At 34.0% G+C, this 57671-nt stretch carries 55 protein-coding genes and 4 tRNA genes (2 of these 59 cut by a window edge); 9 read left to right on the forward strand and 50 right to left on the reverse strand.

Annotation, left to right across the window (positions count from 1 at the left end; translation table 11 throughout):
* Positions 1 to 1094, forward strand: partial view of a GGDEF domain-containing protein gene (locus tag FC72_RS02785; protein WP_057764568.1) — the 3' portion only. 103 nt of this gene lie to the left of the window's left edge; the window shows 1094 of its 1197 coding nt (coding positions 104-1197); its start codon lies off the left edge, out of view; the stop codon is at positions 1092 to 1094.
* Between the two features lie 529 nt (positions 1095 to 1623).
* Here FC72_RS02785 and FC72_RS02790 read toward each other — a convergent pair.
* The 6 genes from FC72_RS02790 to FC72_RS02815 form a co-directional block, all read right to left on the reverse strand.
* A complete protein-coding gene (locus tag FC72_RS02790; protein WP_057764569.1) occupies positions 1624 to 2280 on the reverse strand; it encodes a DUF6198 family protein in 657 nt (218 codons plus the stop codon).
* A 73-nt stretch (positions 2281 to 2353) separates the two neighbouring features.
* Positions 2354 to 3010 (reverse strand): DUF6198 family protein, encoded by a 657-nt coding sequence (locus tag FC72_RS02795; protein ID WP_057764571.1) that lies wholly within the window; start codon positions 3008 to 3010, stop codon positions 2354 to 2356.
* Positions 3011 to 3116: 106 nt separating this feature from the next.
* Positions 3117 to 3791: a DUF6198 family protein gene (locus tag FC72_RS02800; RefSeq protein WP_057764573.1), complete on the reverse strand. Its 675-nt coding sequence runs from the start codon at positions 3789 to 3791 to the stop codon at positions 3117 to 3119.
* 154 nt (positions 3792 to 3945) lie between these two features.
* A complete protein-coding gene (locus FC72_RS02805) occupies positions 3946 to 5400 on the reverse strand; it encodes a multicopper oxidase family protein (protein WP_057764575.1) in 1455 nt (484 codons plus the stop codon).
* Positions 5401 to 5801: 401 nt separating this feature from the next.
* The gene (locus FC72_RS02810; protein WP_057764577.1) at positions 5802 to 6191 is read right to left on the reverse strand and encodes a tautomerase family protein; all 390 of its coding nucleotides are present in this window, start codon (positions 6189 to 6191) and stop codon (positions 5802 to 5804) included.
* Positions 6192 to 6203: 12 nt separating this feature from the next.
* Entirely contained in the window at positions 6204 to 6761 is a 558-nt protein-coding gene (locus FC72_RS02815; RefSeq protein WP_057764579.1) for a hypothetical protein, read from the reverse strand.
* Positions 6762 to 6922: 161 nt separating this feature from the next.
* On the opposite strand from FC72_RS02815, the gene FC72_RS02820 reads away from it, so the two are divergent.
* A complete protein-coding gene (locus FC72_RS02820; protein WP_162253515.1) occupies positions 6923 to 7510 on the forward strand; it encodes a Crp/Fnr family transcriptional regulator in 588 nt (195 codons plus the stop codon).
* On the opposite strand, the gene FC72_RS02825 is transcribed toward FC72_RS02820, so the two are convergent.
* From FC72_RS02825 to FC72_RS02865, 9 genes are all read right to left on the reverse strand, one after another.
* On the reverse strand, positions 7507 to 8136 hold the full coding sequence (locus tag FC72_RS02825) for a DUF421 domain-containing protein (protein ID WP_057764584.1): 630 nt from the start codon (positions 8134 to 8136) through the stop codon (positions 7507 to 7509). The genes FC72_RS02820 and FC72_RS02825 overlap by 4 nt on opposite strands.
* A gap of 8 nt (positions 8137 to 8144) precedes the next feature.
* The gene (locus FC72_RS02830) at positions 8145 to 8594 is read right to left on the reverse strand and encodes a DUF3290 family protein (protein WP_057764585.1); all 450 of its coding nucleotides are present in this window, start codon (positions 8592 to 8594) and stop codon (positions 8145 to 8147) included.
* Between the two features lie 87 nt (positions 8595 to 8681).
* Complete coding sequence (locus tag FC72_RS02835; RefSeq protein ID WP_057764587.1) at positions 8682 to 9521, reverse strand: alpha/beta fold hydrolase; 840 nt, start codon at positions 9519 to 9521, stop codon at positions 8682 to 8684.
* Positions 9522 to 9526: 5 nt separating this feature from the next.
* Positions 9527 to 9946 carry a MarR family winged helix-turn-helix transcriptional regulator gene (locus FC72_RS02840; protein ID WP_057764589.1) on the reverse strand — a complete coding sequence of 140 codons (420 nt, stop codon included), beginning with the start codon at positions 9944 to 9946 and terminating at the stop codon, positions 9527 to 9529.
* A gap of 288 nt (positions 9947 to 10234) precedes the next feature.
* Positions 10235 to 11197 carry an alpha/beta hydrolase gene (locus FC72_RS02845; RefSeq protein WP_057764591.1) on the reverse strand — a complete coding sequence of 321 codons (963 nt, stop codon included), beginning with the start codon at positions 11195 to 11197 and terminating at the stop codon, positions 10235 to 10237.
* A 45-nt stretch (positions 11198 to 11242) separates the two neighbouring features.
* Entirely contained in the window at positions 11243 to 11986 is a 744-nt protein-coding gene (locus FC72_RS02850) for an SDR family oxidoreductase (protein ID WP_057764593.1), read from the reverse strand.
* A 307-nt stretch (positions 11987 to 12293) separates the two neighbouring features.
* Positions 12294 to 12367 (reverse strand) — tRNA-Arg (locus FC72_RS02855).
* Between the two features lie 36 nt (positions 12368 to 12403).
* Positions 12404 to 13624 (reverse strand): DEAD/DEAH box helicase, encoded by a 1221-nt coding sequence (locus FC72_RS02860; protein ID WP_057764595.1) that lies wholly within the window; start codon positions 13622 to 13624, stop codon positions 12404 to 12406.
* A gap of 1 nt (position 13625) precedes the next feature.
* Complete coding sequence (locus FC72_RS02865) at positions 13626 to 14624, reverse strand: Gfo/Idh/MocA family protein (protein WP_057764597.1); 999 nt, start codon at positions 14622 to 14624, stop codon at positions 13626 to 13628.
* A gap of 153 nt (positions 14625 to 14777) precedes the next feature.
* On the opposite strand from FC72_RS02865, the gene FC72_RS02870 reads away from it, so the two are divergent.
* The 4 genes from FC72_RS02870 to FC72_RS02885 all read left to right on the forward strand — a co-directional run bounded on the left by FC72_RS02870 (position 14778) and on the right by FC72_RS02885 (position 19088).
* Positions 14778 to 16112 carry a PTS transporter subunit EIIC gene (locus tag FC72_RS02870; protein ID WP_057764598.1) on the forward strand — a complete coding sequence of 445 codons (1335 nt, stop codon included), beginning with the start codon at positions 14778 to 14780 and terminating at the stop codon, positions 16110 to 16112.
* Entirely contained in the window at positions 16105 to 16965 is an 861-nt protein-coding gene (locus FC72_RS02875) for an alpha/beta hydrolase (RefSeq protein WP_057764600.1), read from the forward strand. Before FC72_RS02870 ends, FC72_RS02875 begins: the two co-directional genes overlap by 8 nt.
* A gap of 83 nt (positions 16966 to 17048) precedes the next feature.
* Positions 17049 to 18347, forward strand: a complete 1299-nt coding sequence (locus FC72_RS02880) for a sensor histidine kinase (RefSeq protein WP_057764602.1) — start codon at positions 17049 to 17051, stop codon at positions 18345 to 18347.
* Positions 18348 to 19088, forward strand: a complete 741-nt coding sequence (locus FC72_RS02885) for a response regulator transcription factor (RefSeq protein ID WP_057764603.1) — start codon at positions 18348 to 18350, stop codon at positions 19086 to 19088.
* A gap of 35 nt (positions 19089 to 19123) precedes the next feature.
* On the opposite strand, the gene FC72_RS02890 is transcribed toward FC72_RS02885, so the two are convergent.
* The 13 genes from FC72_RS02890 to FC72_RS02950 form a co-directional block, all read right to left on the reverse strand.
* Entirely contained in the window at positions 19124 to 19360 is a 237-nt protein-coding gene (locus FC72_RS02890) for a helix-turn-helix domain-containing protein (protein ID WP_162253516.1), read from the reverse strand.
* 97 nt (positions 19361 to 19457) lie between these two features.
* On the reverse strand, positions 19458 to 20813 hold the full coding sequence (rlmD, locus tag FC72_RS02895) for a 23S rRNA (uracil(1939)-C(5))-methyltransferase RlmD (RefSeq protein WP_057764606.1): 1356 nt from the start codon (positions 20811 to 20813) through the stop codon (positions 19458 to 19460).
* Between the two features lie 91 nt (positions 20814 to 20904).
* Entirely contained in the window at positions 20905 to 21891 is a 987-nt protein-coding gene (locus FC72_RS02900; RefSeq protein ID WP_057764609.1) for a diacylglycerol kinase, read from the reverse strand.
* 9 nt (positions 21892 to 21900) lie between these two features.
* The gene (gene gatB / locus FC72_RS02905; protein ID WP_057764611.1) at positions 21901 to 23331 is read right to left on the reverse strand and encodes an Asp-tRNA(Asn)/Glu-tRNA(Gln) amidotransferase subunit GatB; all 1431 of its coding nucleotides are present in this window, start codon (positions 23329 to 23331) and stop codon (positions 21901 to 21903) included.
* Positions 23331 to 24788, reverse strand: coding sequence for an Asp-tRNA(Asn)/Glu-tRNA(Gln) amidotransferase subunit GatA (gatA, locus tag FC72_RS02910; RefSeq protein ID WP_057764613.1), 1458 nt, complete (start codon positions 24786 to 24788; stop codon positions 23331 to 23333). Before gatA ends, gatB begins: the two co-directional genes overlap by 1 nt.
* Positions 24788 to 25087 (reverse strand): Asp-tRNA(Asn)/Glu-tRNA(Gln) amidotransferase subunit GatC, encoded by a 300-nt coding sequence (gatC, locus tag FC72_RS02915; RefSeq protein ID WP_057764615.1) that lies wholly within the window; start codon positions 25085 to 25087, stop codon positions 24788 to 24790. Before gatC ends, gatA begins: the two co-directional genes overlap by 1 nt.
* A 206-nt stretch (positions 25088 to 25293) precedes the next feature.
* Positions 25294 to 26427: a CamS family sex pheromone protein gene (locus tag FC72_RS02920; protein ID WP_057764617.1), complete on the reverse strand. Its 1134-nt coding sequence runs from the start codon at positions 26425 to 26427 to the stop codon at positions 25294 to 25296.
* Between the two features lie 10 nt (positions 26428 to 26437).
* Complete coding sequence (ligA, locus tag FC72_RS02925; RefSeq protein WP_057764618.1) at positions 26438 to 28456, reverse strand: NAD-dependent DNA ligase LigA; 2019 nt, start codon at positions 28454 to 28456, stop codon at positions 26438 to 26440.
* Positions 28457 to 28473: 17 nt separating this feature from the next.
* The gene (pcrA, locus tag FC72_RS02930) at positions 28474 to 30705 is read right to left on the reverse strand and encodes a DNA helicase PcrA (RefSeq protein WP_057764690.1); all 2232 of its coding nucleotides are present in this window, start codon (positions 30703 to 30705) and stop codon (positions 28474 to 28476) included.
* A 177-nt stretch (positions 30706 to 30882) separates the two neighbouring features.
* A complete protein-coding gene (purB, locus tag FC72_RS02935; protein WP_057764620.1) occupies positions 30883 to 32178 on the reverse strand; it encodes an adenylosuccinate lyase in 1296 nt (431 codons plus the stop codon).
* A gap of 3 nt (positions 32179 to 32181) precedes the next feature.
* Positions 32182 to 33312, reverse strand: a complete 1131-nt coding sequence (locus FC72_RS02940; RefSeq protein ID WP_057764622.1) for an ATP-grasp domain-containing protein — start codon at positions 33310 to 33312, stop codon at positions 32182 to 32184.
* Between the two features lie 20 nt (positions 33313 to 33332).
* Positions 33333 to 33914, reverse strand: a complete 582-nt coding sequence (locus FC72_RS02945; protein WP_057764624.1) for a xanthine phosphoribosyltransferase — start codon at positions 33912 to 33914, stop codon at positions 33333 to 33335.
* Positions 33915 to 33966: 52 nt separating this feature from the next.
* Positions 33967 to 34602: a glycoside hydrolase family 73 protein gene (locus tag FC72_RS02950; RefSeq protein ID WP_057764626.1), complete on the reverse strand. Its 636-nt coding sequence runs from the start codon at positions 34600 to 34602 to the stop codon at positions 33967 to 33969.
* Positions 34603 to 34693: 91 nt separating this feature from the next.
* Between FC72_RS02950 and FC72_RS02955 the strand changes: the two genes are divergently transcribed.
* On the forward strand, positions 34694 to 34987 hold the full coding sequence (locus FC72_RS02955) for a metal-sulfur cluster assembly factor (RefSeq protein WP_057764628.1): 294 nt from the start codon (positions 34694 to 34696) through the stop codon (positions 34985 to 34987).
* Here the strand turns inward: FC72_RS02955 and FC72_RS02960 are convergent.
* The 4 genes from FC72_RS02960 to rbsD all read right to left on the reverse strand — a co-directional run bounded on the left by FC72_RS02960 (position 34961) and on the right by rbsD (position 37996).
* The gene (locus tag FC72_RS02960; protein WP_057764630.1) at positions 34961 to 36157 is read right to left on the reverse strand and encodes an MFS transporter; all 1197 of its coding nucleotides are present in this window, start codon (positions 36155 to 36157) and stop codon (positions 34961 to 34963) included. The two genes, FC72_RS02955 and FC72_RS02960, sit on opposite strands and share 27 nt — an antisense overlap.
* Positions 36158 to 36287: 130 nt before the next feature.
* Positions 36288 to 36488, reverse strand: a complete 201-nt coding sequence (locus tag FC72_RS02965; RefSeq protein WP_025023073.1) for a cold-shock protein — start codon at positions 36486 to 36488, stop codon at positions 36288 to 36290.
* 182 nt (positions 36489 to 36670) lie between these two features.
* Positions 36671 to 37582, reverse strand: a complete 912-nt coding sequence (gene rbsK / locus FC72_RS02970; RefSeq protein WP_057764631.1) for a ribokinase — start codon at positions 37580 to 37582, stop codon at positions 36671 to 36673.
* A gap of 18 nt (positions 37583 to 37600) precedes the next feature.
* Positions 37601 to 37996, reverse strand: coding sequence for a D-ribose pyranase (gene rbsD, locus FC72_RS02975; protein WP_057764634.1), 396 nt, complete (start codon positions 37994 to 37996; stop codon positions 37601 to 37603).
* Positions 37997 to 38170: 174 nt separating this feature from the next.
* On the opposite strand from rbsD, the gene FC72_RS02980 reads away from it, so the two are divergent.
* Positions 38171 to 39571 carry a DUF6056 family protein gene (locus FC72_RS02980; RefSeq protein WP_057764636.1) on the forward strand — a complete coding sequence of 467 codons (1401 nt, stop codon included), beginning with the start codon at positions 38171 to 38173 and terminating at the stop codon, positions 39569 to 39571.
* 222 nt (positions 39572 to 39793) lie between these two features.
* Here the strand turns inward: FC72_RS02980 and FC72_RS02985 are convergent, their stop codons facing one another.
* The 12 genes from FC72_RS02985 to FC72_RS03040 all read right to left on the reverse strand — a co-directional run bounded on the left by FC72_RS02985 (position 39794) and on the right by FC72_RS03040 (position 51201).
* Positions 39794 to 40069 (reverse strand): helix-turn-helix domain-containing protein, encoded by a 276-nt coding sequence (locus FC72_RS02985; protein ID WP_057764639.1) that lies wholly within the window; start codon positions 40067 to 40069, stop codon positions 39794 to 39796.
* A gap of 282 nt (positions 40070 to 40351) precedes the next feature.
* Complete coding sequence (locus tag FC72_RS02990; protein WP_083480733.1) at positions 40352 to 42004, reverse strand: aryl-sulfate sulfotransferase; 1653 nt, start codon at positions 42002 to 42004, stop codon at positions 40352 to 40354.
* Positions 42005 to 42351: 347 nt separating this feature from the next.
* Entirely contained in the window at positions 42352 to 42861 is a 510-nt protein-coding gene (locus tag FC72_RS02995; protein WP_057764641.1) for an SLAP domain-containing protein, read from the reverse strand.
* Between the two features lie 177 nt (positions 42862 to 43038).
* Positions 43039 to 43124, reverse strand: a tRNA-Leu gene (locus tag FC72_RS03000).
* 36 nt (positions 43125 to 43160) lie between these two features.
* Positions 43161 to 43631, reverse strand: a complete 471-nt coding sequence (locus tag FC72_RS03005) for a SprT family protein (RefSeq protein WP_057764643.1) — start codon at positions 43629 to 43631, stop codon at positions 43161 to 43163.
* Positions 43631 to 44062, reverse strand: a complete 432-nt coding sequence (locus FC72_RS03010; protein ID WP_057764645.1) for a hypothetical protein — start codon at positions 44060 to 44062, stop codon at positions 43631 to 43633. Before FC72_RS03010 ends, FC72_RS03005 begins: the two co-directional genes overlap by 1 nt.
* 11 nt (positions 44063 to 44073) lie before the next feature.
* A complete protein-coding gene (locus tag FC72_RS03015; RefSeq protein WP_057764647.1) occupies positions 44074 to 45027 on the reverse strand; it encodes a glycosyltransferase family 2 protein in 954 nt (317 codons plus the stop codon).
* Positions 45020 to 46345: a glycosyltransferase family 39 protein gene (locus FC72_RS03020; RefSeq protein WP_235805137.1), complete on the reverse strand. Its 1326-nt coding sequence runs from the start codon at positions 46343 to 46345 to the stop codon at positions 45020 to 45022. The genes FC72_RS03015 and FC72_RS03020 overlap by 8 nt, the downstream gene beginning before the upstream one ends.
* A gap of 153 nt (positions 46346 to 46498) precedes the next feature.
* Positions 46499 to 47683 (reverse strand): aminotransferase class I/II-fold pyridoxal phosphate-dependent enzyme, encoded by a 1185-nt coding sequence (locus FC72_RS03025; RefSeq protein ID WP_083480734.1) that lies wholly within the window; start codon positions 47681 to 47683, stop codon positions 46499 to 46501.
* A 109-nt stretch (positions 47684 to 47792) separates the two neighbouring features.
* Complete coding sequence (gene nadE, locus FC72_RS03030) at positions 47793 to 48608, reverse strand: ammonia-dependent NAD(+) synthetase (protein WP_057764651.1); 816 nt, start codon at positions 48606 to 48608, stop codon at positions 47793 to 47795.
* 3 nt (positions 48609 to 48611) lie between these two features.
* The gene (locus FC72_RS03035; protein WP_057764652.1) at positions 48612 to 50087 is read right to left on the reverse strand and encodes a nicotinate phosphoribosyltransferase; all 1476 of its coding nucleotides are present in this window, start codon (positions 50085 to 50087) and stop codon (positions 48612 to 48614) included.
* Between the two features lie 49 nt (positions 50088 to 50136).
* Positions 50137 to 51201 carry a glycosyltransferase gene (locus tag FC72_RS03040; RefSeq protein ID WP_057764654.1) on the reverse strand — a complete coding sequence of 355 codons (1065 nt, stop codon included), beginning with the start codon at positions 51199 to 51201 and terminating at the stop codon, positions 50137 to 50139.
* Positions 51202 to 51300: 99 nt separating this feature from the next.
* On the opposite strand from FC72_RS03040, the gene FC72_RS03045 reads away from it, so the two are divergent.
* Complete coding sequence (locus FC72_RS03045; RefSeq protein ID WP_057764656.1) at positions 51301 to 52026, forward strand: WecB/TagA/CpsF family glycosyltransferase; 726 nt, start codon at positions 51301 to 51303, stop codon at positions 52024 to 52026.
* A gap of 82 nt (positions 52027 to 52108) precedes the next feature.
* On the opposite strand, the gene FC72_RS03050 is transcribed toward FC72_RS03045, so the two are convergent.
* The 6 genes from FC72_RS03050 to glpK form a co-directional block, all read right to left on the reverse strand.
* Positions 52109 to 53500, reverse strand: coding sequence for an O-antigen ligase family protein (locus FC72_RS03050; protein WP_057764658.1), 1392 nt, complete (start codon positions 53498 to 53500; stop codon positions 52109 to 52111).
* A gap of 78 nt (positions 53501 to 53578) precedes the next feature.
* Positions 53579 to 54280 (reverse strand): GntR family transcriptional regulator, encoded by a 702-nt coding sequence (locus FC72_RS03055; protein WP_057764660.1) that lies wholly within the window; start codon positions 54278 to 54280, stop codon positions 53579 to 53581.
* A gap of 97 nt (positions 54281 to 54377) precedes the next feature.
* Positions 54378 to 54449 (reverse strand) — tRNA-Gln (locus FC72_RS03060).
* A 5-nt stretch (positions 54450 to 54454) separates the two neighbouring features.
* Positions 54455 to 54537, reverse strand: a tRNA-Tyr gene (locus FC72_RS03065).
* A gap of 548 nt (positions 54538 to 55085) precedes the next feature.
* Positions 55086 to 56561, reverse strand: coding sequence for a peptide MFS transporter (locus FC72_RS03070; protein ID WP_057764662.1), 1476 nt, complete (start codon positions 56559 to 56561; stop codon positions 55086 to 55088).
* A 152-nt stretch (positions 56562 to 56713) separates the two neighbouring features.
* Positions 56714 to 57671 carry the 3' portion of a glycerol kinase GlpK gene (gene glpK / locus FC72_RS03075; RefSeq protein ID WP_057764664.1) on the reverse strand. Its footprint extends 545 nt past the window's final position, so 958 of the gene's 1503 nt are visible here — the last part of the coding sequence; the start codon falls outside the window, past its right edge — the gene reads right to left on this strand; its stop codon occupies positions 56714 to 56716.

A 57671-nucleotide genomic window follows, 5' to 3' on the forward strand; every position in this document is an offset into this window, starting at 1 on the left:
TCACTGTATCAGCTTATTCTTTTGAAAATATTATAAATAATAGCAAAAAGAAATCAGTTAAAATAGGACTTCAAATAGCCGAAGGAGTCATCTTGGCTATTAGTATGATTTTGGTTCAGCATATCTTCAAGGCTTTAAACTCTGGAGATACGCGTAGTTGGTTTTATGCAACTACTCAATTGACATTATTACTCTATAGTCTTTACACTATGCAAAATTATGTCATTGAATTTATGAATATTGCAATGCCTATTTACGTCTTTGGACACCATCTTATAAACGGAAACAATAATTACTTATTACTATTTATTATCTTAACGATTTTACTGGCCTTAACAGTCAGTTATATTTCAAGAAACACCGATCAATTACTTAATTCTGAATGGAAATACATTATCCTACAGGTAATTTATGGTGCCATCTGGTGGGTAATAATTTGGTCGTTCCATCGCTTCACACTTTATTACACTATCAGCATGCTTGTCGGATTCGTTATTTATATGTCTATTATTAGATATATCGCTAAATGGATTCGTGATTCATTTAATAACTACCATGACTTATCCGAAAAAGTTAATTACGACGAACTTACAGGAATTAGAAATAGAGCAAACTTTGATGAAGTCTCTAGAGAAGTTTTTAAAGTTTACAGTAAAGATCTAGATGTTCCCTTAACAATGGTTATGTTTGACATTGACCATTTCAAAATTTTCAATGATGATTACGGTCACGCTGCCGGTGATGTGGTACTTAGACATGTTGCTACATTATTTGAAAAAGAATTGTTTAAAATGACTACTAGAGGACAAATTTTCCGTTTTGGAGGCGAAGAGTTTGTAATAATTTTCAGAGGTACTACTCCTGAGGATGCTTTAGAAGTTATTAAAAAAATTCGTAATGATTTGATCAATGATCCGGTTGAATACGAAGGTAAAGAATTAAATATCCGTATTTCATTAGGAGCTTCAGCATTGCAGCCATCTGACAAAAATGTAGATGATCTATTCAATCGAGTAGATAAATATCTGTATGAGTCTAAGAATCAAGGCCGTAATCGTATAACTGTTGAGGATGAAACAATTGCATTTAATTAAGAGTGCAAGGATACACGTTCAGCTGTCGAGCATTAAGGCAAACGACCCTATCAATCCGATTTTGGATTGATAGGGTCGTTTGTTTTAAGCAGAAAAAGCTGTGTATCCTTGCACGTTTACGCTTCATATTTAACCCTTCTTCAGGGTACAAAAAAAAGTTCCAAGTAAAAAAATATTTACTTAGAACAAATCTTAGTTGTTTTGCATTTCTAAATTTTTATAGCCTAAACGTGTGACTAAAGGCTGCAACCTCCACATAGCTACGAACCACGAATGATTGATGGAGCCAATCATTCGTGATTCTAGGCTATGCTCCGGTGGCAAACCGCCTTTTGTCACACTCTCACAAAAAAAAGATGAGATACTATCTCATCTCCGGGAAGGATCAGTTGTTTTGTCCTGATGGTCCTAGAAGTAATAGTAACCCATATAAAATTCATTCTCAATAGTTTAATAACTTTTTATAATAACCCTAGTTTTGATAAATGTGCTTATTTTTACTCTTTTTTAAACAAAGATTAACCATATTTTAAAGATTGTAGTGATGCTTTAACGAAGGAACGATTAATTTATCCATTCTTCCAATAATATAACCTTGAAAGAAAATTGCTAAAATAGTTCCGATTCCTACTGAATAAATCTTACCACTGACAAGATAACAAATAATCATGATAATTATTGGCGGAGAATAGCTCACTATTTGTCCCCACCCAGCCGATCCATGAAGATACTTGAATCTTAATAAATATGCTAATTCATCATTGGGATGTTGAATTATGTTACAACGCTGATAAATCGAAACAGCCATAGAAACACCAAATAGTCCGATAATATCAATTAAGATCCGTAAAAACATGTTCATTTGTTCAAAGTGAAGAGGTATATATAATTTGGTAAAAAATCCGACTAAATAACTAAAAGGTAATGAAAACAAAATATTAGAAATAAATATATGACCATCAAACTTTCCTAAAAGAAATTGATTAGTAATGGCTACTAAAATGGCATAAACAAACAAAGTCGTACCGTAATCAACTTTTATCAAATTAGAAATATTAACACCCGAAGCCATCCAGACAGCACTTCCGACATCACTATCTATCATTAATGCGTTTGAAGCTGCATTAAATATAATTGAGAAGGCTAAATACCCCATCCTCTTTTTAAAGTCCCCTTTTGTATCCATGCATCCACCCTCTTAATAAAATAAGCAGTCAAATGAGACTGCTTATGAAAACGTTTGTTTTTCATTATATCATCTAAAGATTGTAATGATGCTTTAGTGATGGAATAACTATAAAATCAGCTTTACCAATCATATAACCTTGTAAAAATATTGCCAAGATGGTTCCGATACCTACTGAATAAATCTTGCCAGTCATAAAATAACAAATAACCATGATCAATACTGGCGGTAAGTAACTAAAAACCTGTCCCCATCCAGCTGATCCATGAAGATACTTGAATCTTAAAATGTAAGCTAGTTCATCATTAGGGTGCTGAATAATATTACAACGTTGATAAATTGAAGCACCTATTGAAACACCTAATAATCCAATAATATCAATGACGACTTGCCAAAATAAGCCTAATCTCTCAATATGTAATGGCAAATATAATTTAGTAAAGAAACCCATTAAATAGCTAAATGGTACTGAAAAAATCAAATTTGAGATAAAAACATGCCCATCGAATTTCTTTAAGAGTAATTGATTAACTACAGATACAATAATGGCATAAAAAAATAGTGTTGTACCATAATCAACATTTATCAATTTAGAAATATTAACACCAGATGCCATCCAGACAGCACTTCCAACATTACTATCAACCATCAACGCATTGGACGCTGCAATAAATACAATTGCAAATGCCAAATAACCTAATCTTCTTCTATAATCCCGCTTTGCTTCCAAGTGCTACACCCTCTTCTAAGTTTAATTTACTCGAAAAAAAAATGACCGGCAAATTTTCCAGTCATATATGTAAGCGTTTTATAAAATGCGTGTAAAAGTGATACTTTTAACCTGCTATTTTGATACTTTCATTAGGATGATGTTTCAAAGATGGCATGAACCAATGATCTGCTTTTCCTATTAATATTCCTTGGAAACAAACCGCCAAAACAGTTCCTAATCCAACAGAATCGATCCTTCCTATAATAAAAAAGCAAACTAACAAAACAACTATTGGTGGCAAATAACTAAAGAACTGTCCCCAACCGGCTGAACCATGTAGATATTTGAACCTTATTATATAAGCCAACTCATCATTTGGATGTTGGATCAAGTTAACTCTTTCATAAACTGAACACCCTATTGAAGCTCCAAATAATCCTAAAACATCTAATAACACTTGCCAAAATAATCCCATATTCTCAATGTGCAAAATCAGATAGAATTTAGTAAAAAAGCCTACTAAATAACTAAATGGAAATGCAAAAACTAAATTTGATAACAAAATATGTCCATCAAATTTTCCTAATAAAAACTGATTAGCAATTGTCACAACGATTGCATATAGAAATAGTGTTGTTCCGTAATCTATCTTAATGATATTAGTAACATTTACCGCTGATGCCATCCACACCATGCTTCCAACACTACTGTCAATCATCAATGCGTTTGAAGCTGCTATTAAAATTATTGCAAAAGCCAAATATCCTAATCTTTTCTTAAAATCACTTTTTTCTTCCAAAAAATCCTCTCCCAGATAAGTCCTCAATAAATATCCTAGAACAAATTTTCGAAAAAAATAAGCGATTGAATATAATTCCAATCACTTATGTAAGCGTTTTATATAATTGCTGTAGATGTGATAGTAATCAGTTATCAAATCTAGTGTTTTGACACTATGCCTTTTTACCACCATTCATCATTTCATCCATACTGATCAAATGGAATTTATGCTCATGATCTGGATCATATGCTTCAATTTGTGCCATCATTCCAGTATCCTCATGCTCCAAAATATGGCAATGATACATATAAATTCCAAACTTACTGAACTTAACGGCAATTCTAACTGTTTCACCGGCATTAACTCCAACAACATCTTTCCAACCATGTTCATTTGGATAAACTTCTTTACCATTTCTACTCAAAACTAAGAACTGGCACCCATGAAGGTGGAATGGATGAATCATACCTTTATCCATGTCGTTAGTATTAGTAACATCCCAAAGAATAGTATCGCCAATCTTTTGTTTACGATCAATTCTTTGCATATCAAATAATTTTCCATCTAATTTTACTTGGTCATCCATACCTGACATTACTGTATGAACGATCTTGCTACCAGGAGTAACAACCGGTTTAGGAATCGTATTTAGATGTTCTGGTAATTTAACATCTTGCTTGACGTAATTTCCAATTTTGAATTTAAGAATTGGAACATCATCACTCATTAAAGTTACTTCGTCTCCTGGTTTTTTATCACCAAAATCAACAATAACTTCGTCACGTTCAGCAGTCGTTATCATCACCTTAGTCAATTCAACTGGTTTTGGTAAAGTTCCGCCATCTGAAGCTATTTGTGTAAATTCATGGTTATCATCAAAGTGTAATCTCCACTCACGACGATTTGAACCATTTAAAATTCTTAAACGAACACGTTGTGTTGTAACGTTGAACACTCCATTTATAGTTCCGTTGATAACAGCATATTTACCAAGTGTTCCATCCATATCATAGTCAGCTTTATAATCTAGTTGATTATCATGATAGTTTCTATCTTGTAAAATAATAGGAATATCATCAACACCATAATTTCTAGGAAATGGTAACTTAGCTTCCTCTGGGTCCGTTACAATAACCTCAGCAGCCAAACCGTTCCATACTTGGCGTGCAGTATTTGGACATGGATGTGGATGCAACCAATCTGTCTGTGCAGGTTGATCCAATGTAAAATCAATATCACGACTTCCACCTGGATAAACTGGTGCGTGTGGACCACCATCTACGATTGGACCAGTTACATTTAGACCGTGCCAATGAAAAGTAGTTACTTCAGGTAATTTATTAACTAAATGAATATGGTAATGAACACCTTGTTTAAAGACCACGGTTTTACCCAACAAGGGAGCACTGAATCCCCAAGTCTTTGTTTTCTTACCCGGTAAAATCTGGGTCTCCCCTTCTTGAGCTGTCAAAGTATAATAAACGTCATTTCCCTCAACTTTATCGGGCTTTAACAATTCAGGAATATTCAGAGGCTTCTCCGGTAGGTCTGTCTTCTCTAACGGGACATACCCACCATCATGCAAGTCAAAAACCGGCTCATCAAAGAAATAATCCGTATAAACCATACAATCGCCACCTATTAATTTTTTTTGAAAGTTCCGATACAGTTAACGACCGCTTCCAAAAGCATGCCGATCGCCATCATATACATTGCTATCATGTTTTTATTCTCAATCACAAAGTAAAACAAAATAGCATAGAATATAACCATAAAAACTGAAAACAATTTTGAACTGCCCATCAAAATCTCACCTTCAAACTGTTTACATTTACATCTTAGTCCTCTTCCTTAAATAGAAAAAGGCCGGTGAATAAAAAAAATCTGAGACATAACCTTATTTTTTAATACTACCTAAACGCGCGACAAATCATAGCTTTTTCCGCTTAAAACAAATGAGACAGTAATCCTATGGATTGCTGTCTCATTTGTCTTAATGCTCGAAAGCTGGGCATGATTTGTTACGCTCTACAACTTACCGTTCATAAATTGTGCTTCACCATTACCAAAGCTCCAGTCAGCTTTCGTATTGCTGGTGATATTTATCATAACATCAGATGGTGATATACCTACTTTTTCATGAAATGCTTTAACTAAACTTGCATAAAAATGTTCTTTATCGATTTCTTCTCTTGGACTTGATGTAAGACTGAATAATAAAACCTTATCAGTTCTTTCTAGTCCCAAACCTACATCCCATATAATCATTTCTTCAGGGTCATGTTGTGTGACTACTTGATATCTGTCACGTGGAAGTAAGTGTAATTCATCAGTCGCAACTTTATAAGAAATGTCCAAAATTTCCTTAATTTCTTCCTTACTGCGACCCTTGATCATATCAATTCTCATTAATGGCATATTATTTTCCTCTTAATCTTTTACAATTTTTCCAACAGCAATTGGCAAAGTAACATGCTGATCGTAATGACCAACTGCTCCTGCAATTGTATCTGGTAGTTCTAGGTCTTCTGGAACGCCATGAACATAAATAACTCTTTTATCTAATTCCAAATCATCGGTTCCGAATACTTCCTTAAATTTGGCTTGTAACTTATTTAAGGGTACTTCTTTTTCATATTCAAAGCTTCCATTTTCATCTGATACTGGATATGTATCATTTGGTACATTCATATCATGAGGTGCTGCATCAAAAGGTACCATAGTTGTTCCGGAAACAGACTCTGTTTCTGGTAGATCAACAAAACCATCACCGTTTACATCTTGAGCTTTGGTAGCTATTTGTGCTTCTTTACCATCTGGAAATCCGTGAAAATGCTCCCAGTGTTGAGTGTTTTTTGGTGTATCTTTCATTGAGATATGAATTTTTAATATATCACCAACAATTTCAAAAGTAGCTTTTCCATGTGCTGCTGTACCGATTTTTTCTTCGTTTAGTGGAACAATTTCTGCACTATATTTTTGTGTCATATTGTCTTATTCCTCCAACAATCTCTTCTTTGATTACGAGAGTAATTGTATACTGAACAGACAGATAAATAATTGACATATGTCAAGAAAGGACAAATTATTTTATGGTTCATGATCCAATAAAATGTGTTGAGCAGGTATCTATTTTTAAAGATGCACCTATGAATGTAATCAAAGCTTTAGCTAAAGCCTCAGTTCATCAAAAAAAGATCCCTGCAGGCCAAATGATTTATCAGCCAGGAGATCCTAACGATAGATTGATGATTGTAGATTCAGGACGTGTTAGAGTTTTTAGTTATGCTGATGATGACCGTGAAAGAACTCTTTATATGCTTAGATCAAGAGAGGTTGATTTAACAGGAGCTTTATTTACGAATCATTTACACCAAAATTTTGCACAAGCGGCCGAACCTACCGAAATTTGTTATCTAAAACAAGACGCTTTTAAGGATACTTTAAAAAAATACCCTGAAATGGCTTTGTCCTTAGTTGATCTATTAGGCGAAAGATTAACACTATTAGAACAACGAGATGTGACTGACACCTTACTTACTTCTAAACAACGACTCTTCAATTATTTACTTGAATTAAAGGAACAGTTCTCAAACAACACTTATAAATTACCCGTAACTAAAAAAGAATTGGCCCTATATTTAGGAATCACACCTGAAACATTAAGTCGCCAATTAAAACAATTAAATCAAGAAGGTAAAATCAAATTAGATCGTCGTAATATAACTATCCTTTAGTATTTATAGGCAATTACTTTACCATTAATATAATTAGCTAAATATATTTCTGAAACATCTAAATTCTGTTCTTTTAGCTTTTGTTCCACCCAAGCTTCATCATGTCCCATCATTTCCAATTCGTCATAATTAACTTTCCCATCTAAAACGATTGGATATTTAATATTATCTTCATCTTTCATGATAATTGTGAGTTGCCCGTTTTGTTCAAAAACGGCTCTTTTAACGTTACTAATATCTGTAACTCCTGATTGACGTAATTTAAATGACAGGTCACTTGCAGACAAGCCATTTTTCAAAGCTAGATCTACATCGATTTTTCCATTTTTAACGACCATCTTAGGTGAACCAATTATAATTCTTCTAAAAATAACATTATGATTGGATAGAAATTTTGCTATGAATACTATCAAAGTCCATATCAAAAGGACAATTGTAAATTGAAAAGTAGTAATACTGGAGTTATAAATCATTCCTCCGACAATACCACCTAGTACATAGTTTTGAAGTTGATCGATTGCACTATTTGGTGCAATATTACTTTTTCCAAACAAGTTGATTTGAATGACCATGAAAATAAACCCAATTGTTAACTTTAAAGCTAAATTGCCATATGAAAGATCCATTATTTCACCTATTTTCTAATTAGTTTAACTGATTTAGTATCCACAACATTGGTTTTGTTCAATGTATAACTGCTCAAATTATTATCAAAACTTACTCGATAATAGTCCTTGCCAATCTTTATCAACATACCCTCTGACAAACTTGAACTACTAGAAAATAGTTTATCCCTCGATACATTTTTTTCTTTGGCAATCGACTTCATCAATGTCAAAGTTTGATTGGTTTGATTATTTATATCAATTTGTTTTTCGTAGTTGTTATAATTGATACCGAAAAATAAGGCAATTGATAAAATAAAAATAATTGCCAGATCTCGATACTTATTATCTCTACGATTTCGATAATACATCACACCTGTAACTATCAAAGCAATAGAAAGAGTCAAAATCACAAATATAAATAAAAAATTAGGTTCTTCATTTTGAGCGTATAAATACTGATAAGAATAAAAACTCATATAAATCCCTCTCAAATTCATAAAACTTCATGATTATTATAGTATACAAAAAAGTTGATCTCATTTGAGATCAACTTTTTTATTACTTTAAAAGAAGCTTTTAATCATTGAAGCAATAACTTTAGCATGCGTTTCCAATGCAAAGTGACCACTATCAACTAAATCTACTTCTACATTTTTATCATCTTTTTTAAAGGCTTCAGCACCTGGATAAATAAATGAAGGATCATTTTTACCCCAAACGGCTAAAAGTTTAGGTTGATTTTCACGTAAATACTTTTGGAAGATTGGATAAGATTTAATATTATTTTGATAATCAAAAATTAAATCCAATTGTCTCTGATCGTAGTCTTTTCCATGAGTATAAGCAATATCCAGCATATAACCATCTGGCGAAACTACACCTTCTCTTGTTCCAAATGTATATTGTCCAATAATAGTTTCTGGGGCAAATGCATTTTTATAACTACTACGTTTTTCTTCAGTTGGATTATCCCAGAAGTCTTGTCTAGTTGCCCATTTGGAACCCAAACCTTCTTGATAAACATTACCATTTTGACTAATAATTCTTTTGATCCAATCTGGATGTTTAACAGCAATCTTAAAACCTATTGGTGCACCGTAGTCAAAGACATACATATAAAACTTGTTAATGGACAATTTCTCTAAGAACTTTCCCATAATTTCACTTAGATGATCAAAAGTATATTCAAATTTAGTGTGATCTGGAGATTCAGATTGACCAAAACCTGGATAATCTGGTGCAATTAGATGGAATCTATCTTCTAATTCTGGCATAAGATTTCTGAACATGTGACTTGCTGAAGGAAATCCATGGAACAATACCATAGTTGGCTTGTTTACATCTCCACTCTCACGATAAAAAATATCCAAATTTTCAACTTTGATTGTTTTATATTCTGTCATTTCTATTACCCTCTTAATTTTTCTTCGTTACTTGTTAATAATGCTGTCATTCTTGCTTTGTCATCACCCAATAAATCATCGGTTAATTTACCAAACTTTTCTCGACAATCATTAGCAGTTACCAAAAACTTTTTTCCCTGTGAAGTTAATGAAACTATCGTTGATCTACCTTCTGAGGTTAATTTAACCAAATCCTTATCAGACAAAGTTTTTACCATTCGTGATACCGATGAGCGATCATAACCCAATTGATGAGTGATACTCATGATTGATGCAGGATCACTATCTTCAATGTTCATCATAATATATGAATATGCCGGTTTCATATTTGTAGGGGCGTATACTTTATCAGCAATTTTTTCCACCGACCTCATGTACCTGGCGGCCGTAAAATATGCACACTTTGTATAAAATTCATGTTCCATAACGTTCTCCTTTTACGTATCGTGCATATACACTATAACTCTTAAAAAAATTATTTCAAGAGAAATTTAAAAAATATGACACAACTATATGCACCTTTAATATGTGGTATAGAAGTACAACAAAGTATTCTTTTTTTCTAATATAAATAAAACGAGATACCCAAAATGAAGTGCCCCATAAATGTTAGACATAAATCTAACATTTATGGGGCACTTCAAAATCGGATATCTCGTTTTATTTGCTTTAATCTTCAAAATTGAATCATGATTTGTCACAAGCTCTAAGTCTTATTTCAAATTACTTTTAAAGAAATCATTTAACTTCTCAAATGGAATCAAATCAGTACGATCATACAAGTCAACATGACCAGCATTTTTAACTTTATATAGTTCCTTAGGTTCTTTAGCAGCCTTATATGCATCTTCACTAAATCCTAATGAAATAGCATTTTCACCAGCAATAAATAATAATGGACGTGGAGAAACGGTCTCAATATCACTTAGTGAATAAAAGTTAAGTAACTTAACAAAACTAGTTAAAGTAGGTTTCGTTGTAGTATTGGCAGCTCCTCGTTGAGTACGATAAAAGTCATAAATTTCTTTAGAAAAAGCATCAGAATTTTCATCAATTTTTTCCGGAGTGCCACTTGTATAAATAGTATCAGCACCAGCTTTTTCAGCAGTTCTTTGATTAGATGCTTCATCGATCCAATTGGAATCTCCCATTGAATCACGAATTCCACGTGCAACGGCACCCATATCGGTCGAACTCACAGTTGTAATGGCCTTAAATCTAGAGTCCACCTTAGCCTCATTCAAAGCAAACCCACCTGAAGCACAAATTCCTAATACCCCAATTCGATTACGATCCACAAACGATAATAACCCTAAATAATCAACCGCGGCGGAAAAATCTTCAACATAAGTATCCGGTGAACCACTATATCTTGGCATACCACCAGAATATCCATGATATGCAGGATCAAAAGCAATCACAACGAATCCTCGTTGTGCCAATTGATTAGCGTATACCCCAGGTCCTTGTTCTTTTACGCCGCCAAACGGAGGCCCAACAACTATTGCAGGGTATTTATCGTCCTTATCGATTGATTTGCTGTAATATAAATCAGCTGCAATCTCAATATCGTAACGTGTTTTGTAGTATACATGCTCTCGAATGACTGAATTATCAAGTTTAAAAATATAATACTCATCTTCTGTTTTCACTCTTATTGCACTTGTATTAGCCATAAATTTTTCATCTCCTATTTTTTATGAATTATCATTTTCTAAAAATTACCAAGGTTGGTCAGTTGGTCCAACAGTAAATTCATTAACATTAGTATCTTCTGGTTGATCAATAGCAAATCCCACAACATTAGCAATTCTATCTGGACTGATTTGATATTGGTCGTACAAATCCTCTGCACCTTTAGCCGTATCTTTATCAGTAATCGTATTTAATAATTCTGTTTTAATAGCAGCTGGATAAATAGTAGCGGTTCTAATATGACTGTTCTCTTGAGCTGATTCCATACGTAAAACTTCCATTAAATCTCGAACTGCCCATTTAGTAGCTCCATAAACAGCTCCACCAGGATATGCCTTTAAGCCTGCAACTGATGAGGTGGTAATAACGTGGCCAGACTTTTGAGATTTAAAGGTTGGCAACACAGCCGCAATACCATTTAAAACACCTTTAATGTTTACATCGATCATTTGATTCCATTCTTTAGTTTTCAAATCTGACAATGGTGAATTTGGCATTAAACCAGCATTTAGGAAAATCACATCAACTTTTCCAAAAGTATCTTTAGCTAATTGCACGATTTTTTCATTATCTTCGGGGTCAGTAACATCCGTTACTTGATAAATTGCTTCTCCACCATCTTTTTTAATGTCACTAACTATTTGTTGCAATTTATTTTCACGACGAGCACCTAAAACCAACTTTGCACCCTTATTTGCTAATAGTTTCGCCGTTGCTTCACCGATTCCACTTGATGCACCTGTGATAATAACTACTTTATCTTTAATCATTTTTTAAACTCCTTAATGTGATTTATATTTATTATTTGAAATTTTAAACTTTGAAATAAATTCCAAAGCAACACTTATTTCTATGTAATTTATACTAATACCATTTTCCATATATGTATAATACTTATATTAGATAGCTAGGTATGATTAATAGTTATGATTAAATTTTAAAATCATTTCAAATCATTTCGAAATTTAATATGTATAAAAGTTAACTCAATCAGAGGCCAAATACGCTATTCATAAACGACTAAAAAAAACAGTAGCTCTCTTTAATTAGAGAACTACTGCTTTTTAGTATTTAAAATGATCCCTCTCGGAATCGAACCGAGGACCTACTGCTTAGGAGGCAGTTGCTCTATCCTACTGAGCCAAGGGACCATGTAGCACTAATAAATATAGTGCCACCATTATCAGTTAATGTAAAGTATCTTTATGGCGTCTCTTTCCCTTATTTTTCTGGTCACGGAGGCGCTTCTTTTGTTTATGTTTTGGCTTTTGTAAAGTTTCATGACGCTTATTTTTACGATAGGTTTCTTTATCTGAAAATGTACCATCATGATTTAAGAAAACCTTCTTAACATCGCTGTCGATCATATCTTTAAGATTACGGAAATCGTGGGTATTACCAAAAGTAATAACATTACCTTCCTTACCCATTCTTCCGGTTCTTCCAGCACGATGAACATACTCGCTCTTATCACGAGCAACCATATAATTAATAATAACTGTTATGTCGTCAATATCCATCCCTCTAGCAGCAACATCAGTTGTTAGCAATAAGTTCACCTTATTTGATGAAAAGAGCTGCACGGCTGACTTACGTTGTTGTGAAGACATCTTACTATCTAAAGCAACAAAGTTTGTCTTGTTATGATGAAGATCACTAATTATTTTATGCAGTGAACGAGAATTATTGAAAAAGACAATTCCCTTGAACTTTTTGTTATGTGCCATTTCTCGAATCAAAGCATCTTTAGTATTGTCAGTAGCGGCATTAATAAAGTAATGCTTGATTCCAGCTGTATATGTTTCATCATTTCTTTGGTCAATGACTTCAAAATCTTTGCCGAACCACTTATGCATGTCTGCAAAAATATCATTTCCAGTAGCCGAGAAGAATGTCATTTGAACATCCCCAGGCATTTGATCAATAGTTTCACGGACTGATTCCAATTTAGATTCGTTAAGCATTTCATCGGCTTCGTCAACGATCACTGTTTGGATATTGCCTAATTTTACTTTACGAGACTCAGTTAATTCTCTTAAACGTCCTAATGTAGCAATTATAATTTCAGGCTTTTCCTTCAATTTCTTTAACTGACGTTGAGGATTAGCACCACCTGTAATAGCTTGAACTTTACAATCAACTAATTTTGCTAAAGGTTGGATAACATCACGTACTTGCATTGCAAGCTCTTGTGAAGGTTCCAATATTAGAACTTGTAAACCATCTTTAGGTACTAAAGTTTCAATCATTGGCATGGTAAAAGCTAATGTTTTACCTGAACCTGTTGGTGCCATTGCAACTAGATCTTTTCCCTCTTTAAATGGTTTGTAAACTGTTTCTTGAATCTTTGTTAATGACTCAAATTGATTATCGTTAAAATAATCTTCATATAAACTTGGTATTTTCAATTTAGTATTCCTTATCTGCTTCGAATACAAGTCCAGCACTCATTCTGGCTTGTTCCAAAATACGGTTAACTTTTCGAGCGTATTCAAATAGTTTATCATAAGCTGCTTTATCATTCTCATTAATGATTCTAGCAAACTCAATTGCTTCTGAATCCATTGGATTATCACTCTTAGTAGTTGGGATCTCTTTTATTTCTTTTTTATCATCGGCTTCAGATACTTTAGTAATATCCCCACCGTTATCTAACAATAATGTCTTCTTACCAAAATAAATTTCAGTTGGTAAATAAGAATTCTTAGTTTTTCCAACAATAATATTTACATCAAAGTCTTTATATTTCAAAGTTAGTGAACCACTTCCATCAATTCCATCCTCTAAAAACTCAGGTTGGTATTTAACTTCTTCAGGTTGTCCAAACAAAACAACTGCATCATAAACTGTATAAACACCAAGGTCATACAATGCCCCACCTGAAAAGTCCGTTGTGAAAACATTTGGCTTCTTTCCTGCTAGGAAATCATCAAACTTACTAGAATATTTCATATAAGAAATAGTTGCTCCAGTCAGTTGTTCACGATTGTTATCAACATATTCTTGCACTTTCTTAAAAATGGGTTCGTGAATATGTCTTGCAGCCTCTATCATATAGACACCTTTTTGGTGTGCTAACTGATCTAAAATAGTGAATTCTCTAATATTAGAAGCACTTGGTTTTTCTAAAATAACATTCTTACCATGTTCAATTGCCATCTTAGCTTGCTTAAAATGCAAACGATTTGGTGATGCAATATAAACAGCATCGAAATCATTACTACTAAAAAACTGTTCTAAATCAGTACTAATACTGATATTTGATTTTGACAAATCGTCAATAAAGGACTGTGCCTTTGATTCTGTTCTTGAATAAACATGTGCTAATTTGAAGCTGTCAGTTTCTTCACCAGCATTTACGAATTGCTTGGTAATCCAGTTAGTTCCAATTATTCCTAAATTTATCATCAAATCACCTCTGATTTTCATTCTACTGATTTAGGTCAGTAATTGCCATAAAAAAACTTTTAGCAATACTGAAAAGTTGTCACTATAATAGCCAAAATAATTACATAAAGTTATAATTTGAGTAAATTTAGAACAAAATCGCAGGTGTGGAAAATGGATAACATATTTACTAATAGATTTGAAAAATCGTTAGCCAAAGTGACCTTAAAACTCCAGCGACTTCTATTTTACAAAATTGCTCAAAAAACTTTATTTATGATATTTCCCTTTGTACTAATAGGAAGTTTTTTAAGAATAATTCAAGTCGTAATTCTAAGTAAAGATGGATTCATTGGAATATTATTGCCATCTTTTGAAGATAATTGGTTTATCAATTCGATCATTGGTGTTACCAACAATCTATCTAATTTAACTTTAGGTTTTGTTTCTGTTTTAGCAACATTTGGAGCTGCCAAATACACTGCTAAGCATTTCGAGCGGGATGACCAACTAGCTGGATTGACCAGTATGGTCTCACTTCTAATAATTTCTTATATATATTCAAAATCTCAACCGCTATCATTTCATAACAATCTTTTAGGTATCCGGGGCGCTCTTTTTGCTATTCTGCTAGGCCTATTAGTTGGTTGGATCTTTAAGAAAACTAGCCCAGCTATTCCAAAGAATCCTCAAAAGAATTTTACAAGCAACATTTTACAACGAACTTTTATATCCCTTCGCCCAATTGTAATAGTCTTAATTCTTGCCGCTTTATTTAGCGCTTTAGTAAACGTTGCTTACTATTCCCACTTACCTGATGAATTTATGGACTCTTTAGCAGCAAATTATCAAAGTGGAAATGATGCTATTGAGTTATTAAAAATTATCGGAATAGCAATTTATACAATTATCATGTCATTTTTAGGTTGGTCTGGTCCTTATTCCCCAATCGATGTTGAAAAAAGTGACCCTAATATCTTAGATAATCTTTACTATGCTTTAACTAACCACACAGCTTGGGGGGCACCTCATCAATTCACCAGTAATTCTTTATATCATGCTTTTGCTACTTTCGGTGGTGCTGGATCGACATTGGCACTTATCATCGCTATCTTCATAGTTTCTCATGATAAAGATTTTCAAACAGTTGCCAAATGGACGATGATACCAAGTGTATTCAATATTAACAGTGGAATTATGACGGGAATTCCAGTCATGTTTAATATCGTATTCTTGATTCCATTTATCTTGGCACCATTAGTCAGTTTATTAATTGCGGCCGGAGCGATTTATCTTCGTTTCATGCCGCCAACAGTATATCCGATACCTTCAGGAACTCCTGGACCACTAATTGCCTTTATTGGTACCAATGGAAGTTTCCAAGCTTTATTTTTTGCCATAATTGATTTAATAATTTCTGTTTATATTTATATTCCCTTTGTAAAATTGGCTGAAAAACTCAAGAAGATCGACAACTTAGCTATTGAAGAAGGTGACTTCGATGACTAACAAAAAAAACTTTAAGTATCTAGTTTTTTTAGCATTATTCTTAGTGATTCTGGGTATACCTTCATACTTGTGGAATAAAAACAGTGTTAAAACAATGGCTGGACGATATAATTCACCAATGTCACCAATAATTATGATTCCCGGAAGTAGTGCTTCTGCTAATCGATTTGATAATCTTGTTAAAACGGTAAATTCCCAATATGGCGAAAGACACAGTCTATTAAAATTAACCGTTCACACAAATGACAAGATAACCTATTCCGGCACTATTAGAACCGGTGATACTAGACCATTCATCGTTGTAGGATTTCAAAATAATAAAGACGGATACGACAATATAAAAAAGCAAGCACGTTGGTTCAATATTGCCTTTGATCAATTGAAACAACGATACCGTTTTAATAATTTCAATGCCTTTGGTCATTCAAATGGTGGCCTGATTTGGACCTATTATCTCGAACACTACTTTAATGACGATACGATTGACGTAAATCAAATGTTAACCGTAGGTTCTCCATATAACTTTGAAGAAAAAGACCCTAATAAACGTACTCAAATGTTAAACGACTTTATTAAACATCAAGATAAGTTACCTGCTGATTTAACATACTATTCAATTGCTGGAACAAAGCTCTACACAGATGATGGTATTGTTCCGCTTGGAAGTGTGGACTCTGGTAAATATATTTTTGAAGGTGTCATAAAACACTACACTCTGATTACTTTGACGGGTAATAAAGCTGAACACTCCGATATGATAAGCAACTCCCAATTTGTCACCTTATTCCATCAATATATGATAGGTAATAATAAAAATGGGCAAAATCAGCCACCAAATAAGAATCCACGTTAATTCTTGTATTAGTCTGAAAGTTTAAATACAATGTTGATATGGTATATATAGACTGGAATTTGAGCTGGGCGAATAACTTTGCGATGTTATTTTTAATATTACAACTTACTCACTACTTTTTAAAAGAATTTAAACCATATAAAATTTTAACCGACATTTTTATTTCGCTGATTTTTGCATATATCGGTCTATTTATCGACGACATCTTTATTTTAATGTTCGTAGGATTTATTTTGGCAATACAACTGGCACTAGCAAAGGATCATAAATTAAAATTAAAACCGGCAATATCACTAGTTATGGCAGCAAATTTGCAGTTAATACTTTCCAGTTTGGCAACATATATTGCAAGAATCTTATTATTCATTTCATCTGGTCAATGGAAGCTTAGAACTCTAGAAAGATATCAAAATGTATTTATAGGATTAACTATTATCGTTACTGTAATGCTAGTTTTAATATTCATAATTTCATTAGGACCATTTAGAGAACGTATCACTCAAACGAGATTGCAAATAGAGCACTATCATTTAGGTAAACGTATCTTTATGATTGTTTTGAGTGTCTTTATTTCTTTGATCGTCATTATGACTATCAGTGATTTCCAAGAAGTTACCGCAACTATTCAAGCGGCATTGATTATTATATTCACCATTTTGATCTGCTTCACCTATTGGCAAGTGACCTTCTTTATTAAGACTTTTGCCTTACAAACTGAAGCCAAAGAAAAAATGGAACGAAACGAACAATTGAATAATTACTTGACGCTAGTTCAAAAACAATATACTGAGCTAAGAAAATTTAAACATGACTTTCAAAATATCATGTTATCTTTGGACCAAGTCTTAAAAGACAATGATTCAAAGCAATTGAAATATTACTATGATTCCTTATTACATGAAGAAGATGACTTAAACAATGTCAAAAGTGGCAGTATTACTCAAATTCAGTCCATTGATAATGATGCGATTAGAGGATTAGTGATTCAAAAATTCTTTAGTGCCAAAGCTAAAGATATAAATTTACATTTTGAACTGGATCAAAAGCATTACTCCATCAAACCAAACATTTCAATAGTACGTATATTAGGTGTTTTATTAGATAATGCTATTGAACATGTTCAAGAATCCGATGATAAAAATATTACCTGTGCCTTTTTTAAAACGGGTAATACCCTTGAAATAACGATAGATAACAAAGTTAATGAAAAAATAAACATCAACCAAATTTTTGATTGTGGGTACTCAACTAAAAAAGACCATACCGGATTTGGATTAACCAATGTCCAAGATTTAGTTAATCATTCTCAAGATCTGTTCTTAGATTCAAAAATTATTCATAATCATCTAATGATGACCTTGATTGTGTTAGGAAGTGAGTAAATGTTTCCCGTTTTTTTATTAGAAGATGACGATATTCAAAGGCAACATTATAAAACCTTTATCGATAATGGCATTATGATAAATGATGCTCCTATGGTATTAAAAAAGGCTGTAGCGACCACTGAAGAGTTATTTACAGATGATTTACCAGAGCAAGGTTTATTTTTCTTAGATATGGAAATAAACGATAATAAAACAGCTGGACTAGAGGCTGCCACAAAAATAAGGCATCAAGTACCTTTGGCACAAATAGTATTTATAACGACGCATGATGAATTATCGATCGTCACACTTGAAAGAAGAATTGCTCCACTTGACTACATTCTTAAAGATAAAGGTTTTGAAGATATAAAGAAAAGAATCAATAACGATATTCAATTAGTTCAAGTTAATATTGAAAAATATACTCATTATTCCCAAAATCTCTTTGGATATAAAATTGGTGAAAGATATTTCTCCATTATTATGGATGATGTAATTATGCTGATGACTGAAAAAAATGCACCTGGAAAAATAACTCTAATTGCAAAAAATCAGCGAGCAGAATTCATAGGTTCACTGAATGGACTTGAGAAACAATATAACAACCTCTTCAGATGTGATCGTAGCTTTTTAGTAAACCTTGAAAATATCAGAAGTTTTGACTCATCCAAAAAAGAATTAACATTTATTGATGGTTCAACTTGCAAAGTATCATTTCGTAAAACAAAAGAATTAACAGAAAAACTAAAAAAGCTGTAGGAAAAATTTTCCTACAGCTTTTATTTTTTAAATTTTTATCTTTTTCTTTTACGTCCAACTAATCGATCCAAAGTAACGTTATAAACGTCAGCAAAACGGATCATCATATAAATATCAGGTGTTCTGACATTATGTTCATACTTAGAGATTGTAGTGATATCAACATGCAACATTTTGGAAACTTCTCGTTCTGAAAGATTCTGTTTCATACGGTAGTTTCTTAAATTGTCGCCCAATTGAACACTCTCACCGTTCAAAACCATTTGTTTCATAATAATGCTCCTTATAAATATTGTTGAGAACATTATTTCATATATTTTACATTCAGATTACAAAAAAATATAAACGTAGCATTATCGGCTATAAACGTTATTTGAGATTCAAACTGATTACACATTCAATATGATCTGTCATTGGGAACATATCTACAGGATTAGCTTCACCAATCTCATATGTATCTTCCAACAAAGCTAGATCTCTAGATAAAGTAGCTGGATTACAACTGATGTAAACGATCTTCTTTGGTTTAAGATTCTTAATTGAATCAATCAATGAATTAGCTAGACCCTTACGAGGAGGATCGACCATCAAAACATCCATCTTACGATTATCATTTGCCCAATCATTTAAAACAGCTTCAGTCTTACCAACGATAAAGTCAGCATTTTCAATATTATTGATGTCAGCATTTTGTTGTGCATCTTTAACGGCATCTTCAATAACTTCAATACCAGTTACATGTTTAACTTTATCAGCTAATGACAAACTAATAGTACCAATACCTGAATAAGCATCCACAACTTCTTCATTACCGTTTAAATCTGCTTTATCAATTGCTAGTTGATAAAGGTTTTGTGTTTGTACTGGATTTACTTGATAGAATGAACGTGGGGAAATTCTATAAGTGTGTCCTAATAATTCATCATCGATATAAGGACTTCCGGCTAATAACATCATTTCATTGCCCATGATCACATTAGTCTTTTTAGAATTGATGTTTAAATAAACAGATTTAACATCTTTATTATTCATAATCTCTTCTGATATTTCCTTATAATGAGAAATATCACGTACACGTGAAACAAGCACAACCATCATTTCACCAGTATAATATGCACGTCTGACCATAATTGTTCTAATTTGACCCTTAAAGTTTAGTTCGTCAAATCCACGAACATTATACTTACGTAAAATATCACGCACGCGAACAATTTCAGCATCGATTTTAGGATCTTGAATTAGATAATTTTCCATTGGAACTAATTCATGTGAGTGTCGACGATAAAATCCAGTTGTTAGTTTACCGTCTATTTGTCTAACTGGTACTTGAGCTTTGTTACGGTAATGTAGCGGATCTTCCATACCCAAAGTTTCGTTTACTTTAATATCTAATTTGGCTTTCTTAAAGTCAATTTCAACTTGTTTTTGCTTAAATTTCAATTGTTCTGAATATTCAAGGTGACTTAAAGGAGCAATTCCCGTTCTAGTATAGACATTATCAATTGTCTCAACTCGATGTGGTGACTTTTTAATAATTTCAGTAGCTTTTGCAAATCCATAGCTTTTACCGACCTTCAAGATTATAGCTTTAACTATTTCTCCTGGAAGTGCATTATCTACGAATAATGTAAAGTCATCAACTTTAGCTACACCTTTACCTTCATAAGATAAATCTTCGATATTTAATTCTACTTTGTCATTCTTTTTTATATTTGGTTTTTCCATATTTTTACCTAATTTTTTTATTTTATATTTTATAACTCCAAAAAGTGCGACATTTGCTCAGCAAATATTGCACTTCTTTGCGTTGTTAATTCTATTCCAAGTTCTTTTCTTCTTCAATGATCTTTTTACCAGCATCTTGTTCACTGATAGTGGTATCTATTGCTTTAGCAGGCATTGAGTCAACATTGGCATAGATATTTATATGTTGATGGAGATTAACAAATTCCATTGGAGCATCCCCACCGTATTCACCATCAAGATTGATCATAATGCGATTTTTATCATTAGCTTTTACACTTAATTTTTTAGTCTTAGTATAAATGATCTTCGGATTATTGACATGACGGCCACCATTCAAGACAAGCGCAATTAAATGGACCAGATCTCTTAGATTGGTTTCTTTAACTATAATTAGTGAAAATGTTCCATCACCTATAACAGAATCTGGAGCAATTTGTTCCATTCCACCAATTGAATTAGTTAAACCAATCAAAAACATAGTAGCTTTACCATCAAATACTCCATCGTCGTATTCAATATGCATATCGATTGGATTGATCCTAGGCAACATTTCTGCACCTTTAACAAGATAAGCCAAGTATCCCAAAATTGATTTATATGCTGACGGAACTTCATATGTTAACTCAGTCATAGAACCGCCACCAGCGATATTAATAAAGTAATTGCTTCCTGCTTTACCAATATCAACTGGAATTTTTTGATTTTTTAAAATAATTTTGGCAGCTTCGACCACATCATCACGTGGTATTTTCAAAGCTCTGGCATAATCATTAGTAGTACCAGCTGGAATAATAGCTAATTCAGGACGTTTATCTAATGGAGCTATTCCATTAACGACCTCATTGATTGTTCCATCTCCACCAGCAGCAACGATTAAATCAAAGTTTTCCTGTGCCACGCGTCTTGCCTCATCCAAGGCAGAATTCTTTTTCGGTGTAGTACGAAAAGCACTAGCTTCATAGCCGGCCTTTTCCAATACATTTAAAATTTCACCTACATTATTCCTCAATGTTTCATGCCCGGATGTAGGATTATATATCAATCTAGCACGCATAATAAACCCTCACTAACGATTATTCAGCTCGGACATCAAGATCTTATTTACCACTTTAGGGTTAGCTTGACCATGAGTCTGTTTCATGATTTGACCAACCAAGTACCCGACAGCACGGTCTTTACCATTCTTAAAGTCATCTATTGATTGTTGGTTATTATCTAAGATTTCTGTAATCATTGGTGTTAAGACAGCGGGATCAGATTCTTGAACAAGTCCCTTTTCTTTAACCCAGCCCTCAGGCTCAGTTCCATTACTAATTGTTTCTTTAAAGACCTTCTTAGCAATTTTAGATGAAATAGTTCCATCAGAGATCAACTTGATCATTGTTGCTAAATGTTCAGGTGTTAATTTTGTTTCTAATAATCCAATTTTCTTTTCGTTCAAATAAGCATTAACTTCACCCATCAACCAGTTAGAAACTAATTTAGGGTTAGCACCAAACTTAACTGCTTCATCAAAGAAATCTGACATTTCCTTAGTATCAGTCAAAACGCCAGCATCATATTCAGGAATTCCCAATTCATTAACATAACGACTACGACGTTTTTCAGCTGGTTCTGGTAAACTATCTTGAATTTCTTTGATCCATGCTGGTGCAATTTCAAATCCTGGTAAATCTGGTTCTGGGAAATAACGATAGTCATCAGCACCAGATTTTACACGCATAAGAATTGTTTCGCCAGTTTTTTCATCAAATCGTCTTGTTTCTTGACCAATTGTTCCACCATTCTTTAAGATGGCTGATTGACGTTTTTCCTCATAGGCCAAACCTAATTTAACAAAGTTGAAAGAGTTCAAGTTCTTCAATTCGACTTTTGTTCCATAAACATCAGAACCGACTGGGCGAATTGAGATGTTTGTATCAACACGCATTGAACCTTCTTCCATCTTAACATCAGATGCACCTGTAAATTGTACGATTTGACGAAGTTTCTCAAGGTATTGATATGCTTCTTCAGGAGAATGCATGTCAGCTTTTGAAACAATTTCAATCAAAGGTGTACCTTGACGGTTCAAATCAACATAAGAATATCCGTCATTTCCGTGAGTATTCTTACCAGCATCTTCTTCAACGTGAAGTTCTTCGATACCGATCTTTTTCTTCTTACCATCAACTTCAATTTCGATCCAACCATCATGTGCCAATGGCTTATCATGTTGTGTTAATTGGTAAGCCTTAGGGTTATCAGGATAGAAATAGTTTTTACGATCAAAGTGTGTGTGATTTTCAACATTAGCATTTAATGCCAAAGCAACCATAACACCTAATCTATATCCTTCTTTATTAACAGTTGGTAATGTTCCAGGGAAACCAAAATCAATAACGTTAGTATTGACATTAGAGTCTGCACCATAGGCAACTGGTGAAGGACTAAACATTTTTGATTTTGTCTTTAGCTCAACGTGAACTTCTAGACCGATTGTAGTTTCAAAATTCATTAGTCTTCCCCCTTTAGAGCAGTTGGTATTTTTTCATAGAATTTATTTTCTTCTTGTAATGCATAAGCTGCGTTAAAAATTGCTTGTTCATTAAATGGCTTTGCCATAATTTGAAGTCCAACTGGCATTCCATTAGCCAAACCAGCTGGTACTGAGGCAGCAGGTAATCCGGCCAGGTTAGCAGGAATTGTCAAAATATCGTTCATATACATTGCTAGTGGATCATCAATTTTAGCACCGATCTTAAATGCAGCACTTGTTGTTGAAGGTCCCATGATCAAATCATATTTATCAAGAACCTTAGTCATTTCTTGAATAAAGATTGTTCTTACTTGAGCAGCCTTTTTAAAGTAGGCATCATATGAACCAGCTGAAAGGGCAAATGTACCTAACATGATACGACGCTTAACTTCATCGCCAAATCCTTCTGAACGTGAATTAACAAAGAGATCCTTGATATTCTTAACGTCCTTAGCACGGAATCCATAACGAACACCATCATATCTTTGCAAGTTAGAAGATGCTTCACTGGAAGCCAAAACATAATAAACTTCAACCGCATGTTTCAAAGTTGGAAGACTTACTTCTTCAACTGTAGCACCTAGCTTTTTATATACATCAATAGCAGCATTTACTTGTTTTATAACCTCAGGATCAGCACCTTCATGCCAGAATTCCTTAGGAATAGCAATCTTAACACCTGACATGTCTTTATCAAGGTTAGCGCGATAGTCAGGAACTTCTTTTTCTGAACTAGTACTATCGTGATAATCATGACCAGCCATTGTTGAAAGAACAGTTGCTGAATCTTCAACACGTTTTGACATAACACCGACTTGATCAAGACTTGATGAAAAGGCAATAACTCCCCAACGAGAAACACGACCATATGTTGGTTTGATACCAAAGATACCATTAAATGCAGCTGGTTGACGAATTGAACCACCAGTATCTGTACCTAAAGCAGCAACTACTTCACCTGAAGCAACAGCAGCTGCGGAACCACCTGAAGAACCACCAGGAACGTAATCTAAATTCCAAGGATTATGTGTATTTCCAAAGAAGGAAGTTTCAGTAGATGAACCCATAGCGAACTCATCCATATTTGTCTTACCGATATTAATAGCACCAGCAGATTCTAATTTTTCAAGAACGGTTGCACTATATACTGGCATAAAGTTATAAAGGATCTTACTTGCTGCAGTAGTTTTAATACCATTGCTGACAATATTATCCTTAAAAGCAATAGGGATACCTGATAGGTTGCCCTTAATACCTTCTGTATCAACTTTTTTTGCAACATCAGTAGCGGCATCATTAACAGTGATGAAGGCAGAAATGTCTTCATCTTTTTCTTTAATACCAGCTAAAGTTTGTTCAGTTAACTCTTTTGAGGTTAACTCTTTGTCAGCCAATTTCTTATGTAATGAATCTATAGTTTCATTTAAGTAATTCACTATTCATCTTCCCCCTTTGCAACAATCGTAGGTACCTTGATCAAGTTATCTTCAGATTCAGGAACGTTTTCAAACATTTGCTCTCTTGTTTGAGTATGAATACCCTTATCTTCACGGAATGTTGTACTTGTATCACCCATGTTGTAAGTAGGTTCAATGCCTGTTGTATCAACGCTGGCTAATTTATCTTCCATATTGACGATTTTTCCTAGTTGACTAACGAAACTATCAACTTCATCATCTTTTAATTTCAGATTGGCTAATTCTGCAACGTGCAAAATTTCTTCTTTAGAAATCATGAAATATCTCCTTGTATCGGCTTAAATTTATTAATTAATTTTTTAAATGAGTTTAAAGCTGGACAAACCTCTGCTTCGCTCTTTTATCTCAAACGAGCTACGGCTGGACAAACCTCTGTGCTTACTACGGATAATAATCATGGCACAAAACGCCATGGTTATTATCCTAGGTAATGCTCGAGGTCTGGGCGTCCAGCCTTCGCTCTCTAATCAGAGTTATAAACATGCGTATAGAACTTACCATCGGTACGTGTTATAACTGATTGTTGTTGATCTACTGTTTGAATATTGATGTCAAGATTTGCACTTGATGGCAAATACTTTGTTGCACTATTTTGAACAAATTGAGTAAAGCTTGTTATTTGTGCTAAACCATCAAATTGTGTATTGATTGTAATATCCATAGATTTTAGATCATTGCCATCGTAATGAGCTTGTGCTGTTACACCTGACAAATTAGGGAAGTAATCTTGAATATTTGATTTAAAGTTTGAAAAGGCATCTGAATCACTACTATTAATGGCTGTTTCATTATTAACAGTTGGTAACATTTGATTCTTATAATTCAATTCTTTCCAATTACCTAAGTCTCCACTCTTACTTACTGAATATTGGAAATATGTTCCACCTACCAATGTATCTTCTGGCGCAACTGAATAAAGACCAACAACGATTGGAATATTTCCAACCTTATTCATCTTACGCAAACGTTTAACTACTTCTTTAGCAATCTTTTCACCTTGAGCTTTTTGTTCTTCTTGGCTAATTGAAGTTTTAAAAGTAGCCCCATATTTCTTCTTTTGATAGTAGTCTGTTTTATTGATAGCAATACCAATAGACATACCGGCTAACTTGTACTTACCATCTTGCTTTTGCAAATAATCTTCTTCAAGCATTTGTTGTAGGTACATCGGAGTACGCTTATTTTCACTCTTTGAACCATTTGATGCTGGATTTAAACCTGTAGGATTGCTACTAGATTTTCTATCCAACCACTTATTAACTACTGAGGCTTTAAGAACTTGTCCTTCTTGGAAAGTATAAGAATTAGTGGAATATTCTTTTTTAGAAAGATCCAATAAACCACTTTCAAAACTGCGGCTATTAAAGGCGTTGTTATTATCAGCAGCCGTCAATCCTGAAATCGGACTAGTTTTATATTTACCATTACTCATCAAAACATCATAAGAGCCTGAATCAGAGGCATTTGATGTTTGAACAGAACTTTTACTGTTGTCACTGCCTCCAGATGAAAGACTAGAATCTTGTAGGTTTCCACAACCAGCTAAAAGAAGTGAACATAAAAATATTAAAGCTGTAGATTTTATGACTTTTTTCAAAACTTTTCTCCTAATTTGTTGCATCATCTAAATAACTAGATAACGTTGCTTCATCAATAATTTGCGTTCCTAATTGCTGGGCTTTGGTCAACTTGCTACCGGCTTTTTCACCAGCAATCAAAATATCAGTTTTCTTAGTAACGGAACTAGTGACCTTAGCGCCATATCCCTCAAGAATTTCTGATAATTCTGAACGTTTATAATTATTTAATGTTCCGGTTATAACAACTATTTTATCAGTAAAGTGTGTATTTGTTTCATTTGAATTAGAACTACCTGAAAAATTCATATTAACATCAACTGATTTTAGCTCACTAATTAGTTTTTTAACATCATCATTAGAGAAATAAGTAATAATACTATCAGCAATTATTTCACCCATAGTATTAACTTCCAAAATTTCTTCCTTAGATGCATTGATCAAATTATCCAAGTTTCCGAAACTTTCAGCTAGAATTCTTCCGGCTTTTGCACCAACATGACGAATCCCTAAACCAAAAATCAATCGTTCAACTGAATTGGATTTAGAGTTATTGATAGCTGTTAATAAATTGTTAATTGACTTCTCTTTGAATCCTTCCAAAGTAGACAAATCATCTGATGTCAATTTGTATAGATCCGCAACATCTTTGATTAAGTGTTTAGTATACAACTGTTCGATGATTTTTGGACCTAAACCATCAATATTCATTGCATTTCTTGATGCAAAATGTGTTAGCTGTTCTTTAACTTGTGCAGGACATTTAGGGTTTATGCAACGAAGGGCAACTTCATCTTCCAAATGGATCAATTCTGAATCACAGTATGGACAATGAGTTGGTATCTCTGCTGGAACTGAATCATCAGGACGTTTACTTAAAACAACTTGTGAAACTTCAGGAATAATATCTCCTGCCTTATGAAGTAAAACAGTATCTCCAACGCGGATATCCTTTTGTTTTATCATGTCTTCATTATGAAGTGTTGCTCTAGAAACCGTCGTACCTGCTAAAGAAACTGGATCCATTACAGCCTTTGGTGTCAAAACTCCAGTTCTTCCAATAGTCCAAGTAATCTCACGAACAATCGATTCAGCTTGTTCTGGAGGAAATTTATAAGCAATTTCCCATCGTGGAACTTTAACAGTGTTTCCTAAACTTCTTTGAATGGACAAATCATTAACTTTTAAAACTACTCCATCAATACCATAGTCTAAGCTATCACGTACTTGATCATACCTATCAATATAGTCTTTTACACCTTGAAGTCCAGTTGTAACTTCTGAAGTTGGATTAACATGAAAACCTAATTCTTCCAGAGTCTCTAACGCTTCACTTTGTGTTTCTACATTTAAATTATCAAAAGTTACTATTGTATAAATAAAGGTATCCAACTTACGATCGGCAGTATTTTTAGGATCTAATTGACGTAAACTACCCGCCGCCGCATTTCTTGGATTGGCGAATACCTGAAGTCCCTCTTTTTCACGACGTTCATTCAAGTTTAAGAATTCTTTTTTAGACATGTAACATTCACCACGGACTTCAAAAGAAAGTGGCTTACTTAGTTTTTGTGGAATGGATTTGATCGTCTTTAAATTCTCAGTAACATTCTCACCAATTGTTCCATTTCCTCTTGTTGAACCTTGAACTAAAATACCATTTTCATAAACAAGAGAAATTGCTAAACCATCAATTTTTAGTTCGACATTATAATCTACTTCATGACCAACATTTTTTTCTATTCTGTCATTAAAGTCAGATAGTTCAGACTCCGAAAAAACATCCCCCATGGAAAGCATCGGAATATCATGAGTTACTTTATTAAAATCATCATTAGTTACGTCACCAACCAATTGAGAAGGTGAATCAGGTGTAATTAAATCCGGATATTGTTGCTCTATTTTTAATAAGCGATTATAAAGTTGATCATAAACATTATCTTCAACTAGTGGAGCATCATTTGTATAATAGGCCTCTCGATACTTATTTAATGTATCGCGAATACCAACTAGTTCTTCACTTGCTTGTGATTTATCTAAGTCTGCCATATCTTCCTCCTACAAAATTAGCTCTTTTTTTGAATAGGTGCATATTCTGCCAACAAACGTTTGATTCCTTCATTATCAAAGGCAATATCCAACTCTGCACTTTCACCTTCGCCATTGACTTTAACTACGGTTCCTTCGCCCCACTTCTTATGCATAACTTTATCGCCAATATTCCAACGAACTTTTTCTGCACCTTGAGCACCACTAGCTTTGGTTTTAGCTTCAACCTTATAACTACCATGTAACGCTGCCTCATGACGGCGTCTACTAAATGGAAGTTCTTTTTCTTTGGAACGCATTGGTATACTACCAGCATTTTTATTAACTAATTCCAAGTTATCATCGTCAATTTCTTCAACAAAACGTGATACTTGATTACTTTGTAGGCGACCATAAAGCATTCTACTGTAGGCGTTAGTTAAATAAAGTATCTTCTCAGCTCTAGTGATACCAACATATGCTAAACGACGTTCTTCTTCTAGTTCTTCTTGTTTCATTAATGAACGAGACAATGGGAAAATTCCCTCTTCCATACCAACTAAAAAGACAACTGGGAATTCCAAACCTTTTGCCGCATGCAATGTCATTAAAGTAACTTCTTGTTGATCTTCTTCCAGATCATCTTGATCACTAACTAATGACAATTCAGTTAAAAATGACTCCAATCTAGTTTCATCAATTTCTGGATCCGGCTCATAAGATTGATCAAATTGAGTCGTAACCGTCAAAAGTTCTTGAATATTTTCAATTCTAGATTGAGATTCCAAATTATTTTGTTTTTTCAATTCATCAACATAATCTGATTGTTCTAGTAATTGTTCCATCAAATCAGTCATAGAGTTTGATTGAGCCATTTTAGTTAACTCATCTATCATTTTGTAAAATGATTCAAAAGTCTTTCGTGGTTTAGCTGCTAATGGTGATAATTCAATATTTTCGCAGGCTTCTAACAATGACCAACCATGCTCATCAGCATAGTTTTGTAGTTTATCTATCGTACCTGGTCCAATCCCACGTTTTGGGCTATTGATAACACGTTGAAAACTCATCGAATCATCATGATTAGCGACCAATCTCAAATAAGCTAAAATATCTTTAATTTCTTTACGGTCATAGAACTTATGTCCACCAATAATCTTATAAGGTATATTTGCGGAAAGAAGCTTTTCTTCAAATGTACGTGACTGTGCATTAGTACGATAAAGAATTGCTATATCACCATAATTAAAGTTTTTTAGTAGCAGACTTTTTATTTGATCAATAACATATAAGGCTTCATCAGTTTCATTTTGACCACGATAAAACTTGATTTTGTCACCTTGTTTATTGTCAGTCCACAATTCTTTTGGCTTACGATTCTCATTATGATTAATAACTTGATTAGCAGCACTTAAGATTGTCTTAGTAGAACGGTAGTTTTGTTCTAGTTTAATAGTAGTTGCTTCTGGATAATCTTCTTCAAAGTTCATAATATTTTTCATGTTAGCGCCACGCCAGCCATAAATACTCTGGTCAGCATCACCAACTACACAGACATTACGATATTTAGCACCTAATTGTTTTACTAATTTATATTGAGCTTCATTAGTATCCTGATACTCATCAACGTGAATATATTGGAATTTTTCTTGATAATATTCCAAAACATCGGGACATTGCTCAAACAAAATATTTGTTTGCATAATCAAATCATCAAAATCTAAGGCCTGGTTACGTTCCATTTCTTTTGTATATGCGTCATAACAATTAGCAACAATTTGTTCAAAAGGTGATTTTGCATCTTGTGCATATGATTCAGGCGTTACCAAATCATTTTTTGCATTACTGATCGATGCTAAAATTGCACGAGGATCATATCGTTTAGGATCTAAATTCATACGATTAAGGATTTGCTTCATCAAAGTGCGTTGTTCTGATGGATCAGAAATCGTAAATGAGCGAGATTTTCCCATTTTATCAATATCACGTCTTAAAATTCGGACACACAATGAATGGAAGGTTGATACCCAGATATCATTGGCTGCTTCATCCAATAACTTACCAATTCTTTCTTTCATCTCTTTGGCGGCCTTATTAGTAAAAGTAATTGCCAAGACATGCCATGGCATAACATTCTTTTCCTCAATTAAATAGGCCACACGATGTGTCAAAACTCGTGTCTTACCACTGCCGGCACCAGCCATGATCAATAGTGGGCCTTCGGTTGTTTTAACAGCCTCTTTTTGTTCAGTGTTTAAACCTTTTAACATAGTTTCATCCAATTTTATAAACCCTCAAATCCTTAATATATCAACGTTTACTGAAAACATTCATTTTACATTGTAGCAAATTTTTCATAACAATAATACTAACACGGATTTTTTATAGTCAGTCAAAAAGCGGATATCGTTTGTATAAATAAACGACATCCGCTTTTTAATTTTATTTTATTCTAATCCAACGCGTTTAAAAATATTATCAATATTTCTTAAATGCCAATGATAATCAAAAGCGTCATCTAAATCTTCTTTGGTTAAGTTATCAGTTACACGACTATCTGCCTCTAACAAAGTACGGAAATCTTTTTTCTCATCCCAAACTTTGGCAGTCATTGGTTGAACAATGTCATATGCCGCTTCTCGACTAAGTCCTTTTTCAACTAATTTCAAAAGAACTCTTTGTGAATAAATCAAACCATGTGTCAAATTCATGTTTTCTAGCATTTTATCTGGGAAAACAGTTAAATCATCAACGATCTTAGTAAATCTAACTAAGATATAGTCCAACAATTCAGTAGAATCAGGAATAATGATTCTTTCTGCAGAACTATGTGAAATATCACGTTCATGCCACAAAGGAACATCCTCTAAAGCTGTAAAGGCGTGTCCTTTAATTACTCGAGCAAGTCCAGTAACGTTTTCTGATCCAATGGGATTACGTTTATGAGGCATTGCTGATGAACCTTTTTGACCAGCAGCAAAGAATTCTTCTGCTTCTCTAACTTCAGTTCTTTGTAAATGACGAACCTCTAGAGCAAAGCGTTCGATCGAAGTAGCAATCAAAGCCATTGTCTGAATGTATTCAGCATGTAGATCTCTTGGTAATACTTGAGTAGAAATTTCTTGCGGACGAATTCCTAGTTTGTTGCAAACAAATTCTTCAACTTCTGGTGGGACATTAGCAAAGCTACCAACGGCACCACTGATCTTTCCAGCTTCTACGCCTTTAGCAGCGTGTTCAAAGCGTTCAATATCTCTTTTGATTTCTGAATACCAATTTGCAAGCACTAATCCAAATGTTGTAGGTTCAGCATGTACACCGTGAGTACGGCCGATCATAACTGTATCTTTATATTCAAGAGCCTTTTTACCAACAACGTCTAAGAAATGGTTCAAATCTTGACGAATAATATCGTTGGCTTGCTTCATCAAATACCCATAAGCAGTATCAACAACATCAGTTGAAGTAAGTCCAAAATGAACCCACTTCTTCTCGTCGCCTAAATATTTAGAAACATCTCTTGTAAAAGCAACTACATCATGCTTCGTGATCTTTTCTAGTTCTTGAATTTCAGAAACATCAAACTTAGCATTTTCAGCAACTTTTTTAGCATCTTCAGCTGGGATCTCTCCTTGCTTACTCCAAGCTTCAACGGCTGCAATTTCTACTTCCAACCAAGCTTGATACTTATTCTTATCGGTCCAAATAGGTCGCATGGTCTTAGTTATATATCTATCAATCATAATTTACTCTACTCTCCAAATTTTAGTTGATAAAATATCTTCTCTTAGATCTTCTTCTTCATCTGAAACAACTGAAATGTAACCTACATCCCTAGCAGCATCGTTTTTAGCCTTAAAGCCTGTGTAATAATTAAACTTCCATTGAGCCTTTTCCTGCAGAAGATCCAAACTTTGAGGTAAATTACCCTCAATTATTTTCAACGTTGCAGCATTTATCAATGGATAGATTTCAGGGATCGGCCAATCACAAATAGCTCGAATATGTAATTCAAATTGTGATACACCAGTGGCTTCTTGGTAAACATTAGCTGAATAATTGATCCCCGGAAAAATACGCTTAACATATAAAACTCCACTATCAGAAATAATGAAACCTATTCCAAAAATACCAACGTATTCAATATTATTTGCAATAATAAGCGCTACTCTTTGAATTTCAGCCTCTACTTCTGGATCGTTTTTCTTATACAAATAAGAACTCATTAAATGTGAACCATCATAAATTTCTCGAATCATCGGAAAAGTATGAATTTTCCCGTTTTTACTCTTGCTGACCATAATTGAGTACTCTTCTTTGGTATCTATCCAAGCCTCAAGAATATATGTACCGTTAGCCAAGAGATTTTGAACGTGTTCAACATCGGTTTCATTATAAAGAACATGTCGTCTTAAAACATTTTGATTTTTCTGGATTGGTTTAATCATACATGGAAAACCAATTTCTTCAACAGCCTTTTTTATATCATCGACCGTCACTATCGAGAAAAATGGTGGCACATTTATCTTCAATGAATTCAAAAAAGTCCGCTCGATATAACGGTCTTGTACGATAGCTAACATATTTGATCCTTGAACAACATTAAATTCTCTTTCAAGACTTTCCAAAATGTCACTATCAAAGTTCTCATCCATGTACAAAAGAATGTCACTTCTATGGCCCAATTCAGTTAAATTATCACTGTCCTCCAAATCACCGACTAAATATGTATCAGCTGCTTGAGTGGCAATATCATCTTCTTCGGTTGTTAAAAGAACAGTTCTAAAGCCCATACGCTTTGCTTCAAGCTCAAACAGATATGTTTCACTGCCGCCGCCGATTATTCCCAGAGTTTTACCGGGCGCAATAAAAGTCATAAGTCCACCTTCCTAGATATTTACTCGTTTTCGTCTTCAAAAACGACTTGTCCATTATCAAAAGCCTTGATTCTAGCTAATGAATAAATGGGAATTCCTGCTTTATCGATTAATTGTCTTCCCTTTTGGAAAGATTTTTCGATAACGATACCAATACCAGCAAGATCTGCTCCCGCTGCATCAATAATCGTGTTTAATCCATTGACAGCTTGTCCATTGGCCAAAAAGTCATCAATTATCAATACCTTATCATCACTTGATAGATACTTTTTAGAGACACTAATGTGATTTGAAGTCTTCTTAGTATATGAATATACCTCTGAAGTATATAAATCATCGTTTAATGTAACTGACTTATGTTTTCTAGCAAAAACAACTGGAACACCAAAACTTAAACCGGTCATAACTGCTGGAGCAATACCTGATGATTCAACTGTCAAAATCTTATTGATTCCTTGGTCTTTAAAATGTTCGTAAAATTCCTTTCCCATGCTTTGCATCAACATTGGGTCAACTTGGTGATTCAAGAAACTATCTACCTTTAGAACATCCTTTCCTAATACTCGACCATCTTTTTTAATTCTATCTTCAAGTTCTTTCACTGCACTATCTCCCACACTAATTATTAATTAGAGTCTATCATATTTTTCTTTTTCACTTGATACCTTCATCATATTTTTTTAGATTATATTTTTGGATAACCCGAATAATTTTGCTCGTATACCCTGGATCGGTCGCATATCCGTCCGTTTGCAAAGCTACTGCTGCTTCTATGTAATCTTTAGAATGTATTACTTGCTGATATTGCTGGGAATTCCAAGTTGTTCCATTAACTAATAACTCAGCATGATCTTTCATAGATTCACGATAATCCGAATAAACTCTAAAGCGCCCGTTTATAGTTACCCATTGACCGTCAGTATATTCTTTAGTTTGCAATACCTTGGTGTTACTAGGATCTGATCCTTTGACACCAAAATAGTTATTGTAATCTTTTGCCAAAGTACTTCTTCCCCAATCACTCTCAAGAATCGCTTGAGCAATTGTAATACTAGGTAAAACTCCGTATTCTTTTCCAAGATAAATCGCATATGGTGCAACTTTTTTAACAAAAGCATTATGTTCAGTTTCAACTTGTTCAGTCTGTGCTTCTTGCTTATATTCACTATATCTACGAAATCCAAAAACTCCTGCACCTAACAAGATGATAATCGTCAAAAAAATGATCAGAGGTTGATTATATTTATTTTTACGACGCCTACGTCGATTATAATTTCTTTTTTGTGGCAATCTCTTAAGTCCTTTTTTGTTATTGTAATCATTATAGCCGATAGTTTTGAAAAAATTATGACAAAATAGAATATATGAGAGGAGTTTTACAATGAGCACAAATGAAATCAAACAAGTTTTATCCACAATAATCGATCCCGACATGGAAATTGACATCGTTAACTTAGGATTAATTTACAATATCGAATTGAGCGACACTATTTGTAAAATTACGATGACCATGCCAACAAGAAGTTGCCAGTATGGGGAAAGTATTGTTGATAAAATAAAAAAAACCATCGAAAATCTCGATGGCGTAACTCAATGCAATATAAACTTAGTCTGGACACCAGCTTGGACTAAAGAAAAGATGACAAAATTAGCTCGTTTGTCTTTGGGTATGTAATCGATAATATAAAATCCAAATTAACAGAGCACTCATTTCAATAATCGCTCCGAATAAAAAAATCGACTTATAACCAAAGCCGCTGGAGATTATTGCGGCAGAAATCGGGCCTACAACACTTCCCATGGATTGTGCAGACTGATTAAAGCTAAAAATCCTGCCAAACATAAAACTAGGAACCGTTTGAACCGTCATAACTTGTAAGGCCGGTAAAAGCGCCGCATCAGTTATTCCAACTAATAATCTAAAAAAAGCTAGTTGCCAAACATTTTGAATCAGACTTGTCATCACTAAACATAAAACCGCTAACCCCATAAAGATAATCAAACTTTTTGGAGCCCCAATTTTATCCAGAATTCCACCGACAAGTCCCGCCATAATAATAGTGGCTAGGCCAGGCATTGCTGCTACTAACCCTGTTGTTATATTTAAGTTATAACCAATGGGCAAAATTTCTTTAACTAACAAACTGATCATCGGCGTAACCGAAGCAATTGTGACTTGAATAGCAAAAAGACTAGTCAATAAAGCAAAGAAAAATCCCCAACCAATACGAGCCATTTCAGGTTTTAATGGTCGTAATTCATCCCTAGTAATGGGATGAAAATCTTCTTTAACCAAAATTAGGGTTGTAACGAAAACTATCCCCATAACAACACTAGTAACAAAAAAGGCCTCACGATATCCAGTTATTGCGACAAGAAATCCACCAATAACTGGACCTATCAAAGTACCGGTTATACTTCCAGTAACTAATTTACTCATTGATTTGCCACGAATATTTTCAGGAACACTTGTAGATATAAGTGCGTTGGCATTATTTATGTACCCCGAAAAAACACCTTGAAGGCTTCTAAATAGTAGAACACACCATACATTTGGTGATAATCCAACTAAAAGAATCGTTAACGTCATAATTCCAGAGGCCCTTAAGCACATTAACTTACGTCCTTTTTGATCAGCTAATTTACCCCAAAAAGGAGCCGCCAACGCTTTAAAAAAATAAGTTAAAGAAAAGGCCAAGGCGCCATACATATTACTCTGAGAACGAGTAAATTCACCTAATGTATCTATAAACAAAACTATAAAGGGCAAAGTCATAGCATTTCCCATATCTATGAGCATGCTACCAAACCATAAAACTTTAAAGTTTCTCTTCCAATTTTCCATATAATAACCTCACATGAAAAATATTTTAAGATAGTTATGTATACGAAATATTTAATTTTTGTAAATTTATTATTTAGAACAAAAAAAGCCGACTCATATGAGTCGGCTTTTAAAACATTATTATAAGTTATTATGCCTTAACAACGTTTGATGCTTGTGGTCCGCGATCGCTATCTTCGATATCGAATGTAACGGCTTGACCTTCTTCCAAAGTCTTGTAACCGTCGCCTTGGATTGCTGAGAAATGTACGAATACATCACTACCATCCTCGCGTGTAATAAAACCATAACCTTTTTCGGCGTTAAACCATTTAACTGTTCCGTGTTCCATCAGACTGTTCCTCCTGATAATTCATATATTTGTGCATTATTTCGTGGTACATCATGGAAGAAAGTCTTCAGAAACCAAAACCATTCGAACCATTAACCATTCAAAAATACAACATTTATTCTAACATGGATTTCGGCGCTTTACAATCATTACAGCGCAAACTCCTAAAATAATTCGGATTTTTAAAATTCTACCTGATTATGATAAGGGATAGAATTTTGTGCACCCTTCTCTTGAACCGTGATTGAAGATGCTTTATTAGCAAATCTCATAGCACCCACCAAATTATCCAAATCTTTATTTAGTTGTGATGCTAAATATCCAATAAATGTATCTCCGGCAGCTGTTGTATCAACAGCCTTTACCTTAAATGCATCGACAAATCCATAACTGTGGTCTTCTAATGAATAGAATGAACCTTTAGAACCAACTGTGATCAAGACAATTTCGATACCCATCTCATGCATCTTATCAGCAGCAGCTATCATAGAGGCTTCATCGACTACCTTAATACCTGTAATAGCTTCAGCTTCAGTTTCATTAGGAGCAATAATATCAGTTAATTTAAGCAATTCAGCCGGAATATCTTGCTTAGCTGGAGCTGGATTTAAAATCGTTAAGACATTATTTTCTTTAGCAATCTTAAATGCTTCTGTAATTGCAGGAATCGGTACTTCAAATTGAGCAATTAGACAATCAGCTTCACTTATTGCATTAGCCGCATCGTCAATATCTTTGGTTGTGACCGCTTGATTTGCTCCTCCGTAAATCAAGATACTATTCTGACCATGTTCGTCTAATAGTATATATGCTTTACCTGTTCCAGCTTTATCGTCAATTGTAACATGATCAATATTTAATCCATCATTTTTAAATGTATCCATCATAAAATCAGCGGCATGATCTTTACCAATTTTAGCTATAAAAGATGTTTCAGAACCTGCACGAGCTGCTGCAATAGCTTGGTTTGCTCCTTTACCACCACCGGCAATAGAACGATCGTGCATCGCCATAGTCTCACCTGGTAATGGAAGTCTTTCGATATTTAGAATCGTATCAATATTAATTGATCCTAATACAACTATTTTTTTCATGTAAATCCCTCTCAGTAATTAAAATACAACGCCACTTTCCAAAATAATGTTGGAATAAGGTGTTTCTTCACCAGTACGAACAAAAGCCTTAGTAGTTTTCAAATCTTTTTTCATTTGATCGTGTGGAATAAATTCAATTGGTGTATCACCAACAGCATCTTTCACTGCCTTGAGTTGTTCTGGGTTTTGCAATTTTATTTCTTCAGCTAAGTATACCTTTTGAACTTGTAATTCGCTCAAAATATTTTCAAGAACTTGTATGAAACTAGGAAGTCCGGCTTCTACAGCTAAATCAATTTTTTCTGTACCCTCAGGTACTGGCATTCCTGCATCTCCAATACTTAATGTATCAAAATGCCCCATTTGAGCTATGACACGTGAAATATTAGAATTAATAACTCTTGTCTTTTTCATGAAATAGTCACCTTTTTCTGTAATCGTTTCCATTAATATTCTAACATCATAAATTTTGTTAGTAAATAGATTTTGGTAAATTGGTACGCTCCAATTTATCAAAATAATTTATTGCTTGAATTAAGGAATAAAGCTATCCTTATTAGAGATAATATAGATTAAGGATATTTTTAAATGAAACGAACAACAAAATTAAGCTTTTATTTTATTTTATTTATCGTTTTTGGACTAATCGGTTATTGGATGCCGCTTACCGGAGATGATCTTAACTGGGGCAGTTATTGGGGAAATAACTATTTCCCTCAAGGACACTTCCTTACATATGATGGCCGCTATCTGGGAGACTTATTAGTCATCGTCATGACAAAAGTCAAACCAGTAGCATTTGTCGCCTATGGTTTATTCTCGACATTGATCGTTTTTATGATTCAAAAGATCAAAGATCAATTAAGTAAACCGAAATTTATTGGTTTATTCACCGCATCGATCATGGCCATCTTCTTGATAATTTCTCCAAAGTCAATATTTAGACAAACTTTGGGATGGCACGCTGGATTCGCCAATTACGTTCCATCAGTTATTTTTCCACTACTTTTGATATATTTATTCATTAAAAATTATGATAAAAAAGAAGTCCATTATTATAGAACTATTACCTTCTTAACATTTTTAGCTTCTATATTAACGCAACTATTTGCTGAACATATGACACTTCTAAACTGCTTCATCAGTGTTGTAATTTGGTTATTCTTTAGAAATCATTTTTACGATGGTGCAAAAAAACTATTCAATTATATTTTATTAGGTAATTTCATTGGTGCCATTCTAATGTTCATTAACGGTGCCTACATGAAAATATTGATTGGTAAAGATAGCTACCGTAATGTTACTGGTTCAGGTGCTGGCGATACTATTATTGGGTACATGCGCCATACATACACACCAAAGTTTTTAGCATTAATTGCTCTTGCCGCTATAATTTTCATCGGTGCTGTTATCTTTTATACATATCACTTAAAAGACTTTAAACGTAAGATGGTAAACTACACTTTATTAGCATTTGCAGCTATTGCTGTTCTTCCATTCGTCGTTGTATCACCATTTGGTTCCAGATGTATGTTTGCTAGTTTTGTTTTTTGCGCAGCTATAATAGCTATAAATCTCGACATAATTACAGAGCGCTTCGAAAAATTTCTTCTTCCATTGATGACGATTATTTTCTTGATCGTTGGTATAAGAATGGATTATCTAGCACATGACTATGGTCACAGTTTCAATACTTCAATCGACTATACTAACTATCAGAATACAGTTAAACGTGATACCTACTATAGGTTACAGTATCGTGATACTAACTATATATGGTTGCCAGCTCCAGTTGAAAATGATGCTGTTTATAATTCTTTATATGTTCGTCATCCTGATCGTAAATTTGTCGCTATCAATTATTGGGATTGGACAGACGCAATGCGTAAGGCTAAATCCAAGGCTTCAAATGGAGATAACTTGATGAAAGAATTTGATAAGCAAATCAAAACTAAAGTTAAACTTATCAATGAAAAAAATGACAGATAAAATAAGGGAGTGTGACAAAAGGCGGTTTGCCACCGGAGCATAGCCTAGAGACACGAATGATTGGCACTATCAATCATTTGTGGTTCGTAGCTATGTGGAGGTTGCAGCTTTTTGTTGCACGTTTAGGATATAAAAGTTCGTAGACGAAAATAGGGGTTGTGACTTATGTCACGACCCCTTATTTTATCTAAGTGTAAAAGATATGTTTTATTTTGTATAATCTCATTCAAAACTCACAATCAACTTCTTATTCAAAGCCGAAGCTACTTTACTTAAAGTATCGATACTCGTATTTTCACAGTTTTCAATTCTTGCAACTGTTGATTGAGGAACTTTAACGCGGGCTGCCAATTCAGACTGAGTAATACCAGCCTCTCTTCTAGTTTCTATTACTAAAGTTGCCACGTCTAATTTAACTTTTTCAATTTCAAATGAAATCTTGGCTTGAGGATTATGTGCCTGTTCTTCCAATAACCGTTCAAACTTTTCTCTTTTCATGATTTCCCCATCCTCTTTAGCAATATATAACTTTAATATAAACTGTTTTACTTTATTATCCACTTTAATCATACATTGTTTATACTAAATTTTAAAAGAATCATTAATGTTATTTGATAATTTTAGCGAACCGTTTTATGGTACAATTATTGGTTATATTACGTTATAATTCACTTCATCAAATGGGGGCATTCACTTTTTAAGTATATATCATTCTATATAAAGTTTCTTTTAAATTCAAGAAAAAAGGGAAATTTCATAAAAATGAAATTTCCCTTTTTATTATTTATTAACATCAAATACATAATTATTTGAATAAAATGGTACTCGATAAGCTCTATATGCATATGCTTTTGAAGCAGCGTTCTTTACAGTAACATTGAATACTTGATTTCCATCAGCATCTACCTCAATAATGTTACTCTCATCACCATTTTTCTTAAATCCAAAATCGATTAAAGTATTTCCATTAGATTCTCTCTGTGCATACCCAATAATACTTGTAAAATTATCTTTTCCCAAACTCTTACCATAAGACCAAGTTTGATCAATCGTCATTTTTTTAGTATCAATATGGTATTGAACTGCCTGAGAATATTTACCCGAAGTTTTCTTATTACCATTGGTTACATTGATATTATTATCATATAAAATAACATCCTCACTATTTCCAGAATGTTTCAACACATATAATCCATGTTGTCCACCGGTAATAGTGGTTCCCTTTGTTGGTGTAAGAATCTTATCTCGATATTTCTTAGGCCATGTAGCCTTAGCTTTACCACTATAGATCCAAATTATTTTATTAGTTTTATAATCAAGCTTTAAAATCATATCCTGATTGCGCCCAGAAATAATAATACTATTGTCTGATTTGTCATAATCCACAGCATTTTGATGGAACCAATCTATCTTCTTATCTGTGCCAGCTTTGTAATCTTTATACATTGAACTTGGCAAAATCTTCTTTAGATCGATAACTTTTACTACTTTTCCGGTCTTATGAGAAATTTGAACCATGACATCTTCTTTGTATTTTGAACCATCACTAACTGTTGCCAATAAATCGTGATTAGGTAACTCCAATAAATCATGATGAATTACAGTAGTTTCATCTTTAGCATTACCAGAATCATTTGATTTAGTACTTGAACTAAAGCTGTATTCTTTATAAATACGCCCTAAAACATCAGTTTCAATCAAATCATTATAAACATCTGAACTCGTCTTCTTCTTAGTTAAAATTAACATATGTCCGTTCGATATTTGCTCGATCGTATGTTGTGAATAGTTAGTTGAATACCATCTAACTTCACCATCAGCGTCAATGGCAAATGGTTCTTTAGTTGTTCTATTGATGATCGTCAATTTATTATCACCAATATCCATTTTGGACTTATCATTCTTAGAGACTGTTACTTTAGCATTTTTAATATACTTAGGTAAAGAACCTGTTTTAATATTTAAGGTTTTCGTTTCACTAGTACCGTCTTTGTACTTAGCCGTAATTGTAACGGTATTATTATAATTTGCATATAAGCCAACTATTGGCACTTGGTGAGTCTTAGAATATCCTCCATTGACTTTATTAGTCAAACTGGTGTTATCACTTTTACCCTCAACTGTATAAGTGATCTTAGCAGCTTTATTAGTGTGAAATATAACTAATGCGCTCAAAGGAGAAGTTTTATATGGATTTACTTTCATATATGGATTATCCAAAGTATATGAAGTATTTTTAACTTTCTCTTGGTATTTTTTATTAAGTTCCTTTTGAGAATTCTCTCTTGTTTTAATTAGCTTTGAACCAATATTTTTCTTGATCTGTTCCGTAGTTAATACGCCATTATCACTTGAACCATTTTTAGAGCAAGCGACTATAACTAACGAAAAACAGGCTAATAATACAATTAGTATCGGTAACTTCTTTTTCATTATGTCCTTCTTTCCCTCGTTTTTATTTCCCAAAACATATAAATAGTTTAATTATAAAATGTTGGCATATAGTCAATGTTTTATGAAGATTTTATGAACTCAAGGGGTTTGTGACATGATTATTTTTTTAGTGTGCTGTTTGAGTGTGGAAAGTAACATGGCTTTTTTAGCTTAAAACAATATCACATAACAATCTAAAATTGTATTTCTCTTTTTTCCCATATATGCGGTATAAACGCGAAAAGAAACATAGCTTTTTCCGCTTAAAGCAAACAGGCCTAACAATCCTTTGGATTGCTAGGCCTGTTTGCCTTAATGCTCGAAAGCTGAACATGTTTCTTTTCGCTCTAATTTAAATACTCTGTAAAAATTTGTTGCGTCACATCTGTTAAACATACGAACTCGTCTGTTGATACTCGAACATATGGAATGGATCCAGAATAAATTACACGATCTGAATACCAATACGTATCTGGTTTTAAGGCTACATTTGATATTGGTTCAAAATTATATGTATAGACGGGGGTATTAGAATCTAATTCGTCCCGAATAACTTCTGGTCGATTCTGATAAAGATAACTATCTTTACTGCTCAAGTATGCTCCAGTCGAAACTTCATAATAATCTGTTCCATTGATATTTAAGGTACTCCCAACTTTCCAGTCACTCCCGTGTGCTAGTCCATATTTTAAAACATCCCCGGATGAATTATATAGAGTTGCTGATGTTGAACTTGTTACTTCGGCATCATAACCAGGTTGAGTCACAGATTCGGCTTTAGCCACGTTAGTCAGGGAAGAAAAGCTCAAAGTCAGCAAAACTATCAGCATTAAAGCTGCAATAGTTTTTCTTTTCACTTTTCTCAAATCCTTCTTTCGCTATCTAACTTAAATATCGAGTCCATTTAATCATGATGTTTAAACAAATACAAAAATAGTGCTCATTTTTTAGTGTTATATTTTTAGTTTGCTGATATATCAATCTATTTTGGGCAAAAAAAAGACCAAACGACAATCGTCATTCAGCCTTAGTGATGCGGGTAAGAAGATTCGAACTTCCACGGAGAAAACTCTCCACAAGATCCTTAGTCTTGCGCGTCTGCCAGTTCCGCCATACCCGCATGCAGTTACTATCTTACACAAAACATAAATAATTATCAAGAAGACATTTGAATATCTTTAACAAATTTCAGTTTTCCATGGCACTTTCCACAAACATAGCGACTAGTATCTAGTTTTCTTACTCTTTGATATTTTAGATGACATTTGGAACATTCATATAAATGAATATTTTTGTGCATCTTTTTGCCCGTAGTCAATTTAGGAGCATAGCGCAACCCATTAACCTTTTTCAATAGGATTTTAAACTCTTTATCACGATGCTTAGCTGGCAATCCAGCGTTATATAAATGATAGTGGCATAATTCATGCTTAATAACACCGACAAGCTCTGGCATACCATATATTTGGTAAACCCGAGGATTAATGTCTATATGTCTGTCTTTTAGATGAAATCTGCCACCGGTTGTTTTTAATCTGCCATTAAAATTTGCTTTATGAACAAAAGGCTTCCCAAAATATTTTTGGGAAACCTTTTTTATTAGTTCTGTTAATTCTTCATCTGTCATTACATTTGTGTCAACTTTTGAATTTGTTTTGAAAACTTATCCATATCTTCATCTTGTTGCTTTTCAGCTTCATTAAACATAGCACGATCCACTTTTTTATCTTCGCCGATACTTGCAGTCATTTTGGCACAACCATCCACGTAATCTTTAAAAGCAGAAACAAGAGAGATATGTGTTCCCATAAATCTAGCTGGGGCTTTACCATTTTGTAACTTAACTAAAAGATCTTGATAAATTTTAGTACCTTTATCAAAGTCTCTTCTGATTTTTGCGTATTCAACGTCATCGATTCTATCAATTATGTCACGATCCAAATGTTTACGTAAAGTTTCAAATTCAGGATTCAAAGTATCTTGTTGTTCATCAATAGTTTGAACTGTTTTATTGATCAAATTGCTATATTGCATAGCCTTTTTTTGTGCTGCATTCATAAATAATACCTCTATTTTTCTTCAGTATAAGTATCTTTTTCAATAGTAAAACGTGGACGATTTTTAACTTCGCTGAATATTTTACCGACATATTCTCCAATAACACTAATACAAATCAACTGTACTCCACCTAATGCCCAAATGGAAACCATCATCGATGACCATCCTGACACTACGTGACCGTTACTCTTTTGAATTAACGTATAAATCAATAAGAAGATACTGATCAGTACAATAAAAAATCCTAATCCCATAATCATCTTGATCGGCACAATTGAAAATGAAGTGATTCCATCCATCGCAAATTTAAGCATTTTACGAAGTGGATATTTAGATGTTCCGGCAAATCTCTCTTTTCTAGCATAGTAAACCTTCGCAGTTTTTAAACCAATCAAAGGTACGATACCTCTCAAAAAGAGATTAGTCTCATGATAACTCAAAAGAATCTCACAAGCACGTTGGCTCATTAAACGAAAATCGGCTGAATCAGGGACCAAATTGACACCTAAAAAGCCCATTATCTTATAAAACATCTCAGCAGTATTTCTTTTAAAAGCAGTGTCAGTATCCCGATTGTTACGAACACCATATACTACCTCTGCCCCTTTGATGTATTCATCAACCATTTTAGGAATAGCATTAACATCATCTTGCAGATCCGCATCTATAGTAACAATAGCTGAAGAATCTTTTGATGCTGTGGTTACACCAGCAAGTAGTGCACCCTGATGACCAAAATTGCGGCTCAACTTAACGCCTGTCACAAATTTATTTTCATTAGTAAATTGATCAATCAATTGCCAAGTATTATCTCGACTACCATCATCAACATAAACTATTTTACTAGTGGAGGATATCTTTTTTTCATCAACAAGTCCTTGAATAATTTGACTCAATTCCTTGGTAGTTTCATGTAAAACTTCCTCTTCGTTAAAACAAGGTACTACTATGCTTAACTTAAACACTTAGATCCTTCCTCCGCTTTGAATTTATCCAACTACTTATGCTATACAATCCAACACCAGCTATAATAGCCCAAACTGGCGTAAATTCGATTCGATAACGACCTTGAACTTCAATTAATAATTGAACAGCCACATATGCCATAAATGGCAATAATAATAAGAATATATTCTTATTATAACTAATTTTAAATAGTCTCAAAGAACCTATCCATCCAAAAATTACTAATAGTACTGTTCCCATATAGCTGACCAGATTTACAAGGCCTACAACTTTTTCAGAATGGTTCTGTCGTATATTAGCAAAATCAATTGCAGAGGAACGATTTGCCCACATAATTGCTAACTTATTCCAAAACAGTGGGATCCATTTATTATTTTCATTTAAGTAGTTTATCTCTTCATGAATAACTTTATACTCTTGCTTGCTGACCTTCTTACGACTTTGTGTCATATCGATCGAATCAACAACATTCTGGTCATAAATACCATTTGTATTATAGTCTAATCCCGTAACGAACTTCCATTCAGAATCACGGTTAGATATTCCATACTCATTTAGTCCGCTGGATTTTATTGCAAGTCCAACCGCACTAAAAACCATCAAATAAATAATGAACGTTACCGCTAATTTTAAGATATTTTGGAAATTTATTTTCTTATCATAAAACTTATACAAAATTGCAAAGACAACTATACCAGCAATTGCCACAGGCCCAATAGGTCTAATGACATTTCCTAATGCCAAAGTAAGACCCGCCAAAATATAGTGCCAGTATTTATCATGCATCAATAAATAGAATGTAACTAAGAATAATAATGTTCCTAAATAGGAATTATTATTTTGTGGGCTCATTGCGAACCAATCTAAATCAACCATCAAAAGCAAAACAGACAAGCGTGCAATTTTAACATTATCAAAAATTTTCATAGCTAATTTATAAACAACAAGTAAAGTCAAAGTTTGATATAAAACATTTAAAACCTGAAGCACTAAAACATGTGCACCAAACAATTTGATAATACCCATCACATAGACTAAATAGCCTGTTTGATAAGCCCATTTTGCAAAATAGTCATTGTCAGTTTTATAAATTGCTCGACCTTGTAATGCGTCTTGTGACTTACCCCAAAAAGTGGCAAAGTCACTTAGCTGTTCATTAGGAGTAAATTTTAACCAGAATAGTCCTATCAAAAAGAACACGATAAGCATAGTTATTAAGACGACCCGATTTATTTTAGGGTCATCTTTTAGCCTGACTAAAAGGTATCCTACCAAAATTACTAAAGCTATGGCACAAATAAGAACCAGTACACTCAATACTGGTTCTTCAGCGATGTGAAACGTACTATAAAAGATACCCATCTGAATGAGCACAATTGACATAAGTAACGCAACACAGATTAAAATGAATTTACTAATAAAATTTTGCAATTTGTCAAACATAATTCTTACAACAATCCCTTAATAAGTTTAGACGGCTGCTTGACTATGAAGTTTTACATAATCGCCTAACTTAGCTAAACAACCTTTAATATCCTCCATACTTACCGCATAACTAAGTCTTAAGTAACCTTCACCACCGACTCCAAAGAAGCTACCAGGTAAGATTGCTAGACATTCGTTATCAAGAATATCATTAGCTAATTGTACATCATCTTGGTTAAGATTTTCAGGGATTTTGGCAAATAAGTAGAAGGCTCCATCGGGAACTGGACAGTTGAATCCAATTTTCTTCAATCCTTCATACAAAACATCTCTACGTTCTTGATATTTTTCACGCATTGCAATAGGATCATCCAATCCATTAGCATATGCTTCAAGAGCTGCTGCTTGTGATATAGAACTAATTGAAGTAGTTGCTAGTTCATGTATTTTATTGATTTGAGCAATAATATCTTTAGGTCCGCAGACAATACCAAAACGCCATCCTGTCATAGCATGTGACTTGGATAGACCATTAAGTAAGATAGTCTGATCTGGTAATAGTTTAGGGAATGAAACGTGTTTTCCGTTATAAACTAATTCACTATAAATCTCATCAGACAATACAAAGACATCATACTCTTTCAAAACATCTGCCAAAGCACGCAATTCATCTTCAGAATAACTGACACCTGTTGGGTTACTTGGATAATTAAACATAAAGATCTTGATCTTCTTATGTGCATCCAAAACTGATCTCAAGTCTTCAGGTAAAACTTTAAAGTTCGTCTTAGATGTATCCAAATATATTGGAGTAGCCTTATTAAATTTAGCATCAGGTCCATAAATGGTGAATGAAGGTGAAGGTATCAAAACCTCATCCCCTGGCTGTAAAATGGCATTAAAGGCAGAAAATACACCTTCTGTAACTCCTCCTGTTGTCAGTATTTGACTCTCAGGATCATAGTTTAAATCATATTTCTTTTTCAGGTATCCAGATACAGCTCTTAGAACTTGATGATTGCCTTCAGGAACTGTGTAATGAGTTTCATTATCATTAATAGCTCTGATAGCGGCCTCTTTAACATGTTCAGGAGTAGGAAAGTTAGGTTCCCCGATAGTCATGTTGATTACATGATCCATTGATTTAGCTCTTGCATTGAAAGCAAAAATAGCTTGTTGTTTCATAGCAACAACTTCTGGTTTCATTAATGAAATTGGATCTTTTTTCAAAATAGACACCTCTTCTACAAGTTAAATAATTATTTCACAATTACATTTTATCATAAATGAGTCGGTTTTTTTCCAAAAAAGGACATTCCAAAAGGAATGTCCTAAATTTTTAAACATCAAATACTGTATATGGTTGGCGACGCTTATGGGCCGTCTTCTTATACCAATTCTCAATAATTTCAGCACTTTTATCTGAAATTTCCTTACCTTCAAGGTAATTATCAATATCAGTATACGAAACACCTAATGCCTTTTCATCAGGCAAACTTGGTCGATCTTCTTCCAAATCTGCTGTAGGTGTTTTTTCGTAGAGATTCTTTGGAGCATTAAGTTTTTCTAGTAATGCTCTTCCTTGACGTTTATCTAAACGGAATAGTGGGGTTACATCCGCTGCACCATCACCAAATTTTGTATAAAATCCAGTAATATTTTCAGCAGCATGATCTGTTCCAACCACAACGCCGTTATTATCTCCAGCTATCGCAAATTGAGCAATCATTCTTGCTCTAGCTTTGATATTTCCTTTATTAAAATCAGAAATATTTATGTTATTTGCTTCAACTGCTTTAACCATTGCATCAACACTGTCTTTAATATTAACTCTGACAACAGTATCTGCTTGCATCCATTCAATTGCTTGCATGGCGTCTGATTCATCAGCTTGTTCACCATAAGGCAAACGAACAGCAATAAATTTGTAGTCTTCTTTAGTTTCTTGACGTAATTCTGTAACAGCTATTTCTGATAAACGACCCGCTAAAGTGGAATCTTGTCCACCAGAAATACCTAAAACTAAAGTCTTAAGTCCTTTATTTTTAAGAAGATAATTCTTTAAAAAGTCTACTGAACGACGAATCTCTTCATCAACATCAATTACAGGCTTAGTTTTTTCATATTCAATTATTTCTTTTTGCAATGGTCTCATTGCCTATTCACCTACTTTGATATTGTTTATATCATTACGTACTTTTTCAATGTATCTCATCTTATGACTATACAATTTTGAAGATAGATCAACTGGATATATTTGTGGGTTCAAAATACGTTTATATTCATCCCACAATGAATCCAAGTTACTTGCTCGATAATCACGAATTTCTTGAACTGTTGGTAGATCATAAACTAATTTACCGTTCACATAAATATCTTTCAACAAAGGAATAGCTTGGAAATCTTCAACAGTTTTGTTGATATAAGTATATTGTGAGTTAAACATATATATAGAATTATGCTCACGTGGGTCTTCATCAAAGAGACTGATATAGTCCCCTTCTGACTTGTCATTTTCTTTGTTGTTAGTGATTCTCCAAACTTGTTTCTTACCTGGAGTAGAAATTTTACTTGCATTATTAGATAGTTTCAAAGTATCCATCATATTTCCACGTTCATCTTCAATACTTACCATCTTGTAAACAGCACCCAATGCAGGTTGATCAAACGCAGTAATATTTTTTGTACCAATACCCCAAACATCAATTTTGGCATGTTGCATTTTAAGGTTTAGAATTGTTTTTTCATCAAGATCATTAGATGCATAAATCTTAGCATCTGTAAATCCTGCTTCATCTAATTCTTCACGAACACGTTTAGAGATATAAGCCATATCACCAGAGTCTATACGAACACCTTGGAAATTGATCTTATCTCCAAATTCTTTAGCAACTTTAATAGCACTAGGGACACCGCTCTTCAAAGTATCAAATGTATCAACTAAGAATACACAATCTCTATGTGTTTCAGCGTAAGCTTTAAAAGCTTCATATTCATTACGATAAGTTTGTACCAACGCATGTGCATGAGTACCAGAAATTGGAATACTAAATAACTTACCAGCTAGAACATTACTTGTTGCATCAAAGCCACCAATATAAGAAGCACGGCTACCCCAAAGCGCAGCATCAACTTCTTGAGCACGACGAGAGCCAAATTCCAATACAGGATCATCTTCACAAACATTCTTGATGCGAGCAGCTTTAGTAGCAATCAAAGTTTGAAAATTAACAATATTTAGAACTGCTGTTTCGATAAGTTGGCATTGTGCCAAAGGTCCCTCTACTTGAAAAATTGGTTCTTCATTAAAGACGATATCGCCTTCTTGAGCCGATCTAATCGTACAACTGAATGTAAAATCTTTTAACCAAGCTAAAAATCCCTCATCAAATTCACCATATTCACGTAAATATTCAATATCGGAATCGTCAAATTTAAGATTCTCCAAGTAATCTACCACATGCTCTAAACCAGCATAAATAGCAAACCCATTATCGAATGGCAATTTTCTAAAGTAACATTCAAAAACTGCATTACGATTATGAAGTCCTTTCTTCCAATAGGTATACATCATATTTAATTCATAATAATCCGTATGCAAAGTTAAATGTTCGTCTTGATATTTAGTCATCATATCTCCTCGGTGATGAAATTATAGTATACATTCTACCACGACTATTTTATTAAAGGTTAATATAACCTTTATTCACTGCATTTGCCAAATTGTCAATTGAATAGTTATCTCTAACCAATTGATAAAGAGCCAATCCCTTTTGATTCAGGTTGTCTTCTTTCCAACTCATATAAGCATCATTAAGTGCTATCAGCAGTTGTTCTTCATTTTCTGAGTCGACTAACCATCCAGTATCAGGATTGATCAATTTATCCGTTGCCCCAACATCTGTGGCAATAACTGGACGACCATGAACAGCCGACTCCAAATAAACAGTTGGCAAACTTTCAGATTTAGACGTCAAAATTGAAACATCGCAACTTTCGTAATAATCACCAGTATTTTCTTTAAAACCAACGAAATCCACTTTATCAGAAATACCAAGCTCATGAGTCAAATTACGTAGTTGATCCATTAAAGGACCATCACCAACTAAAGTCAGATGATAATTGAATTTAACTTTACTCAAAGCATTCAATAACAACTTATGATTTTTAACCTCTACCAATCTGGCTACTTCCAATAAATTAAATACTGAATGCTTCTTAGGAAGTGGTTGTTCATCACTAAAATCGATAGCATTAAATACTTCTAGAGTTTTATCAGAATTTATCCCCAATGATTCAAAGTAAGACAACAAATTAGGATTGATATAAAAAAGTAAATCAGCACGTTTTAAAGCGTGTAAATTCAAATTAAACATGACTTTACCCTTGATCCCAGAAAAATCGATCCTTGGATCAGAATGAACGGTAATGACCCATTTAGCTTTTACCTTTTTATAAATTAACGACATTATAAAGTTAGCTCTTGGTCCATGCGTATGGACGATGTCAATGTGATTATTTTCGATATATGCAACTAAAGGTTTGAGAATAGATAAATCAAGCCTTCGCTTTTGAGGCATAACGGCAACATTAAGACCATTTTCACGTGCCATTTTAGCCACAGGACCTTCCTCAAAAGTTAAAAGACTTGCTTCTGTCTTGATCAACTTTTGTCCCTTCATTAAGTTCACAATATAGGTTCTTGCTCCACCGTCTTCGTTACCGGCATTTAAATGTAAAACCCTCATCAAGACACCTCTCAAATTAATTTCTCGTGTATAATGATAGCATGAAGTACACCCACTGAGAACTTTTTAACAAAGTAATAACGCAAAAAGGAGAACTAAATGCGTAAAAATAGAATAGACATACTTGGAACTAAATTTGATAACTTTACTGAGAAACAATTCCACAAATATTTGATCGATGATTTAGACGTTAAAAATAATCGTTTTATCGTAACACCTAATCCAGAAATAGTCCTTTCAGCACGTGAAAATCCTAAATTTTCTAACATCGTTAACGATGCGGATTATGTAATTCCTGATGGTATTGGAATCATAAAAGGAGCAAACTCACTGGGAACTCCAATGCATGGTCGAATCACTGGTTTTGATACTTTAATGTTTTTAATAAAAACTGCAAATAAACGTGGTTCAAAGGTTTATTTACTCGGATCCAAACCAGAAGTAATTGAAGCCAGTGCTAAGCGCATTAAAACTGAATTTAAGAACGTTGATTTAGTCGGCTACCACGATGGATATTTCAAAGACGATCAAAATATTGTTGTTGATATCGTTGATAAGAAGCCAGATATTGTTCTTGTAGCCTTAGGATCACCAAAGCAAGAATACTTTATAAATAAATACAAGGAATTAAATCCAGCAATTTGGATCGGCGTTGGTGGCAGTTTTGACGTATTTTCTGGTACTAAAAAACGTGCTCCTAAATTCATCCAAAAAATTGGTATGGAATGGTTCTACCGTCTAGCAAAAGAACCTTCAAGAATCGGACGTATGATGGCAATTCCAAAGTATATGCACCTTATAAAAAAGGAACGTAAAAATAAATAAAAATGTATCCACTCAAAAAACAGGCTCCATCAACCCAAAATCGGATTGATGGAGCCTGTTTTTCTTAATACGTAAATGACTTCTAATCTTCAACATCGATCGTATATGGATCTTCATTAGTCCTCATTAACAAACGAGCGTTGAACATCGCATATGCCAAAATAGAAACAAAATAGATACTTACAGATGGAGCTTCAATAACATGTCCTGTTAATAGTGCCATACCAAAACCTAAAGCTACACTGGCTACTAACATTGACCATTTAAATGACCACATATATTTGAATTTTCTAAAGAATGTACCAATTAGATAAATCAAACTATATATCAATGGTGCCAAATAAACGATAGCCCCTAAATAACCGAATTGGAACAAGATATCAATATAGTCCATTTCAACTAATTTAGCGTCTTTAACCTTCTTGAAGTTAGTTGCATATCCCATACCAAACATCTTTTGAGCAATATTGGCTTTAGAGAAATTGTGCGCCGCATTTTCAAAGTAAATTGTACGACCACTTAATAAGTAAGAAACGGTTTTGTTAGTCTCAACATATTTCTTTTGATCCTTATCCAATCCCTTTTTAGTCTTAGCTTGCTTCTTCTTATAGTGAATCATTTCAGTGTGCAACTCAGCAGTTCTTGAAACTGCCATAGCTGGATATGAAACGGCTATTCCACCAATAGTTAATGCCAAAAGTACAATTATTCCAGTAATAAGTTTTTTATCACGAGATCTGAACCATTGAACTATTGCTACTAATAAAGCAAAGCCAGTACCGAATATGATTGATAAGAATGAGCCCTTAGTACCTATTAAAAGAACCGAATAGATGGCTAAAACAATTGAGATCCAATAATAAATTCTTGTACCCGTGTTCAATTTCTTCAGTGCGTACCAAATCATGATAGGAAATGAAATTGAAACAATGGCACTTAATTCATTAGCGGCAAAGAACCAGCCACTTTCACCAAGTTTATAGTATGAATATGAACTGAAACTTGTATTTGTAAAGTGTGCAATAAGCATGATCAAACTGACGATATTTATTGCATAAAAAATAACTTTTGGAAAGAAACGATTTATAATTCTATCTTCTGCTAACTCTTCAAACGCATATAGATATGCAAGTAACATTATTGGATAGTAAAAACTCTTGGCTAGAGTAGTTATTTCAAGTGATGGAACAAATAAAGTTTTTGACTTGTAATTAATGACTAAACTTATTACTGCCATTAAGGCAAGCAATACAAAATAACCAATAATAAAGAAACCCTTTTTATTATTACGATTTAAAATTAAGTAGATCAATATATAGAATACTGTTAAAACCATGACGATCATTCTGATAAAAATACCAAAAGTCACATCCATGTGCATCCTAAGCATTCCCCCAGTAAGCGCATCTAGTAGAGGTTGGAAAATAATATATAGAATCAAAAAGATACTATATTTCTTTATAAAGCTTTGCATAATTAACTCCCAGCTGAATATTTAAAAAAACGTTAGTTATATAGTAACCCAATTTCTTTGCTAAAAAAATAATTGGTACTATCTTTCAAGATAAAATTCAAAACGATCTCCTGCATACTGTGAACGAACATATTCAAAAGGTGTTCCATCATCTAAGGTAGTAATTTGTCTTAGTCTCAAAATTGCTGAACCACGTTTTACATTCAATAAAGTTGCAATTTTTTCTGAAGCAAGCATTGCAGATACAGTTTGACTAGCACTACCTAGTTTCAATCCAGCCTTATCTTCCAATGCCTTATACAATGATGAAGTTATATCATTTTTATCTAAATTATCAACAATCTTGATTGGAATGGTTGTTACTTCAAAACAAATCGGTTGTTTATCAGCATAACGGATACGTTCCATTCTCAAAATCTGTTCTCCATCAGATAATTTTAACTTTTCAATTTCACTCATTGAAGGATCTGCAGTGTGGTAGGAAACCGTCTTACTTGATGGTTTTTTGCCTTGTCCTTCAGTAATTTCTGTAAAACTAGTAGTTCCAGACATTTTCTCTTGAACTTTACTGCTGGCAACATACGTACCAGAACCCACTTGTCGTTGAAGTATTCCCTCATCTACAAGCGTTTGAATAGCCTGACGTAAAGTCATACGGCTAACGTTAAAATCCTCAGCTAGCTGCCTTTCTGAAGGAATACGTTCACCCACAGTCCATTTGCCTAGTTCAATTTCTTTTCTAATTCGGTTATGTATTTGAATATAAACTGGTACCTTCATGGTAAGCTCCCCTTCTCACGATGAGATTTTAATTCATTATACAGTAAAATTGGTCTAGATTAAAAAAAGGACCGATATAATCGGTCCTTTTTAGGTATTGGGTTAGCTGGATTCGAACCAGCGCATGATGGAGTCAAAGTCCATTGCCTTACCGCTTGGCTATAACCCAATAAATGGAGGGGAGTGGATTCGAACCACCGAACCCGAAGGAGCGGATTTACAGTCCGCCGCGTTTAGCCAGACTTCGCTACCCCTCCGTGTCATTACTCGACTTAATAATATTACCTAAAATTAGTTTGTTTTTCAAGTGGTGAAATGACTTTTTTAATAGAAATACTGGTTGGGGTGGGGGCGCATTAAATTTTGAGTAATTTCACCTGTTGTGCGACCGACTTCAGCCAAGGTCTGAAGTCTCAATTTGAAGCTTTGCCATGCAAATCTTCAAATCGTCGGTGGAGTAAGAACGGTAACCCGCCGTTCAACTCCACTTTCACAACTGGTTACATTACTCAAAATTTAAAGCTTATTTATTTTTAGAATGCATAGACATTTCACAAACAACCCTAGCCAGCGGGTGCGAGGAAATCGATCAGCAGTGAAAATTCCGTTGGAACGTCACAGACGTACCTACGGAATGGACGAATTTCAAGATTTGCGAAGCAAAGCTCGAAATCGAGGACTCAGACCTCGGCTGAGTCCGGTCCCACTGCAGATCGATTCTCCTCGCACCCACTGGCGGCAGAAAGAAACAAAAAAAGCCATCCCTACCATATAAGTAGAAACGACTTCAAAATAATCAATAATTTTAGTTAACACCTTGCATCAATGGTTTGATCTTAGGTACTAATAAGGCCAAGATAATTCCGGCTACTAATGTTACAGCACCTGTGATACCAAAGAACATGATTTCGTTAGCAGGGTTTCCTGGTTCGAACAACTTAACTAATTGAGCATTAGCAGCTTGTCCAGCTGAATCTGCTAAGAACCACATACCCATCATTTGAGATGCGAATGCCTTTGGAGCTAGTTTTGTTGTAGCTGACAAACCAACTGGAGAAATCAACATTTCACCAATTTCAATGATTCCCCAACTCAATACTAACCAAAGTGGGCTAACTTTTCCGTTTGAACTCAATCCCATCAAAGGAATGATAATAACGAAGTATGAAACAGCTGTAAATACAAGTCCGATCCAGAACTTAGATGGTGAAGAAGGTTGTCTCTTACCTAATTTCAACCATAACCAAGCAAAGATTGGTGAGTAGATAATGATAAAGAATGGATTAAGCATCTGGAATTGTGGAGCAGATAGATTTAATCCGGCAAAGTTCAATTGTGTTTGTTCAGCAGCAAATAGTGCTAAAACAACTGAACCTTGTTCCTCAATTGCCCAGAAAATAGCTGCGGCAATGAATAATGGGATATAAGCAATAACACGTGATCTTTCAACCTTAGTAACCTTTTTACTTGTAAGCATTACTACAAAATAACCAACTGGTAATAAAATACCTAAGGCACTAAGAATGTTGATAAAGTTATCAACTGTTAATGAATTTGTAAATGCCATAACGATAACTACGATAACTATAGCAATAATTACATAAATAGCTCTTCTGATAAATTTAGTACGTTCAGCACCGTTAAGTGGATCTGGAGCTTGGAAACTTTCTTTAGGTAGATATTTACGGCCGTCAAACCAGTAAACAATAAGTCCAAAGAACATACCAATAGCAGCCAATGAGAAACCAGCATGGAAACTGAAGTGATGCCACATTGAGTTAACTGCTTGTGGAGCAATCAATGAACCAAGGTTAATACCCATAACGAAGATACTGAAACCAGCATCACGACGAGTATCTTGTTCGGTATATAGTCCACCAACCATTTCGGATACGTTTGGCTTCAATAAACCAGTACCAATGGTAATAAGACCAATAGATACGAATAATCCTGTTTGACCAAGAGGTAGTGATAAAGCGATATGACCAAACATGATCAATACACCACCCCAGAATACGGTTCTTCTAGGTCCCATAAATCTATCACTAATAATACCGCCGACAACACTGGACATATAAACTAATGATCCATAAATCGACATAACAGATGCGGCTGTAACTTGGTTCATACCAAGTCCACCCTTATCTATTGCATAGTACATATAGAACAGCAAGATGGCACGCATACCGTAGTAACTGAATCTCTCCCAAAATTCAGTAAGGAATAGCGTTCTCAAGCCAAGAGGTTGTCCGAAGAAACCTCGATTCTTCTTTTCTTCCATTAAAAATTCTCCTTACATTACAACAATGATGTAGTAAATATTAAACCCAACTTTGTTTAATGTCAAAAGTTTTTTAATATAAACCTTTAAATTGCCTATATAACAACAAAAAAAAATAAGAGTCTTCTAACTTGAGACTCTTATTTCGTTAATTATTTTCTATGTTTAAATGCCATCGTAGCATTAACAGCTTCTTTCCAGCCAGCATACAAATTATCACGAACTTCATTTTCCATTTTTGGCTCGTAAACATCCCCAGACTGATAATTCTTCTTGATATCGTCAATATCTTTCCAATATCCAGAACCCAGTCCAGATAAAAATGCAGCTCCTAATGAAGTTGTTTCTAGTTCTTCAGCCCTTTGTAATGGAATGTCTAAAATATCTGCTTGAAATTGCATTAGATATTCATTTGCAGTAGCTGCTCCATCAACTTTTAAAATATCGATTGGGGTTTTAGAATCTGAACTCATCGTATCTATAATATCTTTTGTCTGATAGGCAATGGCTTGGAGGGTAGCTTTAATAAAGTCATCTTTATTAGTCCCACGTGTTAATCCAAAGACTGTACCATGTGCTTTGTCATCCCAGTATGGAGCACCTAAACCTGAAAAAGCAGGCACTACATATACTTCGTCACGACTTGTTGATCTCATGGCAGCTTGTTGTGTATCTGGCGTTCGTTTAATGATTCTTAAATCATCACGTAGCCATTGTAATGCGGCTCCAGCAACAAACACACTACCTTCAAGTGCATAATTTATTTTACCATTTATACCATAAGCAATGGTCGTCAGCAAGTTATTATCAGACAGCGCAGGAACTTCACCCGTGTTCATCACAACGAAGGCTCCAGTTCCATAAGTATTTTTAACCATACCTTTATCAAATGCCATTTGTCCGATCAATGAAGCTTGTTGTGATCCAGTCATACCAGTAATTGGAATCTCTGAACCATAAAAATGGTAACTCTTAGTGGTACCAAATAATTCAGAGTTAGATCTGACTTCAGGCAACATACTTTTAGGGATATTAAACAACTTTAATAAATCATCATCCCAAGTAAGGTCATTGATGTTATATAACATTGTTCGACTTGCATTTGCATAG

This window comes from Companilactobacillus tucceti DSM 20183, from assembly GCF_001434665.1.
Lineage (GTDB): Bacteria > Bacillota > Bacilli > Lactobacillales > Lactobacillaceae > Companilactobacillus > Companilactobacillus tucceti.

Coding starts and splice junctions, on each gene's coding strand:
- FC72_RS02790 (WP_057764569.1), bottom strand. CDS start 2,280: ATGGATACAAAAGGGGACTTTAAAAAGAGGATGGGGTATTTAGCCTTC.
- FC72_RS02805 (WP_057764575.1), bottom strand. CDS start 5,400: ATGGTTTATACGGATTATTTCTTTGATGAGCCGGTTTTTGACTTGCAT.
- FC72_RS02810 (WP_057764577.1), bottom strand. CDS start 6,191: ATGCCATTAATGAGAATTGATATGATCAAGGGTCGCAGTAAGGAAGAA.
- FC72_RS02815 (WP_057764579.1), bottom strand. CDS start 6,761: ATGACACAAAAATATAGTGCAGAAATTGTTCCACTAAACGAAGAAAAA.
- FC72_RS02820 (WP_162253515.1), top strand. CDS start 6,923: ATGAATGTAATCAAAGCTTTAGCTAAAGCCTCAGTTCATCAAAAAAAG.
- FC72_RS02825 (WP_057764584.1), bottom strand. CDS start 8,136: ATGGATCTTTCATATGGCAATTTAGCTTTAAAGTTAACAATTGGGTTT.
- FC72_RS02830 (WP_057764585.1), bottom strand. CDS start 8,594: ATGAGTTTTTATTCTTATCAGTATTTATACGCTCAAAATGAAGAACCT.
- FC72_RS02835 (WP_057764587.1), bottom strand. CDS start 9,521: ATGACAGAATATAAAACAATCAAAGTTGAAAATTTGGATATTTTTTAT.
- FC72_RS02840 (WP_057764589.1), bottom strand. CDS start 9,946: ATGGAACATGAATTTTATACAAAGTGTGCATATTTTACGGCCGCCAGG.
- FC72_RS02845 (WP_057764591.1), bottom strand. CDS start 11,197: ATGGCTAATACAAGTGCAATAAGAGTGAAAACAGAAGATGAGTATTAT.
- FC72_RS02850 (WP_057764593.1), bottom strand. CDS start 11,986: ATGATTAAAGATAAAGTAGTTATTATCACAGGTGCATCAAGTGGAATC.
- FC72_RS02865 (WP_057764597.1), bottom strand. CDS start 14,624: ATGATAAATTTAGGAATAATTGGAACTAACTGGATTACCAAGCAATTC.
- FC72_RS02870 (WP_057764598.1), top strand. CDS start 14,778: ATGGATAACATATTTACTAATAGATTTGAAAAATCGTTAGCCAAAGTG.
- FC72_RS02875 (WP_057764600.1), top strand. CDS start 16,105: ATGACTAACAAAAAAAACTTTAAGTATCTAGTTTTTTTAGCATTATTC.
- FC72_RS02880 (WP_057764602.1), top strand. CDS start 17,049: ATGTTATTTTTAATATTACAACTTACTCACTACTTTTTAAAAGAATTT.
- FC72_RS02885 (WP_057764603.1), top strand. CDS start 18,348: ATGTTTCCCGTTTTTTTATTAGAAGATGACGATATTCAAAGGCAACAT.
- FC72_RS02890 (WP_162253516.1), bottom strand. CDS start 19,360: ATGAAACAAATGGTTTTGAACGGTGAGAGTGTTCAATTGGGCGACAAT.
- rlmD (WP_057764606.1), bottom strand. CDS start 20,813: ATGGAAAAACCAAATATAAAAAAGAATGACAAAGTAGAATTAAATATC.
- gatB (WP_057764611.1), bottom strand. CDS start 23,331: ATGAATTTTGAAACTACAATCGGTCTAGAAGTTCACGTTGAGCTAAAG.
- gatC (WP_057764615.1), bottom strand. CDS start 25,087: ATGATTTCTAAAGAAGAAATTTTGCACGTTGCAGAATTAGCCAATCTG.
- ligA (WP_057764618.1), bottom strand. CDS start 28,456: ATGGCAGACTTAGATAAATCACAAGCAAGTGAAGAACTAGTTGGTATT.
- pcrA (WP_057764690.1), bottom strand. CDS start 30,705: ATGTTAAAAGGTTTAAACACTGAACAAAAAGAGGCTGTTAAAACAACC.
- purB (WP_057764620.1), bottom strand. CDS start 32,178: ATGATTGATAGATATATAACTAAGACCATGCGACCTATTTGGACCGAT.
- FC72_RS02940 (WP_057764622.1), bottom strand. CDS start 33,312: ATGACTTTTATTGCGCCCGGTAAAACTCTGGGAATAATCGGCGGCGGC.
- FC72_RS02955 (WP_057764628.1), top strand. CDS start 34,694: ATGAGCACAAATGAAATCAAACAAGTTTTATCCACAATAATCGATCCC.
- FC72_RS02960 (WP_057764630.1), bottom strand. CDS start 36,157: ATGGAAAATTGGAAGAGAAACTTTAAAGTTTTATGGTTTGGTAGCATG.
- FC72_RS02965 (WP_025023073.1), bottom strand. CDS start 36,488: ATGGAACACGGAACAGTTAAATGGTTTAACGCCGAAAAAGGTTATGGT.
- rbsK (WP_057764631.1), bottom strand. CDS start 37,582: ATGAAAAAAATAGTTGTATTAGGATCAATTAATATTGATACGATTCTA.
- rbsD (WP_057764634.1), bottom strand. CDS start 37,996: ATGAAAAAGACAAGAGTTATTAATTCTAATATTTCACGTGTCATAGCT.
- FC72_RS02980 (WP_057764636.1), top strand. CDS start 38,171: ATGAAACGAACAACAAAATTAAGCTTTTATTTTATTTTATTTATCGTT.
- FC72_RS02985 (WP_057764639.1), bottom strand. CDS start 40,069: ATGAAAAGAGAAAAGTTTGAACGGTTATTGGAAGAACAGGCACATAAT.
- FC72_RS02990 (WP_083480733.1), bottom strand. CDS start 42,004: ATGAAAAAGAAGTTACCGATACTAATTGTATTATTAGCCTGTTTTTCG.
- FC72_RS03005 (WP_057764643.1), bottom strand. CDS start 43,631: ATGACAGATGAAGAATTAACAGAACTAATAAAAAAGGTTTCCCAAAAA.
- FC72_RS03010 (WP_057764645.1), bottom strand. CDS start 44,062: ATGAATGCAGCACAAAAAAAGGCTATGCAATATAGCAATTTGATCAAT.
- nadE (WP_057764651.1), bottom strand. CDS start 48,608: ATGAGACCATTGCAAAAAGAAATAATTGAATATGAAAAAACTAAGCCT.
- FC72_RS03035 (WP_057764652.1), bottom strand. CDS start 50,087: ATGATGACTAAATATCAAGACGAACATTTAACTTTGCATACGGATTAT.
- FC72_RS03040 (WP_057764654.1), bottom strand. CDS start 51,201: ATGAGGGTTTTACATTTAAATGCCGGTAACGAAGACGGTGGAGCAAGA.
- FC72_RS03045 (WP_057764656.1), top strand. CDS start 51,301: ATGCGTAAAAATAGAATAGACATACTTGGAACTAAATTTGATAACTTT.
- FC72_RS03050 (WP_057764658.1), bottom strand. CDS start 53,500: ATGCAAAGCTTTATAAAGAAATATAGTATCTTTTTGATTCTATATATT.
- FC72_RS03055 (WP_057764660.1), bottom strand. CDS start 54,280: ATGAAGGTACCAGTTTATATTCAAATACATAACCGAATTAGAAAAGAA.
- FC72_RS03070 (WP_057764662.1), bottom strand. CDS start 56,561: ATGGAAGAAAAGAAGAATCGAGGTTTCTTCGGACAACCTCTTGGCTTG.